This window comes from Pantoea sp. AG1095, assembly GCF_003208415.1.
Classification (GTDB): Bacteria; Pseudomonadota; Gammaproteobacteria; order Enterobacterales; family Enterobacteriaceae; genus Pantoea; species Pantoea leporis.
The window spans coordinates 1-56736 of sequence record NZ_QKMJ01000015.1; the positions used below are offsets into that span (position 1 = coordinate 1).

General features: G+C 54.8%; 54 protein-coding genes and 1 other RNA gene (1 of these 55 only partly in view). 20 read left to right on the forward strand and 35 right to left on the reverse strand.

The genetic code is table 11. From position 1 onward, the window contains the following. Positions 1-111: 111 nt before the first annotated feature. The 5 genes from sseB to trmJ all read right to left on the reverse strand — a co-directional run bounded on the left by sseB (position 112) and on the right by trmJ (position 4915). Complete coding sequence (gene sseB / locus DEU53_RS21100) at positions 112-879, reverse strand: enhanced serine sensitivity protein SseB (protein ID WP_101763481.1); 768 nt, start codon at positions 877-879, stop codon at positions 112-114. A gap of 49 nt (positions 880-928) precedes the next feature. Further along, positions 929-2215 (reverse strand): aminopeptidase PepB, encoded by a 1287-nt coding sequence (gene pepB / locus DEU53_RS21105; protein WP_110868264.1) that lies wholly within the window; start codon positions 2213-2215, stop codon positions 929-931. A gap of 62 nt (positions 2216-2277) precedes the next feature. Then, positions 2278-3450 (reverse strand): IscS subfamily cysteine desulfurase, encoded by a 1173-nt coding sequence (locus DEU53_RS21110; protein ID WP_110868265.1) that lies wholly within the window; start codon positions 3448-3450, stop codon positions 2278-2280. Positions 3451-3538: 88 nt separating this feature from the next. Beyond that, entirely contained in the window at positions 3539-4036 is a 498-nt protein-coding gene (iscR, locus tag DEU53_RS21115) for a Fe-S cluster assembly transcriptional regulator IscR (protein WP_008108287.1), read from the reverse strand. 135 nt (positions 4037-4171) lie between these two features. Beyond that, positions 4172-4915: a tRNA (cytosine(32)/uridine(32)-2'-O)-methyltransferase TrmJ gene (gene trmJ / locus DEU53_RS21120; protein ID WP_110868266.1), complete on the reverse strand. Its 744-nt coding sequence runs from the start codon at positions 4913-4915 to the stop codon at positions 4172-4174. A 121-nt stretch (positions 4916-5036) separates the two neighbouring features. Here trmJ and suhB point away from each other — a divergent pair, with 121 nt between their 5' ends. Next, entirely contained in the window at positions 5037-5840 is an 804-nt protein-coding gene (gene suhB / locus DEU53_RS21125) for an inositol-1-monophosphatase (protein WP_008108283.1), read from the forward strand. 37 nt (positions 5841-5877) lie between these two features. On the opposite strand, the gene DEU53_RS21130 is transcribed toward suhB, so the two are convergent. From DEU53_RS21130 to DEU53_RS21140, 3 genes are all read right to left on the reverse strand, one after another. Further along, positions 5878-6891 (reverse strand): hypothetical protein, encoded by a 1014-nt coding sequence (locus DEU53_RS21130; RefSeq protein WP_110868267.1) that lies wholly within the window; start codon positions 6889-6891, stop codon positions 5878-5880. Between the two features lie 191 nt (positions 6892-7082). After that, positions 7083-8063, reverse strand: a complete 981-nt coding sequence (locus tag DEU53_RS21135; protein WP_110868268.1) for a nickel/cobalt transporter — start codon at positions 8061-8063, stop codon at positions 7083-7085. Continuing rightward, a complete protein-coding gene (locus tag DEU53_RS21140) occupies positions 8054-8680 on the reverse strand; it encodes a DUF1007 family protein (RefSeq protein ID WP_110868269.1) in 627 nt (208 codons plus the stop codon). The genes DEU53_RS21135 and DEU53_RS21140 overlap by 10 nt, the downstream gene beginning before the upstream one ends. A gap of 155 nt (positions 8681-8835) precedes the next feature. On the opposite strand from DEU53_RS21140, the gene csiE reads away from it, so the two are divergent. Continuing rightward, the gene (gene csiE, locus DEU53_RS21145) at positions 8836-10104 is read left to right on the forward strand and encodes a stationary phase inducible protein CsiE (RefSeq protein WP_110868270.1); all 1269 of its coding nucleotides are present in this window, start codon (positions 8836-8838) and stop codon (positions 10102-10104) included. Here the strand turns inward: csiE and DEU53_RS21150 are convergent. Together DEU53_RS21150 and glyA are read right to left on the reverse strand one after the other, a co-directional pair. Further along, positions 10101-11240, reverse strand: coding sequence for a 3-phenylpropionate MFS transporter (locus DEU53_RS21150; protein ID WP_110868271.1), 1140 nt, complete (start codon positions 11238-11240; stop codon positions 10101-10103). The two genes, csiE and DEU53_RS21150, sit on opposite strands and share 4 nt — an antisense overlap. Positions 11241-11368: 128 nt before the next feature. Then, complete coding sequence (glyA, locus tag DEU53_RS21155; RefSeq protein ID WP_101763471.1) at positions 11369-12622, reverse strand: serine hydroxymethyltransferase; 1254 nt, start codon at positions 12620-12622, stop codon at positions 11369-11371. A 339-nt stretch (positions 12623-12961) separates the two neighbouring features. Here glyA and hmpA point away from each other — a divergent pair, with 339 nt between their 5' ends. Then, positions 12962-14146 carry an NO-inducible flavohemoprotein gene (hmpA, locus tag DEU53_RS21160; RefSeq protein WP_110868272.1) on the forward strand — a complete coding sequence of 395 codons (1185 nt, stop codon included), beginning with the start codon at positions 12962-12964 and terminating at the stop codon, positions 14144-14146. A 51-nt stretch (positions 14147-14197) separates the two neighbouring features. Here the strand turns inward: hmpA and glnB are convergent, their stop codons facing one another. The 5 genes from glnB to purL all read right to left on the reverse strand — a co-directional run bounded on the left by glnB (position 14198) and on the right by purL (position 22550). Continuing rightward, on the reverse strand, positions 14198-14536 hold the full coding sequence (gene glnB, locus DEU53_RS21165; RefSeq protein ID WP_007886217.1) for a nitrogen regulatory protein P-II: 339 nt from the start codon (positions 14534-14536) through the stop codon (positions 14198-14200). A 75-nt stretch (positions 14537-14611) separates the two neighbouring features. Next, a complete protein-coding gene (gene glrR / locus DEU53_RS21170) occupies positions 14612-15943 on the reverse strand; it encodes a two-component system response regulator GlrR (RefSeq protein ID WP_101763469.1) in 1332 nt (443 codons plus the stop codon). Positions 15944-15945: 2 nt separating this feature from the next. After that, a complete protein-coding gene (gene qseG, locus DEU53_RS21175; RefSeq protein ID WP_110868273.1) occupies positions 15946-16617 on the reverse strand; it encodes a two-component system QseEF-associated lipoprotein QseG in 672 nt (223 codons plus the stop codon). Between the two features lie 3 nt (positions 16618-16620). Further along, positions 16621-18048, reverse strand: a complete 1428-nt coding sequence (locus DEU53_RS21180; protein WP_101763467.1) for a HAMP domain-containing sensor histidine kinase — start codon at positions 18046-18048, stop codon at positions 16621-16623. 611 nt (positions 18049-18659) lie between these two features. Beyond that, positions 18660-22550, reverse strand: coding sequence for a phosphoribosylformylglycinamidine synthase (gene purL, locus DEU53_RS21185; RefSeq protein WP_110868274.1), 3891 nt, complete (start codon positions 22548-22550; stop codon positions 18660-18662). A 270-nt stretch (positions 22551-22820) separates the two neighbouring features. Here purL and mltF point away from each other — a divergent pair, with 270 nt between their 5' ends. Beyond that, positions 22821-24278, forward strand: a complete 1458-nt coding sequence (gene mltF, locus DEU53_RS21190) for a membrane-bound lytic murein transglycosylase MltF (protein ID WP_110868275.1) — start codon at positions 22821-22823, stop codon at positions 24276-24278. Here the strand turns inward: mltF and tadA are convergent. Both tadA and yfhb read right to left on the reverse strand, forming a co-directional pair. Further along, a complete protein-coding gene (gene tadA, locus DEU53_RS21195; protein WP_110868276.1) occupies positions 24275-24769 on the reverse strand; it encodes a tRNA adenosine(34) deaminase TadA in 495 nt (164 codons plus the stop codon). The genes mltF and tadA overlap by 4 nt on opposite strands. A gap of 64 nt (positions 24770-24833) precedes the next feature. Next, positions 24834-25472 (reverse strand): phosphatidylglycerophosphatase C, encoded by a 639-nt coding sequence (gene yfhb / locus DEU53_RS21200; protein ID WP_110868277.1) that lies wholly within the window; start codon positions 25470-25472, stop codon positions 24834-24836. Between the two features lie 167 nt (positions 25473-25639). Here yfhb and DEU53_RS21205 point away from each other — a divergent pair, with 167 nt between their 5' ends. Further along, on the forward strand, positions 25640-26479 hold the full coding sequence (locus DEU53_RS21205) for a MurR/RpiR family transcriptional regulator (RefSeq protein WP_101763462.1): 840 nt from the start codon (positions 25640-25642) through the stop codon (positions 26477-26479). Positions 26480-26534: 55 nt separating this feature from the next. After that, positions 26535-26783, forward strand: a complete 249-nt coding sequence (locus DEU53_RS21210; RefSeq protein WP_101763461.1) for a YfhL family 4Fe-4S dicluster ferredoxin — start codon at positions 26535-26537, stop codon at positions 26781-26783. Here DEU53_RS21210 and acpS read toward each other — a convergent pair. From acpS to rpoE, 11 genes are all read right to left on the reverse strand, one after another. Further along, positions 26780-27160 carry a holo-ACP synthase gene (acpS, locus tag DEU53_RS21215; protein WP_101763460.1) on the reverse strand — a complete coding sequence of 127 codons (381 nt, stop codon included), beginning with the start codon at positions 27158-27160 and terminating at the stop codon, positions 26780-26782. The two genes, DEU53_RS21210 and acpS, sit on opposite strands and share 4 nt — an antisense overlap. Further along, positions 27160-27891, reverse strand: a complete 732-nt coding sequence (gene pdxJ, locus DEU53_RS21220) for a pyridoxine 5'-phosphate synthase (RefSeq protein ID WP_007886179.1) — start codon at positions 27889-27891, stop codon at positions 27160-27162. Before pdxJ ends, acpS begins: the two co-directional genes overlap by 1 nt. Before the next feature lie 70 nt (positions 27892-27961). Beyond that, positions 27962-28690, reverse strand: a complete 729-nt coding sequence (recO, locus tag DEU53_RS21225) for a DNA repair protein RecO (RefSeq protein ID WP_008101510.1) — start codon at positions 28688-28690, stop codon at positions 27962-27964. Between the two features lie 3 nt (positions 28691-28693). Beyond that, positions 28694-29599, reverse strand: a complete 906-nt coding sequence (gene era / locus DEU53_RS21230; RefSeq protein ID WP_008101512.1) for a GTPase Era — start codon at positions 29597-29599, stop codon at positions 28694-28696. 49 nt (positions 29600-29648) lie between these two features. Next, positions 29649-30329, reverse strand: coding sequence for a ribonuclease III (gene rnc / locus DEU53_RS21235; RefSeq protein ID WP_036620136.1), 681 nt, complete (start codon positions 30327-30329; stop codon positions 29649-29651). 118 nt (positions 30330-30447) lie between these two features. After that, positions 30448-31419 (reverse strand): signal peptidase I, encoded by a 972-nt coding sequence (lepB, locus tag DEU53_RS21240; RefSeq protein ID WP_101763459.1) that lies wholly within the window; start codon positions 31417-31419, stop codon positions 30448-30450. Positions 31420-31428: 9 nt separating this feature from the next. Then, positions 31429-33228, reverse strand: a complete 1800-nt coding sequence (lepA, locus tag DEU53_RS21245) for a translation elongation factor 4 (protein WP_101763458.1) — start codon at positions 33226-33228, stop codon at positions 31429-31431. Between the two features lie 218 nt (positions 33229-33446). Beyond that, positions 33447-33911 (reverse strand): SoxR-reducing system protein RseC, encoded by a 465-nt coding sequence (gene rseC / locus DEU53_RS21250; RefSeq protein ID WP_061718009.1) that lies wholly within the window; start codon positions 33909-33911, stop codon positions 33447-33449. Continuing rightward, positions 33908-34864 carry a sigma-E factor regulatory protein RseB gene (rseB, locus tag DEU53_RS21255; protein WP_110868278.1) on the reverse strand — a complete coding sequence of 319 codons (957 nt, stop codon included), beginning with the start codon at positions 34862-34864 and terminating at the stop codon, positions 33908-33910. The genes rseC and rseB overlap by 4 nt, the downstream gene beginning before the upstream one ends. Beyond that, positions 34864-35520, reverse strand: a complete 657-nt coding sequence (gene rseA, locus DEU53_RS21260) for an anti-sigma-E factor RseA (RefSeq protein ID WP_101763456.1) — start codon at positions 35518-35520, stop codon at positions 34864-34866. The genes rseB and rseA overlap by 1 nt, the downstream gene beginning before the upstream one ends. A 27-nt stretch (positions 35521-35547) precedes the next feature. After that, positions 35548-36126 (reverse strand): RNA polymerase sigma factor RpoE, encoded by a 579-nt coding sequence (gene rpoE, locus DEU53_RS21265; RefSeq protein WP_007886161.1) that lies wholly within the window; start codon positions 36124-36126, stop codon positions 35548-35550. Between the two features lie 440 nt (positions 36127-36566). Here rpoE and nadB point away from each other — a divergent pair, with 440 nt between their 5' ends. After that, positions 36567-38204 (forward strand): L-aspartate oxidase, encoded by a 1638-nt coding sequence (gene nadB / locus DEU53_RS21270; RefSeq protein ID WP_101763455.1) that lies wholly within the window; start codon positions 36567-36569, stop codon positions 38202-38204. Here nadB and DEU53_RS21275 read toward each other — a convergent pair. Continuing rightward, positions 38170-38919: a tRNA1(Val) (adenine(37)-N6)-methyltransferase gene (locus tag DEU53_RS21275; protein WP_110868279.1), complete on the reverse strand. Its 750-nt coding sequence runs from the start codon at positions 38917-38919 to the stop codon at positions 38170-38172. The two genes, nadB and DEU53_RS21275, sit on opposite strands and share 35 nt — an antisense overlap. A gap of 141 nt (positions 38920-39060) precedes the next feature. Between DEU53_RS21275 and srmB the strand changes: the two genes are divergently transcribed. Continuing rightward, positions 39061-40389 carry an ATP-dependent RNA helicase SrmB gene (gene srmB / locus DEU53_RS21280; protein ID WP_101763453.1) on the forward strand — a complete coding sequence of 443 codons (1329 nt, stop codon included), beginning with the start codon at positions 39061-39063 and terminating at the stop codon, positions 40387-40389. A gap of 186 nt (positions 40390-40575) precedes the next feature. Here the strand turns inward: srmB and grcA are convergent, their stop codons facing one another. Beyond that, positions 40576-40959 (reverse strand): autonomous glycyl radical cofactor GrcA, encoded by a 384-nt coding sequence (gene grcA / locus DEU53_RS21285; RefSeq protein WP_008101535.1) that lies wholly within the window; start codon positions 40957-40959, stop codon positions 40576-40578. A gap of 265 nt (positions 40960-41224) precedes the next feature. Between grcA and ung the strand changes: the two genes are divergently transcribed. Continuing rightward, the gene (gene ung / locus DEU53_RS21290) at positions 41225-41902 is read left to right on the forward strand and encodes a uracil-DNA glycosylase (protein WP_110868280.1); all 678 of its coding nucleotides are present in this window, start codon (positions 41225-41227) and stop codon (positions 41900-41902) included. Between the two features lie 46 nt (positions 41903-41948). On the opposite strand, the gene grpE is transcribed toward ung, so the two are convergent. After that, positions 41949-42527 (reverse strand): nucleotide exchange factor GrpE, encoded by a 579-nt coding sequence (gene grpE, locus DEU53_RS21295; protein WP_110868296.1) that lies wholly within the window; start codon positions 42525-42527, stop codon positions 41949-41951. A 122-nt stretch (positions 42528-42649) separates the two neighbouring features. Here grpE and nadK point away from each other — a divergent pair, with 122 nt between their 5' ends. The 3 genes from nadK (at position 42650) to bamE (ending at position 45810) form a co-directional block, all read left to right on the forward strand. After that, positions 42650-43528, forward strand: coding sequence for an NAD(+) kinase (gene nadK / locus DEU53_RS21305; RefSeq protein ID WP_061718023.1), 879 nt, complete (start codon positions 42650-42652; stop codon positions 43526-43528). A gap of 85 nt (positions 43529-43613) precedes the next feature. Then, positions 43614-45275: a DNA repair protein RecN gene (gene recN, locus DEU53_RS21310; RefSeq protein WP_110868281.1), complete on the forward strand. Its 1662-nt coding sequence runs from the start codon at positions 43614-43616 to the stop codon at positions 45273-45275. 187 nt (positions 45276-45462) lie between these two features. Further along, entirely contained in the window at positions 45463-45810 is a 348-nt protein-coding gene (gene bamE, locus DEU53_RS21315) for an outer membrane protein assembly factor BamE (RefSeq protein ID WP_101763449.1), read from the forward strand. Between the two features lie 54 nt (positions 45811-45864). Here the strand turns inward: bamE and DEU53_RS21320 are convergent, their stop codons facing one another. Both DEU53_RS21320 and DEU53_RS21325 read right to left on the reverse strand, forming a co-directional pair. Continuing rightward, on the reverse strand, positions 45865-46155 hold the full coding sequence (locus DEU53_RS21320) for an RnfH family protein (RefSeq protein ID WP_110868282.1): 291 nt from the start codon (positions 46153-46155) through the stop codon (positions 45865-45867). After that, complete coding sequence (locus DEU53_RS21325) at positions 46148-46582, reverse strand: type II toxin-antitoxin system RatA family toxin (protein WP_008101549.1); 435 nt, start codon at positions 46580-46582, stop codon at positions 46148-46150. The genes DEU53_RS21320 and DEU53_RS21325 overlap by 8 nt, the downstream gene beginning before the upstream one ends. Positions 46583-46741: 159 nt before the next feature. Here DEU53_RS21325 and smpB point away from each other — a divergent pair, with 159 nt between their 5' ends. From smpB to DEU53_RS21340, 3 genes are all read left to right on the forward strand, one after another. Beyond that, positions 46742-47224, forward strand: a complete 483-nt coding sequence (gene smpB, locus DEU53_RS21330) for an SsrA-binding protein SmpB (protein WP_007886141.1) — start codon at positions 46742-46744, stop codon at positions 47222-47224. A 44-nt stretch (positions 47225-47268) separates the two neighbouring features. Continuing rightward, positions 47269-47631, forward strand: a transfer-messenger RNA (tmRNA) gene (gene ssrA, locus DEU53_RS21335). 107 nt (positions 47632-47738) lie between these two features. Continuing rightward, entirely contained in the window at positions 47739-48593 is an 855-nt protein-coding gene (locus DEU53_RS21340) for a PA4780 family RIO1-like protein kinase (RefSeq protein WP_101763447.1), read from the forward strand. Here the strand turns inward: DEU53_RS21340 and DEU53_RS21345 are convergent. Further along, complete coding sequence (locus DEU53_RS21345) at positions 48560-48727, reverse strand: hypothetical protein (protein ID WP_199559730.1); 168 nt, start codon at positions 48725-48727, stop codon at positions 48560-48562. The two genes, DEU53_RS21340 and DEU53_RS21345, sit on opposite strands and share 34 nt — an antisense overlap. A 224-nt stretch (positions 48728-48951) precedes the next feature. Here DEU53_RS21345 and DEU53_RS21350 point away from each other — a divergent pair, with 224 nt between their 5' ends. After that, positions 48952-49308: a hypothetical protein gene (locus DEU53_RS21350; RefSeq protein WP_110868297.1), complete on the forward strand. Its 357-nt coding sequence runs from the start codon at positions 48952-48954 to the stop codon at positions 49306-49308. Between the two features lie 124 nt (positions 49309-49432). Further along, on the forward strand, positions 49433-50092 hold the full coding sequence (locus DEU53_RS21355) for an epoxyqueuosine reductase QueH (protein ID WP_008101584.1): 660 nt from the start codon (positions 49433-49435) through the stop codon (positions 50090-50092). A gap of 134 nt (positions 50093-50226) precedes the next feature. Here DEU53_RS21355 and mgtA read toward each other — a convergent pair whose 3' ends face one another. Beyond that, entirely contained in the window at positions 50227-52950 is a 2724-nt protein-coding gene (mgtA, locus tag DEU53_RS21360) for a magnesium-translocating P-type ATPase (protein WP_110868283.1), read from the reverse strand. Between the two features lie 806 nt (positions 52951-53756). On the opposite strand from mgtA, the gene DEU53_RS21365 reads away from it, so the two are divergent. The 3 genes in view from DEU53_RS21365 to DEU53_RS21375 are tightly spaced (each overlapping or abutting the next) and all read left to right on the forward strand, a layout consistent with a single transcriptional unit that may run on beyond the window. Continuing rightward, positions 53757-55325 carry an ABC transporter substrate-binding protein gene (locus DEU53_RS21365; protein ID WP_110868284.1) on the forward strand — a complete coding sequence of 523 codons (1569 nt, stop codon included), beginning with the start codon at positions 53757-53759 and terminating at the stop codon, positions 55323-55325. Beyond that, positions 55325-56377 carry an ABC transporter permease gene (locus DEU53_RS21370; protein WP_110868285.1) on the forward strand — a complete coding sequence of 351 codons (1053 nt, stop codon included), beginning with the start codon at positions 55325-55327 and terminating at the stop codon, positions 56375-56377. The genes DEU53_RS21365 and DEU53_RS21370 overlap by 1 nt, the downstream gene beginning before the upstream one ends. After that, positions 56374-56736 carry the beginning of an ABC transporter permease gene (locus DEU53_RS21375; RefSeq protein WP_101763443.1) on the forward strand. It continues 495 nt past the right edge of the window, so the window shows 363 of its 858 coding nt (coding positions 1-363); it begins with the start codon at positions 56374-56376; its stop codon lies beyond the right edge, outside the window. Before DEU53_RS21370 ends, DEU53_RS21375 begins: the two co-directional genes overlap by 4 nt.

Below are 56736 nucleotides of genomic sequence, written 5' to 3' on the forward strand. Positions count from 1 at the left end.
AATGGCCGAGAGTTTGAATTCGACGGGATATTTTGTCGCCATAGACCTGCACCTTCAATGTCAGATTATGGTCCAACATTTGGGGTGCAGTTCATCAATGGCGACCGCGCATTATATAATCCGCTGACTGCCCTTAAAATCGCGCAGGAAACTGCCCCAGCGACGTTCATAGAACGGCGTGATGTGGGCAGTAAAGAAGTGGCTCACGCCGCGATCTTCATTAACCACTTCACAGATATCAATGGGCGCATCATCCGCAAGCGTATCCGTCGCTACACCGCCCGCCGCCTGAATAATCTCATCGATATCGCTATCAGCTTCGATACCAATCAGCAGGTTCGGTGCTTCGCTAGCGCTTTCACGAATGCTGGCGATGTAAGCACGGCGTACCTGTTTGTACTTGGCAAACAGTTGCGTTAACGAATCAATCATCTGCGCTGGCGGCTCGGCCACTTCGGACAACAGCAACGCATGACCACCTTCCAGCACGGTTTGCTGGCTCAGCGCACTGCCCTCTTCGCCAATCAAATGGGCGATTTCACCCGGCGAAAACTCTTTACCCGCAGGCAGTTTCGGATTGAGGAACAGCGTTTCGCCTTGCGTGATTTCAAACAGCGTGCGCACCGGCATACGCAGGTAAGGTTGTTCATCTTTGATGGCCTCGCCCATCGCCTCTTCCGAGGTGAAGAACGGGATCACGCTGCCGCCACCCTCTTTTTCCCAATGCTGTAATTCGACCGGCGAAGTCGCATCAAACTGTTCGGCGGGACTTTCGCCTGGCACCCACACATCGGCTTCCAGCAGCAGCTGGAAAAATTCCGGACGGTGCGCAGGCTCAGTAGCCGCCAGCTTCAGCACCTCTTCAAGACGGTTACTCATTTATCGTATTCCAAAAAAGACGGCAAGCTTGCGCCTGCCGTGATGAGGATTATTTCAGTAACAGATTGGCGACGGTGCGTACACCCAAACCGGTCGCACCCGCGGACCACTGATCCACCGCGCTTTTGCGGTACGTCGCGGAGCAGTCAATGTGCAGCCAGCCTTGCTGATATTTGCTGACGAAATGCGACAGGAACGCCGCCGCACTGCTGGCACCCGCCGCATGTGACGGGCTGGCGATGTTATTCAGATCGGCAAAGTTCGAAGGCAGATGGCTGCGATGGAACTCGGCCAGCGGCAGACGCCAGAAGGCTTCGTTTTCGCCGGTTGCGCTGCCAAGCAGCGATTCCGCCAGCACATCGTCAAAGGTAAACAGCGCGTGATAATCGTTACCCAGCGCGGTTTTCGCCGCGCCGGTCAGCGTTGCCGCATCGATCAGCAGTTCAGGATTTTGCTCGCTGGCATCGATCAGGCCATCGGCCAATACCAGACGACCTTCCGCATCGGTGTTCATCACTTCCACGGTTTTACCGTTGCGATAGCGAATGATGTCGCCCAGACGGAACGCGTTGCCGCTGACCATGTTGTCTGCGCAGCATAGATACAGCTTCACGCGCTTATTCAGACCGCGTGAAATCGCCAGCGCCAGCGCGCCAGTCAGCGTTGCCGCGCCGCCCATATCAGACTTCATTGAGTCCATGAAAGCGCTCTGCTTCAGGCTGTAACCGCCGGTATCAAAGGTGATGCCTTTACCGACCAGACAGGCGTAAACCGGCGCATCTTCATCGCCAGTTGGATTGAAATCCAGCGCCAATAATACCGGTGCGCGCGTAGAGCCACGGCCCACGGTGTGGATGCCGGCGTAACCCTGAACGCGCAGATCTTCGCCTTTGGTGATGCGATAGCTGACTGCTTTGCCGCCCACTTCGTTGATCAGATCAACCGCGTTGTGCGCCAGCTGTTCCGGGCTAAGATCTTCCGCCGGCAGGTTGATGGTGTCGCGCACCCAGTCAACAATCTTCAGACGACGTGCAAATTCAGCCTGATCGTCTTCATTGAATTCCGGCCACTCGACCTGACGTTTGCCTTTCGGGCTGCGGTAGCCTTGCCAGAACGCCCAGCACTTTTCCACATCCCAGCCTTCGCCCTGCAGCGAGACGTGACGAATGCCCTGGCCGTCCAGCTTGCGCCCCGCGCGCTGGATGCTCATCAGCGCGTCTGCGCCAGTCAGGTGAACGGTCATGCCACTTTCGTTGCTGCTCAGCAGCGCTTTGTCACCCCAGCGCGCATCGGCGGCCTGGGAGCTGAGCGTAATTATCATCGGTTGTGTTGTCATCGCGTGGCTCCGTTTGCGTTAGGTGTCACCTTGCGCCAGAACCGGCGCAAGGGGTGCATGAATTAGCGGGCGTTTGCCGCAGGCGAAAGTGCCCGCAGACGTGTTACCGCTTTGTTGACCAGCTCGATAGCGTACTCAATTTCCTCTGCGCTGGTGAAGCGTCCGAGCGAAAAACGCAGCGAGCTGTGTGCCAGCTCCTGCTCAACGCCCATCGCGCGCAGCACATAGGAAGGTTCGAGACTGGCCGAGGTACAGGCGGAACCGGATGACAGCGCCAAATCTTTCAGCGCCATAATCAGCGATTCGCCATCGACGTGGGCAAAACTAATATTGAGGATGTTCGGAGCGCCCTGCTCCAGCGAACCGTTGAGGTTCACGTTACCCAATTGACTAATACCGCGCCACAGACGCTGGCGCAGCTCGGCCAGGCGCGCCATTTCGCTGCTCATCTCTTCACGCGCAATACGGTAGGCTTCGCCCATGCCGACAATCTGATGCACCGGCAACGTGCCCGAACGCATGCCGCGCTCGTGACCGCCACCGTGCATCTGTGCATCGATTTGCAGACGCGGTTTACGACGCACCCACAGCGCGCCGATGCCTTTCGGTCCATACAGCTTGTGCGCTGAGAACGACATCAAATCCACCGGCAGTTCAGTGACGTCAATCGGCAATTTGCCGACGCTTTGCGTGGCATCAACGTGAAACAGGATGTCACGCGCACGGCACAGCGCGCCGAGTGCGGCGATGTCCTGAATCACACCGGTTTCATTATTGACGTGCATCAGCGACACCAGCACCGTGTCGTCGCGCAGTGCAGATTCGAGCATCTGCGGCGTAACGATACCGTCGCTGCCCGGCTGTAAGAAGGTGACATCAAAGCCTTCGTGCGCCAGTTGCTGGCAACTGTCGAGCACCGCTTTGTGTTCGGTTTGGCTGGTAATAATGTGTTTGCCGCGCGCCTGATGGAATTGCGCGGCACCTTTGATCGCAAGGTTGTCCGCTTCGGTCGCGCCGGAGGTAAAAACGATTTCACGGGGATCGGCATTGACCAGCTCAGCAACTTGATTGCGAGCCACATCAACAGCTTCTTCAGCCTGCCAGCCAAAACGGTGGGAACGGGACGCGGGGTTACCGAAAGTGCCATCCATTGTGAGAAACTGCATCATTTTGGTGGCAACACGCGGATCCGCAGGCGTAGTGGCTGCGTAATCCAGGTAAATCGGTAATTTCATTGCGCTAAAACTCCGTATAAAAAATCATACGTCTTTATAGCACATTCGGCCTCGCCCGTATGAACAGGAAAGGCCGAAGGAGAACTGATTAAGCGCGCAGATTAACGTTGATGGTTTCTTGCACACGATGCTGCTGAAAGCGGCGATTGTCGACGGTGTTCTGACGATCGGCCACTTCGAGGATTTCCTGATTATTCACCAGTTCCGCCAACGTGATGTTGTTGAGGAAGTCGCTGATGCGCTCACTCAGATCACGCCACAAAACGTGGGTCAGGCAACGCTCGCCGCCCTGGCAGCCCTCTTTGCCCTGGCATTTAGTGGCATCGACAGATTCGTCAACGGCGGTAATAACCGCGCCCACAGCAATCGCGCTTGAATCTTTGCCTAACAGATAACCGCCGCCTGGACCACGAACGCTGGCCACTAAGCCGTGCTTACGCAGACGTGAGAATAACTGTTCCAGATAGGACAAAGAGATGCCCTGACGCTCAGAAATGTCAGCTAGCGGCACCGGGCCCTCATTGGAGTGCAGTGCAACGTCCAGCATAGCGGTTACGGCATAACGTCCTTTGGATGTCAGTCTCATAGCATACAACCTCGTAAGCGTCCGTCCGGTTATCGGCGGGTTATCTGAAGAATTGATGCCAGTCTGACATTCCTGAGTAAAACGGTCAACTATTTAACCAAGTAAATTGCTCAACTATTTAACCAACTGTTTTACTCAACTATTATCCACATTACCTTTGCGCTTTTCGAACGATGCCATCATGCCGCGCAGGATGTTCAGTTCGTCGCGTTCGGGGCGCGCACGTGTATATAAACGACGCAGCTTGCTCATCACCTGGCTTGGCGTGCCTTCACGGATAAAGCCGCTGTTCAGCATCATCTGTTCGATGTGCTGATAGAAGCGCTCCAAATCGTCAACCAGCGGATACGGTGATTCGACCGGCTCTTCCGTCGGCGCGGCTTTTTCCTGCGCGTCCAGCCAGGCCATGCGCACTTCGTAAGCGATAATCTGCACCGCCATCGCCAGATTCAGTGAGCTGTATTCCGGGTTCGCCTGAATCGCGACGTGATAGTGACATTTCTGCAACTCTTCGTTAGTCAGGCCCACGCGCTCGCGGCCAAACACCAACGCCACCGGCGCCTGCTGGCCCTCTTCCACGCTTTTAATGCCGCACTCGCGTGAATCCAACATGGGCCACGGCAGTGAACGTGAACGTGCGCTGGTGCCAACCACCAAACTACAACCGGCAATGGCTTCATCCATGGTATCGACAATGCGCGCATTACCAATGACATCGCTGGCACCGGCGGCGAGGGAAATGGCCTGTGAATCGGGTTTCACCAGCGGATTGACCAGATAAAGGTTGGTTAAGCCCATGGTTTTCATCGCGCGTGCGACGGAGCCCATGTTGCCGGTGTGCGACGTTTCTACCAGTACGATTCGGATATTCTGCAGCATAATTAGAGGCGGTCAGGGAAATGATGGCGCGCATCCTAACATAAAAAGAGGACATTTGCTGAACACGCTGATATACTCCGCGCCGTTTTCCCCGTTCTTTAACATCCAGCGAGAGATACCGATGCATCCGATGCTCAACATAGCCGTGCGCGCCGCGCGCAAGGCCGGAAATTTAATTGCCAAGAATTATGAAACCCCGGACGCTGTCGAAGCCAGCCAGAAAGGCAGCAACGACTTCGTTACCAATGTTGACCGTGACGCAGAACGTCTGATTATCGAAGTAATTCGTAAATCGTACCCGAAACACACCATCATCACCGAAGAAAGCGGTGAGCTGGCGGGCGAAGATCAAGACATTCAATGGGTAATCGATCCGCTGGATGGCACCACCAACTTCATTAAACGTTTACCACACTTCTCCGTTTCTATCGCTGTGCGCATCAAAGGCCGCACCGAAGTGGCTGTGGTTTACGATCCAATGCGCAACGAACTCTTTACCGCCGTACGCGGTCAGGGCGCTCAGCTGAATGGCTATCGCCTGCGCGGCAGCACGGCGCGCGATCTGGATGGCACCATCCTGGCGACCGGCTTCCCGTTCAAGTTGAAGCAGCACGCAACCCCTTACATCAACATTGTTGGCAAACTGTTCACCCAGTGCGCTGATTTCCGTCGCACCGGTTCGGCGGCGCTGGATCTGGCTTACACCGCTGCAGGTCGCGTTGATGGTTTCTTTGAGATTGGCCTGAAGCCGTGGGATTTTGCGGCGGGCGAACTGCTGGTGCGTGAAGCGGGCGGCCTGGTGACTGACTTTACCGGCAACCACGGTTACGTGATGTCAGGTAACATCGTTGCGGGTAACCCACGCGTAGTGAAAGCAATGCTGGCATCGATGCGTGAAGAGTTAAGTGAAGCGCTGAAGCGCTAAATGCGAGAAGGCGGCTGAATCAGCCGCCTTTTTTTTGTTACCGACGTTCGTGGCTTAATACCTGACGCGGTTGCGTCTTGCGACCCACGCGCCCCAGCAATGCTGCCAGTACTGCTTCAATGACCAGCATAAAGAAGGTGAACCAGCTCGCTTTCGCCGTTGCGGCCGCCGCTTGCTCAGCCACTTCACGGGCTTTTTGCTCCGCCTGCTGTTTCAACTCCTGATACTGTTGCACGGCTTTTTTATAGCTCTCCTCGGTTTGAGTTACTATCTGCTCAACCTCTTGATCGCTTTTACCGGTGCGCGCTTTGATAATATTTTTCAGCGCATCACGATCGGCAGCTTGCAATGTATCTGAGTGACGATTCATAACGCCTTTCAACCAATTAGCCAGATCATTATCAGCATTCTGTGGATTTTGTGCCGTTTGCTCTGCTTGATTTTGCGCGTTATTGGCTTCGTTATTTACATCCTTTTGCAGATTCTCAGGTTGTAATTCTGTCTTGCCGGTTTGACGCAGCGTAGTTTGTAATTCGTTTTTTAAATCATCTAAATTGATATTACTTTCCTGCAGCTTCTCTTTTGCCATATTGGTCAGTGATGGCGCCGCTGCGGAAATTCCATTACCAACAGCATTTACGCCGGCGCCTAAAATATTAAACGCACCGCCAATAACGCCAGTTGCCAGGGTAATCGCGAGCCATAATGTCAAAATGGTGCTAACACCAAACATCAACAAACCATGCATCGCCCCTTCGCGCTGCGCCAGACGCCCCGCAACGTAGCTACCTACGCCCATGGCAATCAGCATACTCACGCCGGTCCAGATTAACGCGCCGGTTCCCAGATGCTGCAGCGGATTTTGTTCCTGTTGTGGATCGATGGTTGTTGCACCAATCGCTGTACCCAATATCCCCAATAAAATATGAATGATTAGCGCAGCGATAACGCCGGCAAATACTGCGCTCCATGAAATACGTTTTAATGGTAGGCCGCCATGCACGTCGTGCACCGTATCTACGCTGCCATTATTAATCCGAGTTTCAGGCATCGTTTTCTCCTCGCAGAATATTTCGCTGAAATTTTATAATTGCTAATCCACCAGGATATTGACTGGTGTAATTGAGCTTAGACAGAGAAATCTATTTTCACCAGCGCGCTAAGCGGAGATATTTAATTAACTGTTGAGGGGGAGAATACTTGCAACAGTGGAATATTTACACTACCCAAATATCCTTAATGTCAGAAAGGACGAATTCCACCGCCGATGCCCGGCGAGGCACTTTGCCATAATGCAACGCCCGCAACGATTAACAGCACGCTACCTAACATGGCGAGCAGCGGCACCAGCAGCCTGGTCGCAGGATGAGTACCGCCGGCCTGCCCTAAGCGCTGAGCCAGCAGACGGGAGCGCTGCACTAACAAGCCGAGCGCCGAAACCGTCACAGCAGTGCCCAACGCCATCGCCACGGCAGAGGCGACGCCCCACGCATACACACCAATCACTTTCGCAAACAGCAGCATCATGATGGCGCCGGAACAGGGCCGCAGCCCCATGGAAAACACCACCAGCGCCTGCGTTTTAGCGCTAACTGCCTGATCCATCTGCGCAGCGCTGGGCAGATGCGCATGTCCGCAGCCGCAGTGTTCATCGTGCTGATGCGCTGGGCGAATAGCGTGGATCTGCAACTTTGGCTGAGGACGCCATTGCTGACGCAGCGATCGCAATGCACGCCAACCGACCCAAATACCCAGCGCGACGACTAACAGATAACTGCCCTTCTCCAGCCAGTAGCTGCCGAGATGCATCTGACGCGACGAGGTTTGCAGTACTACCAGCATCAGCGTTACCAAACCAAGCGCCACGCCGCCCTGCAGCAAAGCAGCCAGCAACGTTAGCTTCATGCTGGTTTTCAACTTTGCCGGATGGGTGGCAAGAAAGGTGGTGATCACCACTTTGCCGTGTCCCGGCCCCAGCGCATGCAGCACGCCGTAAGCGAGGCTGAACAGCATCAGCGTCACGCCCGCATGCTGCGGTTGTTCAGCCACCTGCTGCAAAAGCTGCGTCATTTCGCGATTGAGGATTTTTTGCCACAGCACGCTTTGCAGCAAAATCTGCGACCAGTGCTGCCACAGCAGCACGCCCGCCAGCAGCAATAACACCGCCATCAGCCACAGCGGCCATAAACGACGTGAACGGGAGGGAAGCGAAATCAGTGACATGTCAGTGTCACCGTTTGGGCGAATTGCTGGCCAAGATCCATATCCTCTGGCGGCGCATCGGCTTTATCCAGCGACAGCGCATATTGCTTCAGCGAGTCATCCGGTTTCGGCGTATGCAGATCGATCTGGCAATGCGATTTAACGGTGTCGTCCATGGTTAATGCCTGTGGATTATCGTAATACATATCAACAAAGTAGCTGGGATCAAAAGTCTGAATGCGATACTGCTTCGCGCTCAATAACTGCGGCTCGCCAAACGGCACGATAAACTCCAGCACCGCTTTGTTGCCGTTGCGCGATAAGTTGTACTCTTTCGGCAGATTGAGAAATTTGACCCGATTTTTGTCCTGCCACACTTCGGTGAAATAGTGCTGACCGAGCACATTTGCCATCACCTGCGCCGCCAGCTTTTTCCACACCACATCACCGGGCTTGGCTTTACCTGCGTCGTACAACAGATCGGCGGAGGTTATCTCATCCATGGTCCACATCATTTTCATGCCGCTAAGATGTTGGTTGTCACTGATGAACTCGGTTTTCATGTCAATGAAGCTATGCGGATGTGACCAGGCTGCGGTGCTGAATAACAGCGTAAACGTAATGAGTGCAATTTTCATGTGTTATAAAGTAACAATTTTAAAGTGAAGTGTAGAGTGGCCCAGAAAAATTGTGACCCGCCCTAAAGCTCTGAACAAAAGTCACGACAAAGTGCAAGGTTACCGCGTGGAGTTAGCTATTCTTAGCTCAAAAGTGACCTGCGGATAAACCATTGATGAGTTCTGCACCCTCCTCTGCACCACTCTTCAGCCGTTCCCAGCGTCGTTGTCATCTGTTACTGCTGCTATTTCTGCCTGCTCCCGCGTTGACGCTTGAAAAGCTCTGCCAGTTGAATGGCGTGGCGCCTGTTGTCGCCCGACAGGATATCGCGGATGTGGGAGAGGAGATACAGCGTTACCATCAACTGGAGCTACACCAGATGGTCGATGGCAGCTTCCGCATTCACGGGACGGAACTGGACAGGCGGCTGTGCCTGATCCATTGGCTGCGACGCGCGCTGCGTTTGTCGCAGGATTTTGTCTGCGAGCATTTTGCCCCGGTGCTGCGTCAGCGCCTGAAAGTCCTGAAAATCGAGAAAGCGCTGTGGGATGAAACCAACCTGCAGGCGCTGATTCAGCACTGCAGCCTGCGTCTGGCGCGCGACTTCAGCCCGCGCGACCGCCTGTTTCTGCAAATCTTCATGAAGTATGCGCTGTGCCAGCGCCAAAACGCCTTGTTCAATGACGGACAGCGCGCGTGGCTGGCGGAAAAAGTCGAACGTGCTGCCGCCGACGACGTCATCCATCACTGGCAGAAGCGCTGCCACTTAGCGCCGGATGTAAGCGAGACCGACTTCTGGACGCTGCTATTTAGCCTGATTCACGCGCCAACCGCTACGCAGCTGGAGCATCCGCAGGCAGTAAAGCTGATGCAGTCAGTGGAAGCGCTGATTGCGCGCTTTGAGCAGTTGGCACAAACCACCTTCAGAAATCGCGCCGAACTCACTCAGCAACTCTTTACGCATCTGGCGCAGGCGCTGGATCGCAGCCATTTTGCCATCGGCATCGATAACAGCGTGGCGCTGGATGTCGCACGACTCTATCCGCGCCTGCTGCGCACCACTGAACGCGCACTTGAGCATTTCAGCCGTAACTTTGCCACGCGCTTTAGTGCTGAAGAGATAAGTCTGGTGGCGGTGTTATTTGGTGCCTGGTTGATGCAGGAGAGTGCATTGCAGGAAAAGCAGGTGCTGCTGCTGACGGGCGCGGATGCGGCGCTTGAGCAGTTGCTGGAGCAGCAGCTGCGGGAAATGACGCTGCTACCGATTAACATCAGCTATCAGGACGTCGTGCATTTTCAGCGTGAAGGCGCGCCGCGCGACATCGCGCTGGTGATCACGCCGTATGCCATTTCATTGCCGCTGTTCTCACCGCCGCTAATCCAGGCGGAGCTGCCGCTGAGTCGTCATCAGCAGCAGCGTATTCTCCAGTTGCTGGAGAGTTAAGCGGCGCGCGGACGCAGGAACAGCGCCGGCAACGCCACTAACGCCATCACCCAGAACAGATGTCCTTGCAGATGCGTAAACAGCACGCCGCAAATCATAGTCATCACCGCAATACCGCCGCCCATGGCCAGCGCCGAATAGAGCGATTGCAGACGAATCACTTCCGCGCCTTTGCGCGCGGCAATAAACCGCATCGCCGCTAAATGGCAGACGGTAAAGCTGCCGCAGTGCAGAATTTGCGCCACGATCAGCAACGGCAACGCGGTGCTGGATCCCAGCATTGTCCAGCGGATAATGGCGCACACGCCTGATAACAGCAGCAGATCGCGCGCACTCCAGCGGCGGAACAGTCGGCTGCTGAGAGCAAAAATGATGATTTCAGCCACCACGCCCAGCGACCACAAGTAGCCAATAATCGACGCGGAATAACCGCTCTCCTGCCACCAGATCGCGCTGAAGCTGTAGTAAGCCGCATGCGCGCCCTGCAACAATGTCACGCATAACATGAAACGCCACACCGCATTTTCGCGCAGCAAATCACGCCATGCCTGCCAGCCACCATCGGTTGACGTCTGACGTTCACTGCCCTGCGGCTTCGTCGCTGGCGTTAACATCATCCCACCTAACATGCCGATCGCGCCCAGTGACAGCAGCACCAGAATCGCCTGCGATGAGAACGCCGTGACAAGCATGCCGGTTAAGGCAGAGCTGATGACAAACGCCAGCGAGCCCCACAAACGAACCGGGCCATATGTCAGACCAATTTGCTGCGTCCAGGTGGCGGCCAGCGCATCACTCAGCGGCACCAGCGGTGAGAAAAACAGGTTGAAGCCGATCATCACGAACAGCAGCCACATCCACTGTTGTCCCAGCCAATAACCGATAGCGAACAGGCACGTCATCAGCGCCAGCAGGCGCAGCGCAGTGACCAGCTGTGAGGGATTTTTTACCTGCGAGGCAATCAGCAAACTGCCGACAAAGCGCGCCACCATGCCGCACCCCAGCAGCAGACCGATTTTTTCTGCATCAAGTCCGGTGCCTTTGAGCCACACGCTCCAGAAAGGAAGGTAAATGCCGTAACAGAAGAAGTAAGTGAAGTAGCCCAAACCGAGCCATTTGGCGGAGCCGATTGCCATATTCCCTCCAGCAAAAATGCTGCTGAGCAGCACGAGTGGGCGCTACTTTGTCAGAGCACTGCTGCGACGGCAATAAAAAAGGATGGCTTGCACCATCCTTTTTTGCACTGCATCGAGAAGCGTAACGCTTACGCGTACACCGGCAGACGGCTGCAGATTTCCAGCACTTTCTGTTTGGTACGTTCGATGGTCGCTTCGTCGTTGATGTTATCCAGCACGTCAGCGATCCAGCCAGCCAGCTCGCGAACATCAGCTTCTTTGAAGCCACGACGCGTCACCGCTGGGGTACCGATACGCACGCCAGAGGTCACGAACGGGCTCTTCGGATCGTTAGGTACGCTGTTTTTGTTCACGGTAATGTTGGCGCGGCCCAGAGCGGCATCGGCTTCTTTACCGGTCAGGTTTTTGCTGACCAGATCGATCAGGAACAAGTGGTTGTGTGTACCACCGGAAACGATGTTGTAACCGCGCTCCAGCAGAACTTCCACCATCGCTTTCGCGTTCTTAGCCACCTGCTGCTGATAAGTCTTGAACTCTGGCTCCATCGCTTCTTTGAACGCCACCGCTTTACCGGCGATCACGTGCATCAGAGGACCGCCCTGACCACCCGGGAACACCGCGGAGTTCAGTTTTTTATACAGCTCTTCGTCACCGTTTTTCGCCAGGATCAGGCCGCCGCGCGGACCCGCCAGGGTTTTATGGGTGGTTGAAGTCACGATGTGGGCATGAGGAACTGGGTTCGGATAGACGTCTGCGGCGATCAGGCCCGCAACGTGTGCCATATCGACGAACAGGTAGGCGCCAACGCTGTCTGCGATTTCACGCATTTTGGCCCAATCGCACACGCCAGAGTAAGCAGAGAAGCCGCCGACGATCATTTTTGGCTTGTGGGTTTGTGCCAGCTCAGCCAGTTCTTCGTAGTTGATTTTGCCGGTTTCATCGATGCCGTAAGGGATAACGTTGTACAGCTTACCCGACAGGTTTACCGGGGAACCGTGCGTCAGGTGACCACCGTGCGCCAGGTTCATACCCAGAATGGTATCGCCCGGCTGCAGCAGCGCGGTGTAAACCGCGAAGTTGGCCTGAGAACCGGAGTGCGGCTGTACGTTAGCGAAATCTGCGCCGAACAGCTCTTTAGCGCGATCGATCGCCAGTTGCTCAACGATATCGACGTATTCACATCCGCCGTAATAGCGTTTGCCCGGATAGCCTTCGGCATATTTGTTGGTGAGCTGTGAACCTTGGGCCTGCATTACGCGTGGGCTGGTGTAGTTTTCAGAAGCAATCAGTTCAATGTGCTCTTCCTGACGCACTTTCTCTTGCTCCATAGCCTGCCACAACGCGGCATCATAATCGGCAATGTTCATATCACGCTTTAACATCCGGACTCTCCTGACTCAGCTAACTTTTTAACGGCAGTTTAGGCCCCGGCTAGGGGGCGAAGGCGAACAGTGTAAACGGTTTTGACAGGTGACGGTAGCGTCAATCCCCTCTTTTTGCGCAAACGATTGGCATGGCGCTGGAACGGGTTTTTTACGCTTTTTTGCAAGCCAGAAAATCACGAAATTTGCTCACTTTCATGGCGAAAGAATTTCAGCTTTGCGCGCCAGCCCGCACCTTTCTTGCTTAATCCTTAATCACAACAAGGGATTTACAGGCGCTTCGATTACTCATAAGATGCATTTAAAATACATGTTTAAATTCACTCTGAGGATTTCACCATGCTCGACGCGCAAACCATCGCTACCATCAAATCGACCTTGCCCGCCATTGCCCAGGTTGGACCGCAGCTGACCGGCCATTTCTACCAACGTTTACTGACGCAACATCCTGAACTGAAAAACGTGTTCAACATGAACAATCAGCGCAGCGGCAATCAGCGGGAAGCGTTGTTCAACGCCATTGTGGCTTACGGCAGCAACCTGGAAAATTTGGCCGTGCTGTTGCCGGCGGTGGAGAAAATCGCGCAGAAGCATGCCAGCCTGAACATTCAGCCCGAGCAGTATGCGATTGTGGGTGAAAACCTGCTGGCGACAATTGATGAGCTACTGCATCCGGGTGAAGAAGTGCTGACCGCATGGGGCAAAGCGTACGGCGTGCTGGCTGATGTGTTTATCCAGCGTGAAGAAGCCATCTATTCGGCCTCCGAAGAGAAAACCGGCGGCTGGCGCGGTGCGCGTGATTTTCGTATTCGCGCTATCAATCAGGAGAGTTCGGTGATCAAGAGTTTTGAACTAGTGCCAAACGACGGTAAGCCGGTGGCAACCTTTCTGCCAGGTCAGTATCTGGCCATCAGCCTACAACCGGCAGGCTGTGAAAATATTCAGCATCGCCAGTATTCGCTGACGCACCAGCCAAATGGGCAATTTTATCGCATCGCGGTTAAACGCGAAGCGCTGGGCAGCGTGTCGGGCTGGCTACATGACCGCGCGCAGGTGGGCGATATCGTGCAATGCGCGGCACCAGCCGGTGATTTCTTCCTGCAGGCTGAAGCCGCTACGCCGATTACGCTGATCTCTGCTGGCGTCGGCCAAACTCCCATGCTGGCGATGCTGGCTACTCTGGCGCAGCAGCAACATCCGGCGGCGGTTAACTGGCTACACGCTGCGGAAGCCGGTTCGCAGCATGCGTTTGCTGAAGAGGTAAAATCCCTCGGCGCGCGCCTGCCAAACTTCACCAGCCACGTTTGGTATCGTCAGCCGGAAAGTGCCGATGCCGGACGTTACGACGCTCAGGGCTTGATGGATTTGGCGAGCGTGTCCTCCGCGCTGAACCAGGCCGATCGTCAGTTCTGGATCTGTGGTCCGCTGCCGTTTATGCAGTTTGTCGCACGTCAACTGGTCGATGCCGGCATCAATGCCGATCGCATCCACTACGAAGTATTTGGCCCGCACAAGGTGCTGTAAAACAAAAAAGCCTGCGCAAGGCAGGCTTTTGCAGGCAATGCGCGAAGGGGCTTAAATCGCCTCTTCGTCCTCTTCACCGGTACGGATACGCACTACGCGCGCCACGTCAAAGACAAAGATTTTGCCGTCGCCGATTTTGCCGGTCTGCGCGGTTTTCATAATGGTTTCTACGCAGGTATCGACGATATCGTCACCTACCACCATTTCGATTTTCACTTTTGGCAGAAAATCGACCATGTACTCAGCGCCGCGATACAGCTCAGTGTGACCTTTCTGACGACCAAAGCCTTTCACTTCACTGACGGTCATCCCGGTGATGCCCACTTCAGCTAAGGCTTCACGTACATCATCGAGTTTGAATGGTTTGATAATTGCATCGATCTTTTTCATGACAGATCCTTTTTTACTCCCTCCATGATGGACGGATACCGTTAGTATAATTGTTCCTGACGCTGCCGCAGCAAGCTACTCTTTAAATTCGCTGGCGTCCAATTCATGTCGCGACAGCAGCTTATAGAATTCAGTGCGGTTACGTCCAGCCAGACGCGCAGCGTTGGTGACATTTCCTTTGGTCATCTGCAGCAGTTTACGCAGATAGTTCAGCTCAAATTGATTACGTGCTTCGACGAAAGTCGGCAGCGCGGTATTTTCCCCCGCCAGCGCCTGTTCAACCAGGGCATCACCGATGACCGGCGCGGTACTCAAGGCAACGCACTGTTCAATCACGTTGACCAGCTGACGTACATTGCCCGGCCAGGCGGCGCTGACCAGCCGCTTCATCGCATCAACCGAAAAGCTACGCACGAAAGGTTTATGGCGATCGGCGGATTGGCGCAGCAGATGATTCGCCAGCAGCGGGATATCTTCAGCGCGCTCGTGCAGCGCGGGAATTTTCAGATTCACCACGTTAAGACGATAGTAGAGATCTTCGCGGAAACTCTTCTTCTCCATCGCTTTGGGCAAATCGCGGTGCGTCGCGGAAATAATCCGCACGTTGATATCCAGATCGCGGTTGCTGCCTAACGGCCGCACTTTGCGCTCCTGCAGCACACGCAGCAGTTTCACCTGCAGCGCCTGAGGCATGTCGCCAATCTCATCAAGAAACAGCGTGCCGCCTTCCGCCGCCTGGAACAGACCTTCACGTGCGCTGACCGCGCCGGTAAAGGCGCCTTTAGCGTGGCCAAACAGTTCGGACTCTAAAAGTTGTTCCGGCAGCGCACCACAGTTGATGGCGATGAACGGCTTGGTGGCGCGCGGGCTGGCGGCGTGAATCGCCTGCGCCAGCACTTCTTTACCGGTGCCGCTTTGCCCATTAATCAGCACGCTGACGTCAGATTGTGCCACCATGTGCGACTGCTCCAGCAAGCGCAGCATCTGCGGATTGCGCGTCACAATCGCTTCGCGCCAGCCGTCATCGCTGATCGGCGCGCGTTGAGCCAGCGCTTCATCTATCGCTTTATATAAGGCATCACGATCGACCGGTTTGGTCAGAAAGCTGAACACGCCTTGTTGCGTGGCGGATACCGCTTCCGGGATCGAACCGTGCGCGGTGAGAATGATCACCGGCAAGCCCGCATGACGTTTCTGCACTTCGCCGAACAGCGCCAGACCATCCATTTCGTCCATGCGCAGGTCGCTGATCACCAAGTCGACCTTCTCTTTCTGCAGATGGCGCAGGGCTTCCGGCCCGCTGGCGGCCGTCGCCACCTGATAGCCTTCGCTGCTCAGACGCATGCCGAGCAGTTTCAATAAGCCCGGATCATCATCCACCAGCAATAAACGTGCGGCTTGTTTCATGGTTATTGATCCTCACTTTGCACATCGCTGCCGCCGTGCGATGTGTCGCTGCTATCAGGCGCTTTACGCGACGACAGCTGGCGTTCAATGTCGGTTAAACGCTCTAACTTGCGTTGGGTATCGGCCAGCGACTGACGCATTTTGGTTTGCTGCTGGCGCAGGTTATCCATCTCCGCGTCATTGCTCTGCTGCAAAGCGGCGTAGCGTCCACGCGCTTCGCTCAGCTCCAGTTGGGCCGCCTGATTGCTGCGCCACAGCTGGAGCAGCGGACGCACCGACGTCGGATAAGCCGCGCTGTAACCGTCTAAGGTAGTGACGAAATCACGGCGCTCAACTGGCGTGACGTTACCGTTCGCGAGCAAGATGCCCTGCTTGAAGGCGCGCGCCCAGCCTTGCACCGGCCAACGACGCGCTTCTGCACGCGCTTCGGCCGGCGATAAGCGCTCGGCGCAATCCATTGCGCGCTGCCAATAGAGCGGATTGCCTGCGGCGGCTGGCGTTTCGATTTGCCACACGTTTTGGCAATCGGTCGCCAGATAATCCGGCAGGCGTACCTCCGGTTCAGGCACGCTAACGCCATTATGCTGCGTACGATCTTGTGACGGTGCCTGGCAGGCGCTGAGGCCGAAAACCAGCACTGCACTGGCCACAAGTTTGAATAGGGTTAATTTCATTAATCAGGCATTCCCGGCGCTGGTCGTCAGAATGATACGAAAACAGACATCCGCATCCTTGCGCGTTACCAACTGCAGATCGCCGTGCATCCTGCGCAGACAATCTTTGGCGATGCTTAAGCCCAGCCCGCTGCCTTTAACCGGCCCTTTGCGCTGTTGGCTGCCCTGATAAAAGGGCTCAAAAATCATCGCCTGCTCTTCAGCCGGAATCGGTGTGCCGGTGTTTGCCACCTCAATCCACACCTGGTTGCCCTTCTGCTGGCTCTGCAGCCAGATGTTACCGGATTCACTGCCGTAGTTCACGGCGTTCGAATAGAGGTTGTCGATCACCCGCTGCAGCAGCGTCGCTTCCGCCAGACAATGATGCACTTGCAGATCAACGTGGGTGGTCATTTCACGTGCATTGGCTGGCAAGGAGTGCACTTTTACCACCGAATCAATGATCTCATTTAGCGCCACGGGCTTCAGCGCCATCGGTCCATCGGCCAGCTTGCGGTTGTAATCGAGCAACTGCTCAATTAGCCGCTGTAAATGACGGCTGCTGGTATCGAGAATCGCCACCACTTCCTGCTGCTCGGCATTCAGTGGTCCAGCGACCTGATCGGCCAGCAGTTCAGTGCCTTCACGCAGACTGGCAAGCGGCGTTTTCAGCTCATGCGACAGGTGGCGCAAAAATTCGTGGCGCTGCTCTTCCAGCCAGCTTAACCGCTCACTCAGCCAGACGATGCGCTGCCCCAACGAACGGATCTCACGCGGACCACGGAAACTGCCGCTATCGCCCAGCGCCTTACCTTCGCCCAATCGATTGATCATGCGTTCAACCCGCTTCACCGGACCGATGATCATCCCCGTGAACAGCAAAACCAGCACCAGGCTAATCAGGAACAGAATCAGCGCCTGCCAGCCAAAAAACTGACCGCGATCGGCGATTTCACGCTGCAGCTGTAAGCCGCGCGAAAATACCACTTCACGCGTTGCCTGCACCATTTGCGTGTTGGTATCGGAAAAACGCTCCAGCGCACTGGCGGCTTGCGCCTCAGGATTGCCGTTATCGCACTGCAGTTGCTGCAGCGAAGGCAAGGTGGTTTGCAGCACTTTGAAGGAAGGCAGATCGGGCAAACTGGCAGCGTGACTGCTGAGCATTTGGCCGTAGCGCGTCCACTGCGTTTGATACAGCTTCGCCAGCGACGCATCGCCGAGCACGCAATATTGGCGGTAGCTGCGCTCCAGCTCCAGCGCGGTACGCGCCATCGCTTCGCTGCGACGCACATCGGTAAAGGTATTGCGGTTGGTATCCGCCGCCTGGTTGCTTAACGCCGAAAGACTTTCCCACGCTTGCCATGCCAGCACCAGTAACGGTAGCAGTACCAGCAGGAAAGCCATTAACACTAACTGCCGCAGGGATCGGGGAAACAGACGCCATTTCATCACAACCGCGCTTCCTTAAATGTGAGCTGCAGGCATGCTAGCGAAGTATCAAAACGGAAGAAAGGCCAGATATGAAAACGGCAGGCCTTTTGGCCTGCCGTGAGAGCGACGCCGCAGCATCGCTTGCAAAATAGGTGGAGCCTAACTCAACGTTGCGCCCGATGTTTGATAACGTTGCAAAGCAAACGATTATCGGTGAGGTGGACGACAGGCTCCGTTTGGTGCGTCATTCGGTTTTTATGAGCTCAGCCGCTGAAGCGGGGCAATCATAAACAGGTGAATGAGCCACGTAGAGATTATAGCAAGTATCGTGCCAATAAATAAATAGCGTTTATTATCAGAGAAATGCCTTAGATGAAGCGCTCTCCCAGAGAAAAGCGGACCGGACGGTCTGTGAAAAGTGTCGCTGATTAGCAACGTGTTTGTGGTGGTAATTTACTGGCTATATAAATCAATGGGTTAAATGTCACCTTTTGACGACAACGTATTGGCGGGATTGTCGTTATTTTCCGACAGTTTAGAGATTATGCGGATTTCAGTAAGGTCGCCATGAATGGTGGACCTGCAAAACGCGCAGAATAAAAAAGGCCGCTATTTAGCGGCCTTTGTTTTGCTTATCCCAACTGCTTACGCGCGTTGCGGAAGATACGCATCCACGGGCTGTCTTCGCCCCACTCTGCCGGATGCCAGGAGTTGCTCACGGTACGGAACACACGCTCTGGGTGCGGCATCATAATGGTGACGCGTCCGCTCTCGTTGGTTACCGCAGTGATGCCGTTAGGCGATCCGTTCGGGTTAGCCGGATAGCTTTCTGTCACTTTGCCGAAGTTATCGACGAAGCGCAGCGCCACCAAACCTTTGCTCTCCAGCTGTGCCAGATGCGCGCCGTCACGCACTTCGACAAAACCTTCACCGTGCGATACCGCGATTGGCATATGCGATCCGACCATGCCATCCAGCAGCAGCGATGGGCTCGCCGCTACTTCAACCAGGCTGAAACGCGCTTCGAAACGCTCGGACTGGTTGCGCACAAAGCGTGGCCACAGCTCGCTTCCTGGAATCAGCTCGCGCAGGTTCGACATCATCTGACAACCGTTACACACGCCAAGTGCCAGCGTCTGTGGGCGATGGAAGAAATTTTCGAACTCATCACGCACGCGACCATTGAACAGAATGGATTTCGCCCAGCCTTCACCCGCGCCCAGCACGTCACCGTACGAGAAGCCACCGCAGGCGACCAGCGCCTGGAACTCTTCCAGACCGCGACGGCCCGCCAGCAGATCGCTCATATGTACGTCAACTGCAGTAAAGCCCGCACGATGGAAGGCGGCGGCCATCTCTACGTGTGAGTTAACGCCCTGCTCACGCAGCACTGCCACACGCGGACGTGCGCCCGTCGCAATCATCGGTGCCGCAACATCTTCTTCTGGTTTGAAGGTCAGATGGACGTTCAGACCTGGGTCGTTATCGTCTTTCTTCGCTTCATGCTCCTGATCGGCACAGGCTGGGTTATCACGCAGACGCTGCATCTGCCAGGTGGTTTCTGCCCACCAGGTACGCAGCGTGCTACGGCTTTCGCTGTACACCGCGCTGTCGCCAGAGCGGATCACGAAGCGATCGCCTGGCAGGGCTTTACCAATCACGTGCAGGTTAGCGCTCAGACCGTGGTCAGCGAACACCTTCTCGACGGCTGCACGATCCGCTGCGTTGATCTGCAGCACCGCGCCCAGCTCTTCGGTGAACAATGCGGCTAACGCATCGCTGCCCAGCGCGGCGATATCGGCTTCGATACCGCAGTGACCGGTGAAGGCCATCTCCGCCAGCGTGACCAGCAGGCCGCCGTCAGAACGGTCGTGGTAAGCCAGCAGTTTCTGCTCGGCCACCAGCGCCTGAATGGCGTTGAAGAAGCCCGCCAGCTGCGTAGCATCACGCACGTCGGCAGGCTTATCGCCCAGCTGACGATAAACCTGCGACAGCGCAGTCGCGCCAAGGGTGTTCGCGCCGTTGCCGAGATCCACCAGCAGCAGCAGGTTGTCTTGATCCGCCTGCAACTGCGGCGTCACGGTGCGACGCACATCTTCCACGCGCGCAAAGGCGGTGATCACCAGCGACAGCGGCGAGGTCATTTCGCGCTGCTCAGTACCTTGCTGCCAGCGGGTTTTCATCGACATCGAGTCTTTGCCCACCGGAATGGTGATACCCAGCGCGGGACACAACTCTTCGCCGACCGCTTTAACCGCCGCGTACAAGCCCGCGTCTTCGCCTGGATGACCGGCGGCGGCCATCCAGTTCGCAGAGAGCTTAACGCGTTGCAGCGAACCAATGGAGGTTGCGGCGATGTTGGTCAGCGCTTCACCGACGGCGAGGCGACCTGAAGCCGCGAAGTCGAGCAATGCGACGGGTGCACGTTCACCAAGCGAGAATGCTTCACCGTGATAGCTATCGAGGCTGGCGGTGGTGACGGCGCAGTTCGCGACCGGAATCTGCCACGGTCCTACCATCTGATCGCGCGCCACCATGCCGGTTACGCTGCGGTCACCAATGGTGATCAGGAAGGTTTTTTCCGCCACGGTCGGCAGGTGCAGCACGCGATTCACCGCATCCGCTACGCTAATCCCGTCACGCTGCAGCGCTTCGCCGTTGGCCTGCTGGCTGGCAACATCACGCGTCATCTTCGGTGTTTTGCCCAGCAGTACGTCGAGAGGCATGTCGATTGGCTTGTTGTCGAAATGGCTGTCGGCGAGGTTCAGATGCAGCTCTTCGGTGGCTTCACCGATGACCGCATAAGGCGCGCGTTCACGCTGACACAGCTCGTCAAACAGCGCCAGTTTCTCCGGCGCGACCGCCAGCACATAACGTTCCTGCGACTCGTTACACCATACTTCCAGCGGACTCATGCCTGGCTCATCGCTGAGGATGTCGCGCAGGTTGAAGTTACCGCCACGATTACCGTCGCTCACCAGCTCTGGCATGGCGTTCGAAAGGCCGCCCGCGCCGACGTCGTGGATGAACAGAATCGGGTTGGCTTCGCCCAGCTGCCAGCAGCGGTCGATCACTTCCTGGCAACGACGTTCCATCTCTGGGTTGTCGCGCTGTACTGACGCAAAGTCGAGATCGGCATCCGATTGGCCTGATGCCATTGACGATGCCGCGCCACCACCCAGACCGATGTTCATAGCCGGGCCACCCAGCACGATCAGCTTGGCGCCGACCACGATCTCGCCTTTCTGCACGTGATCGGCACGGATGTTACCGATGCCGCCCGCTAGCATGATGGGCTTGTGATAGCCGCGCAGCTCCACGCCATTGTGGCTGTTAACGCGCTCTTCATAGGTACGGAAGTAGCCGTTGAGGGCTGGACGACCAAATTCGTTGTTGAACGCCGCGCCGCCCAATGGACCTTCGGTCATGATATCCAGCGCAGTGACGATGCGATCCGGCTTACCGAAATCCTCTTCCCACGGCTGTTCAAAGCCTGGAATACGCAGGTTCGATACCGAAAAACCGACCAGACCGGCTTTTGGCTTCGCGCCACGTCCGGTTGCGCCTTCATCACGGATTTCGCCACCAGAACCGGTCGCGGCACCCGGCCACGGTGAAATGGCGGTTGGGTGGTTATGGGTTTCGACCTTCATCAGGATATGTGCGGCTTCCTGATGGAACTCATATTCGCCCTTCTGCGCATCGGCGTAGAAGCGGCCAACCTCAGAACCTTCCATTACCGCAGCGTTGTCTTTATAGGCAGACAGCACGTGCTCAGGATTGTGTTCAAAGGTGTTCTTGATCATTTTAAACAGCGACTTCGGCTGCTTTTCGCCGTCGATAATCCAGTCGGCATTGAAGATCTTGTGACGACAGTGCTCGGAGTTTGCCTGCGCAAACATGTAGAGCTCGATGTCGTTTGGATTGCGGCCCAGCTTAGTAAAGGCATCAAGCAGGTAATCGATCTCATCATCAGCCAGCGCCAGGCCCAGCGTGATGTTGGCCTGCTCCAGCGCGCTGCGGCCTGCGCCCAGCACGTCAACGCTTTTCAGCGGCTGCGGCTGATGGTGAGCAAACAGCTGCTGCGCATCGTTGAGATCAGCGAACACCGTTTCCATCATGCGGTCATGCAACAGGCTCGCCAGCTGCTGCCACTGTGCTTCCGTCAGCTCAGGTGCCTGCACATAGAAGGCCATACCGCGCTCAAGACGCAATACCTGTGGCAGATCGCAATTATGGGCGATGTCGGTGGCTTTCGATGACCACGGTGAAATGGTGCCGGGACGCGGCGTTACCAGCAACAGACGCCCTTGAGGCGCATGTTCGGCGAGAGAAGGACCGTATTTCAGCAGGCGTTGCAGGCGGGCTTGCTCGTCCGCGCTGAGCGGTGCACTAACATCGGCAAAATGGACGTACTCGGCGTAAATATCACTCACCGGAAGGTGAGCGTCCTGAAAGCGGGTCAGCAGTTTGTTTACACGAAATGCCGACAGAGCGGGCGAACCACGCAGAATTTCCATCATTAAAGATCTCTCGTCTTTGAAGTGCCGGGCGACGCTTCATTGGGCGCAACAGGGGAAAACGGGCGGTATTATAGAGAAACAGCTCGGGTTACGAAACCGTTTGCGCATAAATTCTGGCACCTGGCGTTTGGCTGAATTTTGCACAATTCTTGCTATAAAAGTTGCCCTGCCCCTTTTTGTTGCGCAAAATGCCCCTCGCTCTGGGAGTTAAAACAACATAAATACTGCCTTTAAAAGACAGAGGCCTGTGAGCCATTACGAGACAACTATTTGAAACGCCTAAAAATAAACTATCTGTTTATCGGTCTGATCACCGTGCTACTTGCGCTAGCATTGTGGCCTTCAATCCCGTGGTACGGGGGCGGAACAGACGCGCTATCACAGATCAAATCACGCGGAGTGCTGCGCATCAGTACCGTTAACTCTCCGCTGACTTACTACACCATTAACAATGCACCAGCCGGTATGGATTACGAGCTGGCGAAGCGCTTCGCCGATTACCTTGGCGTGAAACTGGAAGTTGAGGTGCGTCCTAATCTCGGCGATCTGTTTGACGACCTCGATGACGGTAAAGCGGATTTGCTGGCGGCCGGCTTGATCTACAACAGCGAGCGCCTCGCGCACTACCAAAGTGGCCCGAGCTACTATTCGGTGTCGCAGCAGCTGGTGTACCGCATTGATAAGCCTCGCCCGAAGAATCTCGGCGATCTCAAAGGCCGTCTGATTGTGCAGTCCGGTTCGGCATATCTGTCAACTTTACGTTCCGCCAAAGCTGACAGCTATCCCGATCTCGACTGGGCGATCTCCACCGATCAGGGCCAGAAAGCGCTGCTTGAAGCGGTTGCTGACGGCAAACTCGATTACACGGTGGGCGATTCGGTCACCATCGGCCTGCTGCAGCGCATTCATCCGCAGCTGGCGGTGGCGTTTGATGTGACCGACGAAGAGCCGGTCACCTGGTATTTACCGCGTAACGAAGACGACAGCCTGAGTGCGGCGATGCTCGACTTCTACAGCCAGATGGGCGAGGAAGGCACGATGGCGCGGCTGGAAGAGAAGTATCTCGGCCACGTTGGCACCTTCGATTACGTTGATACCCGCACCTTCCTGCGCGCCATTGATAACACGCTGCCGGATATCAAACCGCTGTTTGAGAAATATTCCGCCAGCATGGATTGGCGTTTACTGGCGGCGATCTCTTATCAGGAGTCGCACTGGAATCCGCAGGCCACATCGCCAACCGGCGTGCGCGGCATGATGATGTTGACGCGTAATACCGCCGACAGCCTTGACGTCAACGATCGCCTCGATCCCGAACAGAGCATTCGCGGCGGCAGCGAATATCTCAAGCGCATGATGGAGAAAGTCCCGGAAACGATTCCTGAAGATGAACGTATCTGGTTCGCGCTGGCGGCATATAACATGGGCTATGCGCACATGCTGGACGTACGCAAGCTGACGGCGAAACAGGGCGGCAATCCCGACAGCTGGGCCGACGTGAAGCTGCGTTTGCCGATGTTGAGCCAGAAGCGCTATTACACGCAAACCACCTACGGCTACGCGCGCGGCCACGAAGCTTATAACTACGTGGAGAATATCCGTAAATATCAGATCAGTTTGGTGGGATATTTGCAGGAACAGGAGAAGCGTTTAGCGCAGCAGTCGGCACTGGAAGCGGAGTTAGGCGCCGGTTACCCGGCGGTCGAACCGAAAATTGCGATGAATTAACCGGTGCGCTGCGCCTGACGCAGCGCCCTCTTCTGTTCGCGACGCATGCGGAAAAAGTCACTCAGCATCCCGGCACACTCTTCCGCCAGCACACCGCAATCAATCTGAATTTGATGATTCATGCCGGGATGACCAATCACATCCAGCAGTGAACCGGCCGCGCCGGTTTTCTCATCTTTAGCGCCGTACACCAGCCGCGTGATGCGGCCGTGCACCATCGCACCGGCGCACATCACGCAGGGTTCCAGCGTGACATACAGCGTGGTATCCAGCAGACGATAGTTTTCCAGTACTTTGCCGCCCTGACGCAGCGCCATGATCTCGGCATGTGCGGTAGGATCGTGCTGGCCAATCGGCCGGTTCCAGCCTTCGCCAATCACCTTGTCGCGCTGCACCAGCACCGCACCAACCGGCACTTCGCCCTGCTCCCACGCACGCTTCGCCAGTTCCAGCGCATAACGCATCCAATATTCATCAGTTTGTGGGTTCACCGGGCAACTCCTGCGGGCAATAAAGGCGGCGCATTATAGCGATGCTGCTGCCGGAATCGAAGCGTTATTCCAGTTGTTGCAGCTCACCGCGCGTCGTGACGCGCCAGCGGTGCTGACAGAAGAACAGCAGCGGGTTGTCCTGTTTGCTGTCGCTGTAGCCGCTATACAGTTGCAGCGGCGTGCCGATTTTCTCCTCCAGCTGTGCCACCTTTTCATGGCCGAGGCAGCGCATCGACAGCAAACGTCCGCCGCGGCCCGGTTTCATCTGGCTGGCAATCAGCTGTACGCGCGGCAGGAAGGCCGAGTCGAAATAGACTTGCTCTACCAGCGACTGCGGCGAACCGGTAATTAGCCAGACATCGGCATCGCTGCTGCTGAGATAGTCGGTGAGTCGCTGCTGCACCACCGGAAACGCAGTAACACGCTGGCGGAACCACTCAGCGAATTCCGCCTCACGCTGGCGCAGACGTTTTTCGCTGTGGCCAAAGGTAATCGCCCACAGCAATAAACTCATTGGCCAGCGTGCGGCGCGCCCTTTGATCAGCATGCCAAGACCAATCACCGGTAACAGCGGCACAACCAGCAGCAGATTGATCGGCTGGCGTCGCAGCAGATAGCGCATAAAGGTGCCAAACATGTCTTGCTGATGCAGCGTGCCATCGAGATCGAAAAACACCACGCGTCGTTGTGTACCCTTTGTCAAACAGCACTCCTTCTCTATCCTTCGTGGTTTCTGCACTACAGTGTAGCCAGCTTCGGCGTTCAGGGCGAAAGCTGCTATTTTTAATTCCAGTGACTACAATGCCATTTGAATAGTTTATTCTTCGCGTTTACGCGCTGTTTGCGGATAAAGGAATTAAGGATCGAACCATGAGTTCATTGCTGCGCATTCGTCAGCTCTACCCTCGACTGGCGCTAAATGAGCGCCGGCTGGCGGATTTTTTGCTGTCGCAGCCGGATCGTGCACGGCATCTCAGTTCACAAAAACTCGCTGAGGAATCGGGCGTTAGCCAGTCCAGCGTGGTGAAGTTTGCCCAGAAGCTGGGCTACAAAGGGTTTCCAGCGCTGAAGCTGGCGCTGAGCGAATCGATGGCCGATCGCGATGCGATTACAGTGCATAACCATATTCTCAGCGACGATCCGCTGAAAGTGGTCGGCGAAAAGCTGCTGACCGAAAAGATCTCGGCGATCCGCGCCACGCTGGACATCAATAGCGAAGAGAAGCTGCTGCAAACCTTGCAGCTGCTGAAAAATGCCAATCGTATTTTGCTGGTTGGCATCGGCGCGTCCGGTTTAGTGGCGAAAGATTTTTCGTGGAAGCTGATGAAGATCGGCATCAATGCGGTGGCGGAGCAGGATATGCACGCTTTGCTCGCCAGCGTGCAAGCGATGGCGCCGGGCGATGTGCTGCTGGCGATTTCCTATACTGGCGAACGTCGCGAAATCAATCTGGCGGCGCAGGAAGCGGCGCAGGTCGGTGCCGATGTGCTGGCCTTTACCGGCTTTACGCCGAATGCTCTGCAGCAGTGCGCCACGGTTTGCCTCTACACCGTGGCGGAAGAGCAGAGCACGCGCAGTGCGGCGATCTCGTCGACCAGCGCGCAGCTGGCGTTGACCGATCTGCTGTTTATGGCGCTGGTACAAAACGATCCTGAACGCGCCTCCAGCCACATTCGCCACAGCGAAGCGTTGGTGAAAAAGCTGGTCTGATGAGATCAGGCGCGTATAATACCCGCGCCTTTCCTGCTGTTATTGGACTTCTGCTATGGCCTTGCTCATCACCACCAAATGCATCAATTGCGATATGTGCGAACCTGAATGCCCAAACCAGGCAATCAGCTTAGGTGACGCGATCTATGAAATTGATGTCGACCGCTGCACCGAGTGCGTGGGCCATTACGATGTGCCGACCTGCCAAAGCGTCTGTCCGATTGATAACACCATCATTACCGATCCACAGCACCCGGAAAGCCGCGAGGCGCTGTGGGAGAAGTTCGTGGTGTTGCACCCTTAGTTCTCGATAATCACCGTTGCGCAGGCGTAATGGCGTTCATCCGCTAACGTCACATGCACATGCTTCACGCCGAGCTGGCTGGCGATCACCCTGGCCTGCTCAAAGAAACGTAATCCCGGTTTGCCCAGCGCATCGTTGTACACTTCGAACTGATTGAAGGCCAGGCCACCGCGAATGCCGGTGCCAAACGCTTTCGCTGCCGCCTCTTTCACCGCAAAACGCTTAGCCAAAAAGCGCACCGGTTGCTGGTGCGCCTGATATTGCTGCCACTCGGCTTCGCTTAATACGCGACGCGCCAGACGGTCGCCGGAGCGCTCAATGACGCCAGCAATGCGCTCGATCTCTACGATATCGCTGCCGAGCCCGAGAATCGCCATTAGCGACGCGCTTCCCGCATCAGCTGCTTCATTTCGCTGACCGCATCGGCCAAACCGCTGAACAGCGCGCGACCAATAATCGCATGGCCAATATTCAGCTCGTGCATTTCCGGCAATTCAGCAATCGGCTGCACATTGTGGTAAGTCAAACCGTGGCCGGCATTGACTTTCAGGCCCAGGCTGGCGGCGAAAGTCGCGGCTTTGCGGATGCGCGACAGCTCAGCCTGGCGCGCGAGACCTTCGGGCGCTTCGGCATAGGCACCGGTGTGAATTTCGATATAAGGCGCGCCGCTGGCAACCGCCGCTTCAATCTGGCGGTGATCGGCATCGATAAACAGTGACACCAGAATGCCGGCGTCGCTTAACAGGCGCACCGCAGCATTGATTTTATCCTGCTGACCCGCCACATCCAGCCCGCCTTCGGTGGTCACTTCCTGACGCTTTTCCGGCACCAGACAAACGAAGTGCGGCTTGATTTCACAGGCAATGTCGATCATCTCGTCCGTTACCGCCATCTCCAGATTCATGCGCGTCTGGATGGTGTCACGCAAAATGCGTACATCGCGATCGGTGATGTGACGGCGATCTTCACGCAGATGCACGGTAATGCCGTCAGCGCCGGCCTGCTCAGCAACAAACGCGGCCTGCACCGGATCGGGATAGTTTGTACCACGTGCGTTACGTACGGTGGCAATGTGGTCAATGTTGACGCCTAACAGCAACTCAGCCATGACAATCCTTAAATGTGTTCAGTGTGTTTGCAGTGTACCGCGCTGAATATATCAGGCGGTACGACCAGCGCTAGTCGTTTGCCACATCGGGTTTCTTTTTTGGCACAAACTGGCGAAACAGTTCCTGACTCTTCAGCGGCTTGCCGCCAAGATAGGGTTTAAGCGCCATACGCGTAAAGCGTTTGGCGGCGCGCAGGGTATCAGCATCGGGAAATTCGCGCTCCCATAACGCACGCAGCTGGCGGCCGGTAAAGCTGCGTTGATTGACCACCAAACTGGCGATAAAACCCTTCTCTTCCCGGTAGCTGTAGGTCATGCCATCGGCCACCTCTTCGCCGCTGCCGGCACAGTGCAGAAAATCCACGCCGTAACCGAGATGCCCGAGCAGCGCCAGCTCAAAGCGGCGCAGCGCCGGTTCAGGCGAGCCGTTGCCTGCCGCCAGCGTTTGGATGCAATTCAGGTAATCAAAGAACATATCAGAGAAGGGAATTTGCTGCTCCAGCACGCGCGACAGCAGCTCGTTGACGTAGAGCCCGCAATAGAGCGTAATGCCGCTGAGCGGCAATGCCAGCGAAACGGCTTCGGCATTGCGCAGCGTTTTGACATCACCGCGTCCACCCCAGCGCACCAGCAGTGGCGTAAAGGGTTGCAGTGCACCTTTTAGTTGGGAGCGGCGCGAGCGGGCGCCTTTGGCAAGGACGCGGACGCGCCCTTCGCTTTCGCTGAACAGATCGAGGAGTAGGCTGGTTTCGCTGTAAGGGCGACTATGCAGCACAAAGGCGCGTTGCCAGCCTTCCATTACTTAACCTTCGTCAGAGTAACCTAAGCTGCGCAGCGCACGTTCATCGTCCGCCCAGCCCGATTTCACTTTAACCCACAGTTCGAGATGCACTTTCGCTTCAAACATCTCTTCCATATCTTTACGCGATTCAATGCCTATGGTTTTGATCTTGGCGCCTTTATTGCCGATGACCATTTTCTTCTGGCCTTCACGCTCAACAAGGATCAGGCCATTGATGTCGTAGCCGCCGCGATCGTTCGAAACAAACTGCTCAATTTCGACGGTAACGGAGTAAGGCAGTTCTGCACCCAGGAAGCGCATTAACTTTTCACGGATGATCTCAGACGCCATAAAGCGCTGCGAGCGGTCGGTGACATAATCTTCCGGGAAATGATGCTCAGATTTTGGCAGGCATTTACGCGCAATCGCCGCAATCGCGTCGACATTTTTGCCGCTTTCCGCTGAGATAGGAACGATTTCAAGGAAGTTCATCTGCTGGCTAAGGAACTGCAGATGCGGTAACAGAATGCTCTTGTCCTGGATGTTGTCGACTTTATTGATCGCCAATACCACCGGAACTTTGTTATCACGCAGCTTGTTGAGCACCATCTCGTCGTCTGGTGTCCAGCGCGTGCCTTCAACCACAAAGATCACCAGCTCAACGTCACCAATGGAGCTGCTGGCGGCACGGTTCATCAGGCGGTTGATCGCCCGTTTCTCTTCCATGTGCAGCCCTGGCGTATCCACGTAGATCGCCTGATAAGCGCCTTCGGTGTGGATGCCCATAATACGGTGACGCGTGGTTTGCGGCTTGCGCGACGTGATCGACACTTTCTGCCCCAGCAACTGGTTCAGCAAAGTGGATTTACCGACGTTTGGTCGGCCTACAATCGCGACAAAGCCGCTATATGTTTCGAGTTCGCTCATTCGAGTCCTGACTTGGGCAGCGCCGCTTTCGACGCTGCAATGTGACTATTTATTCGAGGCCAAGCTTAATTAACGCCTGTTCGGCGGCTGCTTGCTCGGCTTTACGGCGGCTGGAGCCAATGCCCACCACCGGTTCTGCCATGCCACTCACCTGACAGTGAATGGTGAATTCCTGATCGTGGGCTTCGCCACGCACCTGCACCACCAAATACGACGGCAGCGGCAGATGACGTCCCTGCAAATACTCCTGCAGGCGCGTTTTCGGATCTTTTTGCTTATCGCCCGGACTGATCTGTTCCAGTCGTGAGTGATACCAGTCGAGAATTAACTTTTCGACGGTTTGAATGCTGCTATCGAGGAAGATGCCGCCAATTAAGGCTTCAACGGTATCCGCGAGGATCGATTCACGACGGAAACCGCCGCTTTTCAGCTCGCCCGGACCGAGGCGTAAACATTCACCAAGGTCGAACTCTCGCGCCATCTCTGCCAGCGTATTGCCGCGCACCAGCGTGGCACGCATACGGCTCATGTCGCCTTCGTCCACACGCGGGAAGCGGTGATAGAGCGCATTGGCAATCACGTAGCTGAGAATAGAATCGCCAAGAAATTCAAGACGTTCATTGTGTTTGCTACTGGCGCTACGATGGGTCAGTGCCTGCTGCAATAAATCCGGATGAGTAAAAGTGTAGCCCAGTTTGCGCTGCAGCTTGTTAATGACGATGGGGTTCATGCTATTCCAGTTGTTCTGTGCGCCTATCACTGCATACGAAACAGGGCTGAGGTTCCAACCTGGTCTGTTTCGTGTGCACTGGCCTCCCGAAAGAGAGGCCAACCTTTTTTGAAGCTAATTAGTGAATCCCACCAATGCGGCTAAAGCGCACGCCGGTCGGCCACTGTCCTTCTTGTTTCTCGAAGCTCATCCAGATGGCCACCGCTTTGCCGACCAGATTCTTCTCGGGCACAAAGCCCCAGTAGCGGCTGTCGGCGCTGTTATCGCGGTTATCACCCATCATGAAATATTGCCCTTGCGGCACAATCCAGGTCGATTGCGGCTGGCCCGGCTGCTGATAATACATGCTTGCCTGACTTTGCGCTTCGTTTACCAGCAAGATATCGTGCGTTACGTTGCCCAATGTCTCTTTGCGGGTGCCGAGACGCAGGCCGCCCTTCATGGTTTCGCCCTGCGGCGCCTGGAAGAAGCCGTTGCCGGTTTCATTGCCATCAAAGCCGCTGAAGGTTTGAATGAAGTTGCTTGGCTCAACGTTAGTGTAAGTCACCGGCAGCGCCGTGTCGCAACTGCCGCTGCTGCAACCCGGATTGATGGTCAGGGTTTTGCTGTAAGGATCAAACACCACTTTATCGCCCGGCAAGCCAATCACGCGCTTGATGTAGTCCACGCTGGGATCTTTCGGGTATTTGAATACCGCGACATCACCGCGCTGCGGATGGCCAGTTGGGATCAGTGTGGTTTGGGTAATCGGATCTTTAATACCGTAAGCAAACTTCTCCACGAGGATGAAGTCGCCAATCAGCAGCGTTGGCATCATTGAACCCGAGGGAATCTGGAACGGCTCAAAAATAAACGAACGCACGATCAACACCACCGCCAGCACCGGGAACACCGATGCGGTGGTTTCAACCCAACCCGGCTGCGCGGCTACTTTCGCCAGCGTTTTACTGTCGAGTGCGTTGCCGGCCTGCGCTTGCGCGGCAGCCTGCTTCGCACGACGCGCCGGTGCCCATTTAAAGCGATCGATACACCAGATAACGCCAGTGATCAGCGTTGCGATCACTAAAACCAGGGCGAACATGTTAGCCATTAAAAATCCTTATTTGCTGTCTTTACCGACATGCAGAATGGCAAGGAATGCTTCCTGCGGCAGCTCAACGTTGCCGACCTGCTTCATTCGCTTCTTACCGTCTTTCTGCTTCTGCAACAGTTTCTTCTTACGGCTCACGTCACCGCCATAGCATTTCGCCAGGACGTTTTTACGCAGCTGTTTTACCGTTGAGCGAGCGATAATGTGGTTGCCGATTGCCGCCTGAATCGCAATATCGAACTGCTGACGTGGGATCAGATCTTTCATCTTCTCCACCAGGTCGCGGCCACGATATTGTGAGTTATCACGGTGAGTAATCAGCGCCAGCGCATCAACACGTTCTGAGTTAATCATCACGTCGACACGCACCATGTCAGAGGTCTGGAAACGTTTGAAGTTGTAATCCAGCGAAGCATAACCGCGCGAGGTTGATTTCAGACGGTCGAAGAAGTCAAGAACCACTTCCGCCATCGGAATCTCATACGTCAGCGCAACCTGCTTGCCGTGGTAAACCATGTTGGTTTGCACGCCACGTTTTTCGATACACAGCGTTATGACGTTGCCGAGGAACTCCTGCGGCAGCAGCATGTGACACTCAGCAATCGGCTCACGCAGCTCGGCAATATTATTCAGCGGTGGCAGCTTCGACGGGCTATCAACATAGATAGTTTCACCGTCGGTGGTTTCCACTTCATACACTACGGTTGGTGCAGTGGTGATCAGATCCAGATCGTATTCACGCTCCAGACGTTCCTGAATGATCTCCATGTGCAGCAGACCAAGGAAGCCGATGCGGAAACCGAAGCCCAGCGCCGTTGAGCTCTCTGGCTCGTAGAACAGTGACGCATCGTTCAGGCTCAATTTGCCCAGCGCATCACGGAACGCTTCATAGTCGTCAGAACTGATTGGGAACAGACCGGCGTAAACCTGTGGCTTCACTTTCTTGAAGCCAGGCAACACTTTCTCCGCCGGATTGCGCTGCAAGGTTAGCGTATCGCCCACCGGTGCGCCGAGGATGTCTTTAATCGCACACACCAGCCAGCCTACTTCACCGCAGTTCAGCTCGTTGCGATCAACACGCTTCGGCGTGAAGATGCCGAGACGGTCAGCGTTGTAGCTTTGACCGGAGCTCATGACTTTAACTTTGTCACCTTTACGCAGCGTGCCGTTCTTAATACGAATCAGCGATACCACGCCAAGGTAGTTATCGAACCAGGAATCGATGATCAGCGCCTGCAGCGGACCTTCCGGATCGCCTTCTGGCGGCGGGATGTCACGCACCAGACGTTCCAGCACGTCGGGTACGCCGACGCCGGTTTTCGCCGAGCAACGCACCGCATCGGTGGCGTCAATGCCGACGATATCTTCAATCTCTTCCGCTACACGTTCTGGATCGGCGGCAGGCAGGTCGATTTTGTTCAGTACCGGTACCACTTCCAGATCCATTTCCATTGCGGTGTAGCAGTTTGCCAGCGTCTGAGCTTCAACGCCCTGCCCTGCATCGACCACCAGCAATGCTCCTTCACACGCCGCCAGCGAGCGGGAAACTTCATACGAGAAGTCAACGTGACCAGGAGTATCGATAAAATTGAGCTGGTAAGTTTCACCGTCCTGCGCTTTGTAATCGAGCGTTACGCTCTGCGCTTTGATGGTAATGCCGCGCTCGCGTTCCAGATCCATGGAATCCAGAACCTGCGCCGCCATCTCACGATCGCTCAGGCCACCACAAATTTGAATCAAACGGTCAGAGAGCGTTGATTTGCCGTGGTCAATGTGAGCGATGATGGAGAAATTTCGTATGTGCTTCATTTATATGAATATCTTCACGTAGAAAATCAGTGGGAAACTTGAGCACGAACACATTCAGGAAAGTGAGCTTAACCCGGAACCCTGTCGGCCTCATTAATGACGACGCATATTACACTGTTAACGCCGCGCGTTAAAGAATGGAACTGTGGGGAATCGCAACAGATTTCAGCGGTTAAGCTGATTGGGAAAGGCCGCATCAAACGCGGCCTGGACGGGGATCAAGCTTCGCTTTCCACGCGCAACGCATCAGGCGGTAACGCAACGCTGAGAATCACCGGCTGGAAAGCCTCGCGATCGCCGAAGAGTTTGGATACCCCTTTCGCTACGATAAAGCCGCCAATGCCGCCCAACAGCGCGCCACAGGCCGCAGCCAGATCGCTGGCGAACAGCATCTGGAAGATGCCAGCCACTAAAAACAGGCCAAACAGCGGCGTCATGTAAACCAGCAAGGCAGAGCCCAGCAGGCTGCTTTCGCGGATGCCTAACTCAATGCGCTGGCCGGGTTGCAACGGCTCCGCGCTGGCGATAGTCATCACGTGGGCATTTTTCGGCCCCAGCTGATTAAGCGCATGGCTGCCACAGCCTTTACGCGCCGAGCAGCTGTTACAAGACGTTTTCGCTTCCGTGTGCAGTGTGGCAATGCCTTCTTTCCACGCCACCACGGTGGCCCATTCTTTCATCATTTTGGTGAACCCGAATCTATGCTGTCCGCAATACGTTTGGCAGTGGCTGGCGGTAACTCGCCCACCACCGTGATTTCGTTATTATTGCGCACTTCTGTCTGCACCGTGCGACGTCCAGTGCGCAATGCCTGCACGCTGCTGCTTTTATCTGCTGGCGTAACATTAATGGCAAAGCTAAACAGGCCATCGCTGTACAGGCGCGATTCGACAGTTTTGTTCATCGACGGAATATCGCGGCGACTTTGTGAGATCAGTTTCATGCCCGCCGGAAGCCAGTTTGGCTGCCAGCTGAGTTCCACTTTGTCACCGGCCGGTAACGACAGTGATGGCGGCAAGTTGGCCTTCTCCAGCCCTTGCATCAGATTGCGTACGCCTTCGTCGACGGCAAAGCTGATGACGCGGAACTGTTCCAGCGTTTCACCGTCCCGATCAAGCAGATCGATACGCAGCGGCAATTTAGTGTCCACATCCAGCCACACGACATAGCTGTAACGCGTGCCATCGCGTGACACGATGCGCACCACTTCGCACATCTGATCGGCCATGCGCGAACGGCCCACCGGAATGAAATCGTAGGCCTCACCCAAACGGGAGAAGTCGGCGAACATCAAACCAGGTAAAGCATCGATAATGTGATTGCCCGGCAGCGAGAAGGGATCTAATCCCGGCTCGAAATAGCTGATGTCGTTTCCGCGCTGAATCACTTCACGGCGCGGCCCGTCCATCTGCAACAGTTGGGCGAAGATACGATTGTCGATAACCGCGTGACGATAACGCAGAGATTCAATGCCGAGACGCGAGACATTGATGTAGGCAAATTCGTAGTTGAGGTTCTGGCTTGCCTGCTCCATCTGTTGCAACAACGCCCCGGACGCAGAGGTCTGAGCCGAGGCGATAGATGAGCAAAACAGGCTGCCTGCCAGCAGGCTAACGGCACACCAAAGCTGCTTCATTACTGCTGCTGAGTTCCTAACGACTGATTTCCGGGAACATTAGCCTGAGCCTGTTGCGGATCGTTTTTCTCAAACTGAACCTGATCGGCATGCAGACGACGTTGCAGTTCATAATCCTGCAGCATGGCATTCACGCGGCGACGCTGTTCCTGCACCTGCTGATTAGAGCTGTTGGTGTCGAAGGCTTCAGAAGGCACGCCTAAGCTGACCGGAGACGCTTTACCCATCATCGGCAAGGTGTTGAATGCCGGTGAATCGGACGCTTCAGTCGCGCTGCCGGTTGGAGAGCTGTTGTAGTGCTGAACACCGACAATCACCGCCAGTGAGACGCACGCAGCCACACCAACTTGCGTCAGCTGTGCCGCCCAACTGCCACCACGACGCCAGAACGGCATCTTCTCGTAGCGTGATGGTTCAGGCTGCGCTTCAGGGATCAGCGAAGTGACTTTGCGTGCCGGCTCGTTTTCGATGGCCGCCGCCACACGTGCGGAGATATCAAAATGCAGCACTTCTCCGATATCACCGCGTAAGGTGTCGCGAATGAGATGGTAGCTTTCCCAGCTGTGCTGAAGATCCGCATCCTTCGACAACGATGCCAACAGCTCGTTATCTAAAGTTTCACCATCCATTAAAGCGGAAAGTTTTTCTTTCTGCATGCCTTGGTACCCTTCCAGTAGCCGTTATCACTGACGTTGGATAAGCGGTTGAACTTTATTATCAATAGCCTCTCGTGCACGGAAGATACGCGAACGTACGGTACCGACCGGACAATCCATGATGACGGCAATCTCTTCGTAACTCAGACCATCCAATTCCCTGAGGGTAATGGCCATACGAAGATCTTCGGGAAGCGCCTCAATGGTACGAAAGACGATTTGTTTCAGTTCTTCAGACAACATTAAGTTCTCAGGGTTCGAAATTTCTTTCAGTGCACCCGCACTTTCGAAATTTTCCGCATCGATAGCATCCACATCACTGGATGGCGGACGTCGCCCCTGAGCAACCAGATAATTTTTCGCTGTGTTTACCGCGATGCGGTACAGCCATGTATAAAAGGCGCTGTCGCCACGGAACGATTCCAGTGCGCGATACGCTTTAATAAACGATTCCTGAACCACATCAGGCACATCGCCTGACGGAACATAGCGTGAAACCAGGCTCGCCACTTTATGCTGGTATCGAATCACCAGTAAATTAAAGGACTTTTGATCTCCCTTCTGAACCCGCTCAACGAGAACCTGATCCGTTAACTGCTCGCTCATCCGAGGTAATATCTCCCCAAAACTTTTTTATGCGTAAGTGAACTGCCAGCACATCTCATTATTCTGAGCAAGCATGCGCTTAGAGTGGCCCTTTGGCCCGAAGTTCACTACGACCAGAATTTTCCGTATCGGAACCACGACATCATTGTTGTTGATTGTCTTTCAGTGTAGCGACTTGCCACGCTGGTGGTGTCTTTTGCGGCACCGATAATCGCTGGCAGAGTACCTTATGACGCCGTCATTTTCACCTTTATTCCCTGAATTTTCAGAGTGTTTGATATAAAAAACACATTGTGCTCAATTTCAGAGTTAACTCACTGAATTCACGCTACTATCTCTACCCGCTGAATAATTTTTCCGCGCGGTTGGTTCAAAATACTTCACAGCACCCCCATCACGGCTTATGCTCAAGCCACCTTTTGTTTAGTAAATTAAACATCATGACTTCTCTCCCGGAATATCAGTGTGATGTCCTCATCGTCGGCAGCGGTGCGGCAGGTTTATCGTTAGCGCTGCGCTTAGCGCCGCATTATCAGGTTACCGTGCTGAGTAAAGCGCAGGTGAATGAGGGCTCAACGCTGTATGCGCAGGGCGGGATTGCGGCGGTGTTTGATGAAACGGACAGCATCGAATCACACGTTGAAGACACGCTGGTTGCGGGTGCCGGCTTGTGCGACCGCGATACGGTGAGCTTTATCGCCAGCAACGCGCGTCACTGCGTGCAGTGGCTGATTGATAACGGCGTCGCCTTCGATAAAGAGCCGCAGGCTGAGGGTGAAGCGCGTTACCACCTCACGCGCGAAGGTGGGCACAGCCATCGCCGCATTCTGCACAGCGCCGATGCCACTGGCCGCGCGGTGGAAACCACGCTGGTAAGCCAGGCGCTGAGCCATCCTAACATCCGCATTATTGAACGCACCAATGCGGTGGATTTGATCCTCTCTGATAAGCTTGGCCTGCCCGGCAAGCGCCGCGTAGTTGGCGCGTGGATCTGGAACCGTAAACGTGAACAGGTGGAAACCTGCCGCGCGCGCGCCGTGGTGTTAGCCACCGGCGGCGCAGCGAAAGTCTATCAGTACACCACCAATCCGGACGTGGCCTCCGGCGATGGCATTGCCATGGCATGGCGCGCCGGTTGTCGCGTGGCGAACCTCGAATTTAATCAATTCCATCCCACCTGTTTATTCCATCCACAAGCGCAAAACTTCCTGCTGACCGAAGCGCTGCGCGGTGAAGGTGCCTGGCTGTTGCGTCCTGACGGCACTCGCTTTATGCCTGACTTTGATGAGCGTGCCGAGCTGGCGCCGCGCGATATTGTGGCGCGCGCCATTGACCATGAGATGAAACGGCTGGGCGTCGATTGCATGTATCTCGACATTAGCCACCAGCCGGAAAGCTTTGTGCGCGCGCACTTCCCGATGATTTACGAAAAATTGCTGACCTTTGGCCTCGATCTCACTAAACAGCCGATTCCGATTGTGCCAGCCGCGCATTACACTTGCGGCGGCGTGATGGTCGATCAGCAAGGCCGTACAGATGTTGACGGACTGTATGCGATTGGCGAAGTGAGTTACACCGGCTTACATGGCGCAAACCGCATGGCGTCCAACTCCCTGCTCGAGTGCCTGGTTTACGGTTGGTCTGCTGCTGAAGATATGATCGCCCGCTTGCCGGACATCGCGGCGGTAGAACATCTGCCCGCGTGGGATGAAAGCCGCGTTGATGATGCCGATGAGCGCGTAGTAATCCAGCATAACTGGCATGAACTGCGATTATTCATGTGGGATTACATGGGAATTGTGCGTACTACCAAACGTCTGGAGCGCGCGCTGCGGCGCATTAATTTGCTGCAACAGGAGATTGACGAGTACTACGCGCACTTCCGCCTCTCTAACAATCTTCTTGAGCTGCGCAATCTGGTGCAGGTCGCCGAACTGATGGTGCGCTGTGCGCTGGAGCGCAAGGAGAGCCGAGGGTTACACTTTACCCTCGACAATCCCGATCTGCTGGATGAAGCGTTACCGACCATCCTGCAGCCCGAAGCTAGCGGAACAGGTAAAAGTCTTTCACCAGGCTGAGCCAGTCGGCTGAATAGCTTTTATCTTCATCACGAATGGCGAGACGTTCCAGCAAGGTTTCGCCGGCGGAGGGAGAAAAACCTAACACCACGCGATTCGGCGGGCGCTGCGCATAGGCGGCGACATCGTAGCGATAACGCAAATGCCAGCCATCCGCCAGCGCCAGTGAAATCAATGCTTCGCCAGCTTCAGCCGGCAGCACCACGCAAAATAGCCCTTCTTCTTCAATCAACTGGGCGGCACAACGCAGCAGCGTCAGATGGTCGAGCGTGGCGGTGCTGCGTGCGGTATCGCGCGCGACACTGCCGGTTGCCATACCGGGCGCAAAAAAAGGCGGATTACTGACGATGAGCGAAAAGCGTTTTTCACACTGTTCGCTCCAGCTGACAATATCCTGATGGTGGACGTGGATGCGATCCGCCCACGGCGAAGCCTGCATATTTTCCTGCGCCTGCTGCGCTGCGCTGGCTTCCAGTTCGACGGCATCAATCTCTACCGAATTGGGCGTACGTTGCGCCAGCATCAGCGTAATCAAGCCACTGCCGCAGCCAATATCGAGGATGCGACGCGCGCCGGCTACTGGCGCCCAGGCCCCGATTAACACGCCATCGGTGCCGACTTTCATCGCACAGCGATCGTGCGCCACGAAAAATTGCTTAAAGGTAAAACCGTCTTTTCTTAACGTCGGCCGCGCGTGCGGCTGGTCCTGAGACATACTTCACTACCATTGAATTTTTTACTGCCGGAAGTGTAACGTGGTGGCGATGGGAATTCACCTGCGCCGGTAATACCTACACAAACAGATGAAGATTATATTCGTTCTGTCTATAATCAGCGCCCCAAACTGAGGTAGACCATGACCGTAACCACATTCTCCGAACTCGAACTCGACGAAAGCCTGCTACAAGCTTTGCAGGAAAAAGGCTTCACTCGCCCTACTGTTATTCAGGCCGAGACCATTCCTGCCGCGCTGGAAGGCCGTGACGTTCTGGGTTCGGCTCCAACCGGGACGGGGAAAACTGCAGCGTTTTTGCTGCCCGCTTTACAGCATTTGCTCGATTTCCCGCGTAAGAAATCAGGCCCACCACGCATTCTGATCATCACCCCAACGCGCGAACTGGCGATGCAGGTTGCCGATCACGCGCGCGAGCTGGCTAAACACACGCATCTGGATATCGCCACCATCACCGGGGGCGTGGCGTATATGAACCATGCCGAAGTGTTCAGTGAAAACCAGGACATCGTCGTCGCGACCACCGGCCGTTTGCTGCAGTACATCAAAGAAGAGAACTTTGACTGCCGCGCCGTAGAAACGCTGATTCTCGATGAAGCTGACCGCATGCTCGATATGGGCTTTGCGCAGGACATCGAAACCATCGCCGCAGAAACCCGCTGGCGCAAACAGACGCTGCTGTTCTCGGCGACGCTGGAAGGTGATCACATCAAAGACTTCGCCGAGCGTTTGCTCAACGAGCCTGTGTTTATTGAGGCCGACCCAAGCAAAAGCGAACGCAAAAAAATCCAGCAATGGTATTACCGCGCCGATAATTTAGAGCATAAGAACAAGCTGCTGATTCACCTGTTGAAACAGCCAGATGCCACGCGCGTCATTGTATTTGTGCGCAAACGTGAGCGCCTGCATGAGCTGGTTACCTGGCTTCATGAAGCGGGCATCCGCACCAGCTATCTCGAAGGCGAAATGGTGCAGGTCAACCGTAACGAAGCCATCAAGCGTATGAATGATGGCCGCGTGAAGGTGATGATTGCCACCGACGTTGCTGCGCGCGGTATTGACATCGACGATATCTCGCACGTGATTAACTACGATTTGCCGCGCACCGCAGATACCTATCTGCACCGTATCGGTCGTACCGCGCGTGCGGGCCGTAAAGGTACCGCGATCTCGCTGGTTGAAGCGCACGATCACGTGCTGCTGGGTAAAATCACCCGTTACATCAACGAGCCGTTAAAAGCGCGTGTGATTGATGAGCTGCGTCCAGAAAGCCGTGCGCCAAGTGCTAAAGTGACGGGAAAACCGTCGAAAAAAGCACTTGCGAAGCGTCAAGAACGTAAAGAGAAAGAACAAGAGAAACCGCGCGTCAAGCAACGTCATCGCGACACCAAAAATGTGGGTAAACGCCGCAAGCCAAGCGGTAGCGATGCACCAAAGTCTGGTGCGGAATAAAACAGCACTCGCTGTAATTAATCGCCTCTTTTGAGGCGATTTTTTTGTTTTAAGCGTAGCGAAAACGCGCTTTCGCTATCATCCGCCCTGAAGAACCGTTCTTTTAAACTCGTCAGATAAAAAAAGCCGCGCCAATCAACATTGGCGCGGCTTGTATTGCTGTGTGTCTTTTCGTCAGCGCTGCAATTACAGGCTTTCGGTGAATGTACGTGTAATCACGTCACGCTGCTGCTCTGGCGTCAGCGCGTTAAAGCGCACGGCATAGCCAGATACGCGAATGGTCAACTGCGGATATTTTTCCGGATGATTGACGGCATCTTCCAGCGTTTCGCGGCGCAGCACGTTAACGTTCAGGTGCTGACCACCTTCGATGCGCACCTGCGGTTTCTGCTCAAGTGGAATTTCACGGTAAGCGATTTCGCCGAGATCGCTGATAGCAACAACCTGATCTTCTGCGAAATCCCCTTTGGCGCACAGGCAGCGCGCTTCGGCTTTATCATCGTCCAGCAGCCAGAATGAGTTCAACAGCTGTGGATTATTTGCCTGAGTAATTTGAATACCGGTAATCATAGTAGGTCTCCAGGGCTTTACGCTGTCGCAACTGGGCAGCGAGGTTCATAAGGTTTTGGAATGCTGTGGTATATCACTGCAGGAAAAGCGCCGTTTTGACCTGTATCAATTTCGTCCAGTCACGATTACACGCTAAAAACCTAACAAATTGATTCATAACAACTTCGCTAATTAAAATTTTACGTAAATATTCAAATTATTTTTACCCTTCTGCTGTTGAGTCCGACACGTTAAGCTAGGCGCACTATTTTGCAGGGAGTCAACGATGGCTGAGAAGCTGACCTGGCACGACGTGCTGGCTGAAGAGAAAGAGAAACCTTACTTCGTGGAAACGCTGAAAGCGGTGGCCAATGAACGCGCTGCCGGCGTAACGGTGTATCCGCCGCAGAAGGATGTGTTTAATGCCTTTCGGCTGACCGAACTGGGCGATATCAAAGTGGTGATTTTGGGGCAGGATCCCTACCACGGCCCGAATCAGGCGCATGGTCTGGCTTTTTCCGTTCTGCCCGGCGTGGCGATCCCGCCGTCATTACTGAATATGTATAAAGAGCTTGAGCAGGATATGCCCGGCTTTGTGCGTCCTACGCACGGTTTTCTTGAAAGCTGGGCAACACAAGGCGTGTTGCTGTTGAACACCGTGTTAACGGTGGAAGCCAGTAAGGCGCATTCGCACGCGCGCTTTGGCTGGGAAACCTTTACCGATAACGTCATCAGCGCCATCAATCAGCATCGCGAAGGGGTAATTTTCTTGCTGTGGGGTTCGCATGCGCAGAAGAAAGGCAGCATCATTGATACGCAGCGTCATCATGTATTGAAAGCGCCGCACCCTTCTCCGCTCTCCGCGCATCGTGGCTTTTTTGGCAGTAAACACTTCTCGCAGGCGAATGCGCTGCTGAGCCAATCGGGCCAGTCACCAATTGACTGGATGCCGGTGTTGCCTTAATAAACAAACGGCCGCATTAAGCGGCCGTTGTTATTACAGCGACAGATTAGCCTTTGGCTTTGGTCACTGCCACCATCGCCGGACGCAGCAGGCGACCATTGAGGGTGTAACCGCGCTGCATCACCATCAGCACGTGATTTGGCGCCATATCTTCTGATTCCATCATCGACATCGCCTGATGGATCTCTGGATTGAATGGCACATTGGTTTCGCCCACCACTTCCACGCCAAACTTACGCACCGCGCCCAGCAGCGACTTCAGCGTCAGCTCGATACCTTCGATCATCGAAGCCAGTTCAGCGTTCTCTTTGTCTGCCATTTCCAGCGCGCGCTCCAGGCTATCGATCACGGGCAGCAGCTCGTTGGCAAATTTCTCTAGCGCAAATTTATGCGCTTTTTCCACATCCATTTCAGTACGGCGACGAATATTTTCGATCTCCGCCTGCGCACGCAGCTGTGCATCACGCACGCCGGTTTGCGACACGGCTAACTCGGCTTCCAGTTGCGCGATACGCTCATCACGCGGATCCACCTCAGCGGTTGTCTCTGCGTCCACGTGCTGCTGATCCTGTTGAATTTCGTCTGAGACTTGCTCGTTTGGGGTGTTCTGTTCTTTACTACTCATGAATTTCTCCGCGTTTTGCACATTCATCTCGCTGGTTGGCTTATTATGGGGATCAGTTTGACGGTTTCAAGTAAACCCATCACATTGCCTGGCCGTTTTGGCTTGTAAGGAACTCGCGCTAAATGAACAAACACTTTAACTGCATCGGGATTGTCGGCCATCCGCGCCATCCTACTGCGTTAACCACCCATGAAATGCTCTGGCGCTGGCTAACGGCAAAGGGTTATGAGGTGATTGTCGAGCAGCAGATTGCGCGCGAACTGGATTTGAAAAATGCCCAAACCGGCAGCCTTGCGGATATTGGTCAACGCGCTGATTTAGCTGTGGTGGTTGGTGGCGATGGCAACATGCTTGGTGCTGCCCGTGTGCTGGCGCGCTATGACATCAAAGTGATTGGCATCAACCGTGGCAACCTCGGTTTTCTCACCGATCTCGATCCGGACAATGCGCAACAGCAGCTGGACGATGTGCTGCAGGGCGATTACTTCGTCGAGAGCCGCTTCTTGCTGGAGGCGCAGGTATGCAAAGAAGCGTGCTCGCCGCGCATTGGTAGCGCCATTAATGAAGTGGTGCTGCATCCCGGTAAAGTTGCGCATATGATTGAATTCGAAGTCTATATTGATGAGGTGTTTGCCTTTTCACAGCGTTCCGATGGTTTGATTATCTCCACACCGACCGGCTCCACCGCCTATTCGCTTTCGGCGGGCGGCCCTATTCTGACGCCGTCGCTGGATGCGATTACGCTGGTGCCCATGTTCCCGCATACGCTTTCTGCGCGTCCGCTGGTCATCAACAGCAGCAGCACCATCCGCCTGCGTTTTTCTTCCCTGCGCAGCGATCTCGAGATCAGTTGCGACAGCCAGATTGCCTTGCCAATTCAGGAAGGTGAAGATGTCCTGATCCGCCGTAGCGCCAATCATCTCAATCTTATCCATCCTAAAAATTACAACTATTTTAATACCTTAAGTTCAAAATTGGGCTGGTCTAAAAAATTGTTCTGAAAATCAGCGCTGACTACTTTACTGTATAAAAAACCAGGATATACTGTACGTAAAACCATATCTGTTTTTACATACAGGTGATTCTATGTTGGCACAACTGACCATCAGTAACTTTGCTATCGTTCGTGAACTGGAGATCGATTTTCATCGTGGTATGACGGCGATCACGGGTGAAACCGGCGCAGGTAAATCTATCGCCATCGATGCATTGGGCCTGTGTCTGGGCGGCCGCGCTGAGGCAGATATGGTGCGTCAGGGTGCCAGTCGTGCTGATATCTGCGCCCGTTTCCAGCTCAAAGCTTCGCCTTCCGCACAACGCTGGCTGGTGGAGAATCAGCTGGATGAGGGCAATGAGTGTCTGCTGCGGCGTGTGATTAGCGCGGATGGTCGTTCGCGTGGCTTTATCAACGGCACATCGGTGCCGCTGTCGCAGTTGCGTGAACTGGGCCAGTTGCTGATTCAGATTCACGGCCAGCATGCTCACCAATTGCTGCTCAAATCCGATCACCAAAAACATCTGCTGGATGCGTATGCAGCCCACGATGATTTGCTGTCTGAAATGCGCCAGCACTATCAGCGCTGGCATCAGAGTTGCCGTGCGCTGGCACAACATCAGCAGCTTTCGCAAGAGCGTGAATCCCGTCGCGAGCTACTGCAGTATCAGTTGAAAGAACTCAATGAATTTGCCCCGCAGCTGGGCGAATTTGAACAGATTGATGAAGAGTACAAACGCCTGGCGAACAGTGGCCAGTTGCTGTCCACCAGCCAGCAAGCGCTGCAAATTCTCGCCGATGGGGATGACACCAACCTGCAGAGCCTTCTTTATAGCGCTCGTCACATGCTGGGCGAACTGGTGACGCTGGATAATAAAGTCAGCGGCGTGTTCAATCTGCTGGAGGAAGCCGCAATTCAACTCAGTGAAGCCAGCGATGAACTGCGTCACTACTGCGAACGTCTGGATCTCGATCCCAATCGTCTGCATGAGCTGGAGCAACGTCTGTCACGGCAGATTGCATTGGCACGTAAGCACCATGTCGCACCTGAAACCTTGCCGGTGCTTTATCAGCAGTTGCTGGATGAAGCGGAACTGCTTTCGCAGCAAGAGAGCGATCAGGAAACTTTGCAGTCTGTAGTTGTCGCTCACTACAAAGCCGCGTTAGTCAGCGCTGAAAATCTGCATCAACTGCGTGAGCATTCCGCTCAAGAATTGAGCCAGCTGATTACGCAAAGCATGCGCACGCTGGCAATGCCGCACGGCCAGTTTGCCATTGTGCTGGAGTTCAATGCCGATCAACTCACCGCAGATGGCGCAACGCGCATTGATTTCCGCGTTACGACGAACCCAGGCCAGCCGCTCCAGCCGCTGGGCAAAGTGGCTTCCGGCGGTGAGCTGTCGCGTATCGCTCTGGCGATTCAGGTGATTACCGCACAGAAAATGGAAACACCGGCAATGATCTTCGATGAAGTAGATGTTGGCATCAGCGGCCCAACCGCCGCTGTTGTCGGCCAAATGCTGCGTCAGTTGGGCGAGTCAACACAGGTTATGTGTGTCACGCACCTGCCGCAGGTTGCCGGCTGCGGTCATCAGCACTTTTACGTCAGCAAAGAGACCGATGGTGCGATGACAGAAACGCATATGCAGCCGCTGGATAAACGCGCGCGTCTGCAAGAGTTGGCGCGTTTGCTGGGCGGCAGCGAGGTGACGCGCAACACGCTGGCCAACGCTAAAGAACTTTTAGCCGCCTGATACCGCACTTTTTTCCCGGCTGGTGGTCATATGCTTGCTCTGTAGAGGTTTCAAATAGCGAAAAGGTTTATTATCATCGGCAGTTATGTCGTCTGAGTAATAAAGCCTGCCGCAGGCAGAGTTCAGAATTTGATGGCAAAAAAATAGCCTGCTGAAAGGCGTTTGGCCCCAGAAAAGGAATGTATAGATGCGCTGTAAAACGCTGACTGCCGCGGCAGTAGTAATGTTGATGATGACCGCTGGATGTTCCACCCTTGAGCGCGTTGTGTATCGTCCGGATATCAATCAGGGGAATTACCTGGTCGCCAACGATGTGTCGAAAATTCACAACGGCATGACGCAGCAGCAGGTTGCCTACACGCTCGGTACGCCGATGATGCGCGATCCGTTTGGCAGCAACGTTTGGTATTACGTGTTCCGCCAGGAACCAGGCCATGAAGGTGTGAAACAGCAAACGCTGACGCTGACCTTTGACAGCAACGGAACACTGACTAACATCGACAATAAGCCGAAGCTCTCAGGCAAAGAAGGCTAAGTGAACGGCAATAAAAAAGGCGCTTAAGCGCCTTTTTTCGTTTTTACATTCCGACTATTTCTTCTCAGCTGACCGCTCTGCGCGTTGACGCCGTAACTCTTTCGGGTCGGCAATCAGCGGACGATAGATCTCAATGCGATCACCATCCTGGACGGCATCACCCAATTTTACCGGGCGGCTATAAATCCCAACCTTATTCGAGTTCAGGTCAATATCTTTACGCAGTGACAGCAACCCCGAAGCCTTGATCGCTTGCTCAACGGTTGCGCCTTCTTCAAGCGTTACGGCACGCATATACTGCTTGTCTGGCAGTGCGTAAACCACTTCCACGCTGATATCAGGCACGATAAACCTCTTTTGCGCGCTGACTGAACGCCTGCACCATGCTATTTGCCAGCTCTTTAAAGATGCGGCCGAACGCCATTTCTACCAGCATATTGGTGAACTCAAAATCGAGGTTCAACTCAACCTTGCAGGCATCATCACCTAATGAAGTGAAATGCCAGCCGCCGGTCAATTTACGAAACGGGCCATCAACCAACTGCATCAATATGCTTTGGTTGCTGATCAGCGTGTTGCGCGTAGTGAAAGTTTTACTGATGCCCGCTTTCGAGACATCAACGGCCGCGGTCATTTGATCTCCGCTGTTATCCAGCACGCGACTGCCGGTGCAGCCCGGCAGAAACTGAGGATAAGCATCCACGTCATTCACAAGACGGTACATCTGTTCAGCGCTATAAGGGACCAGCGCTGAACGACTAATCTGGGCCATAATGGTTCCTGTTCATCACAAAACCATTGAATAATACCATTTTCAGTCACCAAACAAAAATTCACGGCTTTGCTTGCTGTGCTAAAATGGAGTGTTTTTTACCGCCCTGCAGGACAGGGGATGCGCCCATAAACTGAGTGATGTAGACTACGCCGCACTATGACAAAGAAAAAAGTTAACAAACCCGGTTCAGCCACTATTGCCCTCAATAAACGCGCACGTCATGAATACTTCATTGAAGAAGAGTTCGAGGCGGGTATGTCGTTGCAAGGATGGGAAGTCAAATCACTCCGTGCCGGTAAGGCTAACATCAGCGATAGCTACATTCTGTTGCGCGATGGTGAAGCTTACCTGTTCGGCTCTACTTTCCAGCCGCTGGCGGTTGCTTCGACGCATGTGGTGTGTGATCCCACGCGAAGCCGCAAGCTGCTGCTGAAACAACGCGAACTCGATTCGCTGTACGGTCGCGTCAACCGCGAAGGTTTTACCGTGGTTGCGCTGTCGATGTACTGGAAAAATGCCTGGGCCAAACTGAAAATCGGTGTGGCTCGCGGTAAGAAAGAGCACGACAAGCGTGACGACGTGAAAGAGCGCGAATGGAAGATGGACAAAGCGCGCATTATGAAGAATTCAAAGCGTTAAGCGCTGGATTTTAGCGTCACTTGTCTGTAGTATTGAAATTTCTTGGGGCTGATTCTGGACTCGACGGGATTGTGAAGCCTTAGGAGCATGCCGAGGGGCGGTTTGCCTCGTAAAAAGCCGCAAAAAAATAGTCGCAAACGACGAAAACTACGCTTTAGCAGCTTAATAACCTGCTTTGAAGCCCTCTCTCCCTAGCTTCCGCTCTTAAGACGGGGATCAAGAGAGGTCAAACCCAAAAGAGATCGTGTGGATGCCTTGCCTGGGGTTGAAGCACTAAATCTAATCAGGCTAGTTTGTCAGTGGCGTGTCTGTCCGCAGCTGGCCGGCGAATGTAAAGACTGACTAAGCATGTAGTGCCGACGGTGTAGTAATTTCGGACGCGGGTTCAACTCCCGCCAGCTCCACCAAAATTCTCCATCGATGATTACCAGAGTCATTCGATGAAGTCCTAAGAGCCCGTATGGCGCAAGCCTTACGGGCTTTTTTGTATCTGGACTCTTTCAAGGCGACTCGCATGAAAATCCCAAACCGACTCCAGCCTCTTGTCGATGATGGCCTGGTAGATGAAGTACTACAAAGACTAAGAAGCGGCAAAGAAGCTGACGTTTATACCGTGTTAACGGGCGGCAAAATCCAGTGTGCGAAAGTGTACAAGGACGCCACACAACGAAGTTTCAAGCAGGCTGTGCATTATCAGGAAGGGCGCAAAGTCCGCAACAGCCGTAATTCACGTGCGATGCAAAAAGGGTCGAAATTCGGGCGCAAGCAGCAAGAAGAGACCTGGCAAAGCGCGGAAGTTGATGCGTTATTCCGCCTGGCGAATGCTGGCGTACGCGTCCCGCAGCCCTACATTTGCATCGACGGCGTTTTGTTGATGGAGCTGGTCACAGACGCAGAAGGTCTGGTTGCGCCACGCCTGAGCGATGTGTTCCTGACCGAAGAGAACGCCCTGAAGGATTTCGATACCATGATCCGCAATATCGTGCGCATGCTGTGCGCCGGCATTGTTCATGGTGATCTGTCGGAATTCAACGTGCTGCAGGATGCCAACGGACCGGTGATTATCGACTTGCCACAAGCGGTTGATGCCGCGGCAAACAACCACGCTGAATCGATGTTTGAGCGCGATGTGAACAATATCACCGCCTATTACGGTCAATATGCTCCGCAGATTTTGCAAACGCGCTATGCGAAAGAGATCTGGCAGTTATATGAAGATGGAAAGCTGACGCCAGAAACGCCGCTCACCGGTCTCTTCGTAGAAGAGGTGCATGAAGTGGATATGAACTCATTGATGGATGAGATCATCGCCGCCGAAGATGAGTTCTATGATCGTCAGCGCGCCGCTAAAGAGCGCGACGAAGAGTAGAGGCGGCTCCACAGCTCAGGCAGGCTGGCGATAAACGCCTCGACTATCGCGTGTTTATTGCCACCCGGATTCCACAACGTTACCAGCGTAAAGTTCAATCCCTGATTGCCAACCTCGGTACGCAACCGTTGCACGTTGCGCCACTGCTATGCTGCGCCAGGCAGATAGCAGATTAATATTGCAGAGCCACCGCTCAGGTGGCTCTTATCCCTTCCTGCAACAACCTAAAATGCTATCTGCTGGTGATTTTGCCAGCGAAACTAGACCTTTTTCATTCCTGGTTTATTCTTAAATCTTTCCATCCCGGCCTGTGCCAGGATGATTACCTGAGACGACATATTTCATGAAAGAGGGAATTATGAAAAAGACCATTATTGCACTGTCAGCCATTCTGATGGCATCTTCGGCTTTTGCCGCGACCACACATGCAACTGATGAAACTGTCGCTAACGCGCAGGCCGGTGCGAATACCGCTAAAGAAAAACTGCATCAGGCGCAGAACGAAGGTAAAGAGCAGCAGCTGAAAGCGAAGCATGCGGCAGAAGGCAAAAGCGATAACCTGACCAGCAAAGCCAGCGAAGGTACGCAGAAAGCCTGGAACAAAACCAAAGAAGGTTCTGAGAAAGGTTGGGATGCCACCAAAGAAGGCACGCAGAAAGGCTGGAATAAAACCAAAGAAGGTGCCAGCGATCTGAAAAAGAAAGTGACTGAATAAGGTTCGTCGCTCAATCCAGAGGCCGCGTTCGCGGCCTTTTTTTATTGCCTGTTTTCCCTCAACTTTGCATCTTTAACGCTATCCCCTTAGACTTTACCCAACACTCCATTAACCAATAATGCTCATGTCTGACACCTTTACCCGCCAGCCGCTGCCCTTACCCAACGGTCATAATAAAGTCCTGTTGCACTCCTGCTGTGCGCCCTGCTCGGGCGAAGTGATGGAAGCGATGCTGGCTTCCGGCATCGATTACACCATCTTCTTCTACAACCCAAACATTCATCCGCTGAAAGAGTATGAGCTGCGTAAAGAGGAGAATATCCGCTTTGCCGAGCAGTTTGGCGTGCCCTTTGTTGATGCCGATTATGATAAAGACAATTGGTTTGAGCGGGCACGTGGCATGGAGTGGGAACCGGAACGTGGCGTGCGCTGCACCATGTGTTTCGACATGCGCTTTGAACGCACCGCGCTGTATGCACATGAAAACGGTTTCCCGGTGATCACCAGTTCACTCGGCATTTCGCGCTGGAAGAATATGCAGCAGATTAACGACTGCGGCGTGCGCGCGGCGGCGCACTATCCCGATATGCTTTATTGGGAGTTCAACTGGCGGAAAGGTGGCGGCTCGTCACGCATGATTGAGATCAGCAAGCGCGAACGTTTCTATCAGCAGGAGTATTGCGGCTGCATCTATTCGCTGCGCGACAGCAATCGCCATCGTGTAGCTAGCGGCCGCGAGCGCATTGAGATCGGCGTGCAGTATTATCAGCCCGACGAAGAGTAAAGAAAAGGGCAGGAAATCCTGCCCTTTTTTCATTAACGAAATACCAGCGTTAACACCACCATGACAACCATCATCATTATCAGGTGAAACACCACCTTATTGAGATTGCGGTTACGCATTTCACCTCCATGTGTTTAAAACCACTGACCAAAGCGCTTGATGTAGAGCATTTTCATGCCCTGCGCGACCACGCAATACCCGAGCAGCGTTGCCACCAGCCATGGGAAGTAAGACCATGGCAGCGGCACCAATCCCACCATCGCGCCCAGCGGTGAGAACGGCAGCAGAATGCCGGCGATCATCACACACGCAGTGGTCAGCAGCACCGGCAGCGCCGCACGGCTCTGGATAAACGGAATCTTTTGCGTGCGCAGCATGTGCACCACCAGCGTTTGCGACAGCAAGCCTTCAATAAACCAGCCGGACTGAAACAGCGACTGCATTTCTGGCGTATTCGCCGCGAACACGTACCACATCAGCGCAAAGGTGGTGATATCGAAAATCGACGACGTTGGCCCAATCCACAGCATAAAGCGTTTGATATTACGCGCGTCCCATTTACGCGGCTTACGCAGGAACTCGCGGTCCATTTTGTCCCACGGCAGTGCCAGCTGAGACAGATCGTACATCAGGTTCTGAATCAGCAGATGAATCGCCAGCATCGGCAGGAACGGAATAAAGGCGCTCGCCACCAACACCGAGAACACGTTGCCGAAGTTCGAGCTGGCGGTCATGTTCAGATACTTAATGATGTTGCCGAAGGTTTCGCGTCCCTTCATTACGCCCTCTTCCAGCACCATCAAATCTTTTTCCAGCAGGATGATATCGGAGGACTCTTTAGCGATGTCCGCCGCGCTATCGACGGAAATCCCCACATCAGCATCACGCAACGCCGGCGCATCATTAATCCCGTCGCCGAGGAAGCCAACGGTGTGGCCCTGTTGCTGTAGCGCGCGCAGGATGCGTGATTTCTGCAGCGGCGTGAGTTTAGCGAATACCGCGCTCTGTGCGGCGGCGTCTGCCAACTGCTCGTCGCTCATCAGGGCAATTTGGTCGCCGGTGACGATCGCGCCGCTGTCGATGCCAACCTGCTGGCAAATGCGCGCGGTCACCACTGGATTATCGCCGGTCAGCACTTTGACGCTAACGCCATTGTCGCGCAGCGCGCCGATGGCTTTGGCGGCGCTCTCTTTCGGTGGATCGAGGAAGGTCAGCAGCCCTTCTACCGTTAAGCCTTGCTCATCCGCCACGCTCAGCGGCTGCTGTAAACCTGGCTCCGCCAGCACGCGACTCGCCACCAGCAGCACGCGGAAACCCTGCTCATTGTATTGATGTGCCAGCGCCAGCAGTTCTGCACGACGCGTTTCGTTCAGCGGCTGTACCAGTTTGCCTTCACGCTCGGCAGTCGCGATGCTCAGCATCTCTTCCACCGCCCCTTTGCAGATCAGCATCTGTTGATTGAGACGACGATCGCGCACCACCACCGAGACGCGACGGCGAATGAAATCGAACGGCAGCTCATCCACTTTGATATAGGTATCGCTTACCGCTTCGCTGACGCGGTTTTTGCCGTACTGCAAAATGGCGCGATCCATCAGATTCAGCGTGCCGCTTTGATAGTGGCTGTTGAGCCAGCTCAGCATCAGCACGCGTGAGTTCTCCACGCCAGCACAATCCAGATGATGCTCCAGAATGATGTTGTCCTGCGTCAGCGTGCCGGTTTTGTCGGTGCAGAGAATATCCATCGCGCCGAGGTTTTGAATCGCATTCAGACGTTTGACGATCACTTTACGCCGCGACATGGCGATGGCACCTTTCGCCAGGTTGGAGCTGACGATCATCGGCAACATTTCCGGTGTTAAACCTACCGCTACCGCCAGCGCAAACAGTGAAGCATCCAGCCAGTCGCCTTTGGTTAGGCCATTAATCAGCAACACCACCGGCACCATCACCAACATGAAGCGGATCAGCAGCCAGCTCACGCTGTTGACGCCGCGGTCAAAGGCGGTTTGTGAGCGATTACCCACAATCGATTTCGCCAGGCTACCGAAGTAAGTTTCGCTGCCGGTTGCCACTACCACCGCTTTGGCGCTGCCGCTGGACACGTTGGTGCCCATCAGGCAGACGCTGCCCAGTTCCAGCAGCGATGTGCCCTGTTCGCTGGCACCGCTGCTTTTGCTGGTGACGTGGCCGGTGACGTCATACTTCTCAACCGGTAACGATTCGCCGGTCAAAATCGCCTGGCTGATAAACAGATCGCGTGAATCCAGCAGCCGCACATCGGCTGGCACCAAATCCCCCGCCGACAGATAGATGATGTCACCCGGCACCAGCGTGGCGATATCGACTTCCTGTTTGAGCGGCGCTTGCTGCGCTGACTCACGACGCAGCACCGTGGCGGTGGTGCGCACCATCGATTTCAGCGCCTGCGCCGCTTTATTGGTACGGAACTCCTGCCAGAAACGCAGCAAACCGCTGAGCGTTACCATCGTCACAATGATGATGACACCGGTCAGATCGGTCTCCTCGCCGTTGCGCAGCGGCAGCCAGAAATCAGTGAAAAAGCTCACCAGCGCCAGCGCCATCAGGACATAGATAAACGGATTGTTGAATGCCTGCAGCAACTGCAACAACGCCGGTGGCGCTTTGTCGTGTTCGACCTGATTGCGGCCATATACATTCAGGCGCGCCTCGGCTTCACGTTCACTCAGGCCAAGCGCATCGCTGCGCAGACGCACCAGCGTTTCGTCGGCAGTAAAACCGGCTTCATCTTCAATCAGGTAACGCGGTGTTTTTTGACGCGGCTGGCGCGTGGTGTTCCAGGCTTTTTTGTCCTGGTTGAGTTTCATGTCAGTCATAGTGACATTCCTCTTTATTACGGCAATAAAAATCCCTGCGTGCGAGGCACACAAATTAAATTAACGGCAATGCGTTTGTTAAATTAAAAATAACCTGTCGGGAATTTCCATATCACCTCCCGGAAATTAAAGACGAAAAGAGTCGCTCGCAAAATAACGAGTAATAAATAAAGACGAAGGTAAACACCACGCAATCGAACAGCGAAAAGCCGTCTAATGTGCAGCGTCAATCAGCACGCTGAAGTTCAGCGCGCGTATCGAGGCGGAGGGAAAAGTGTGTTAAAAATCATATGCATGATGATATCCCCACGGGCTTTGGCCCGTTACAATGTCGTTTAAAGGGAACAACCATCAGAAAAGAGAGGATTGCTGCCCGCCGTGTTGGCAAGCAGCGACAAAAAAGTTCGCGCGTCAGCTTGCCTTGTGATGCCAACTAAAAGGGTGACTGTCCAACTGAACTCTCCTGCTTTGAAATTGCGGCCATTATATTCTGGCAAGTAACGAAGTAAAGTTAATTATCGGTTAGTCACCAATCATTTATATTCCGTTGCAGTTGAGTTGATATTACCTCACATGCACATTCCGTAGCGGCGTGATTAATCGCGCGATTTTGCGTTAACGATCCTGCACCCAAAGCCCGTCCACACATTGCGCAATGAATTGCGCCGCTACGGATTGTGCGGTTTTCCCTTATAACTGAACCATGCGTCTTAGATCATTAATGCATATGCATAGCCTGAAATTGACTATTCTTCACTGCTGCGCTCTCGTAAACTCGCGTTACTTTTTTTAGGCAAGGAAACAACATGAAAAAAATTATTCCATCACTGCTGGCGTTATCGCTGGTAGCCGCCTTCTCGGTTCAGGCAGCGACGCCGAAAGATACGCTGGTGATCGCCCAGTCTACCGATGATGCCGACAGCTTCGACCCTGCGCAGGGCTTCGAGCTCACCACGGTGCAAGCGTTCACTAACATTTATCAGCGCCTGGTTCAGTCCGATCCCACCAATCCAACCGATTTGCAGCCAACGCTGGCCACGTCCTGGCAAGCGGGCAGCGATAATCGCAGCCTGACGTTTGAACTACGCAAAGGCGCTCAGTTCGCCAGCGGCAATCCGCTGCGTCCAGAGGATGTGATCTTCTCACTGGGCCGCGTGGTGAAACTCAATCTCGATCCCTCCTTTATTCTTACCCAACTTGGCTGGAATAAAGATAACGTCGATACCTTCCTGCAGAAGGTTGATGACAACCACGTACAGATCAGCTGGAGCGCCAACGTCAGCCCGGCGTATGTGCTCAGCCTGCTCTCCGCGCCGGTCTCTTCGATTGTTGATGAGAAAACCGCGCAGGCCAACGCGAAGAACGGTGACTTCGGCCACGCGTGGCTCGGTACTCACTCTGCCGGTAGCGGCCCGTATCAGATTCGTAAAGTGGTGCTGCACGAAGCGATTCTGCTGAGCGCGAATCCAACTTCGCCAGCGGGCGCTCCGAAGCTGAAAAATATCCTGATTAAAAACGTTCCGGAACCGGCTGCGCGTCGTCTGCTGCTGGAACAGGGCGATGTGGATATCGCGCGTAACCTCGGTGCGGATCAAATCGCCTCGTTGAAAGGCAAAGCGGGCGTGAAGACTGAAGCGATTCCGATGGCGTCGCTCTACTACATTCAGTTCAACATCGGTGAAAACCCGGTGCTGAAGAACCCGGCGCTGTGGGAAGCCGCGCGTTATCTGTTCGACTATAAAGGTATCGCTAACGACCTGCTGAAAGGCCAGTTCGACGTGCATCAAACCTTCCTGCCGAAAGGCTTCCTCGGCGCAATCAACGACACGCCGTACACTTACGATCCTGAGAAAGCCAAAGCGATTCTGAAGAAAGCCGGTCTGACCAACGTCAGCTTCAAACTCTCCACCAGCAACCAGCCGCCTTACCTCGATATCGCGCAGGCGCTGCAGGGCAGCTTTGCCAAAGGTGGCGTGAAGGTGGAAGTGCAACCTGGCCTGAGCTCTGAAGTCTCGACCCGCGTGAAGGCGCACAAATACGAAGCCACCCTGAACGCCTGGGGCGCAGACTATTTCGATCCCAACACCAACGCCGCGTCCTTCGCTTACAACCCGGAAGATGGCAGCAAAACCGTGGCTTACCGTTCTGACTGGCACATCCCGGAGCTGAACAAGCAAACGCTGGCCGCCACCGCCGAGAGCGATAACAACAAGCGCGTCGAACTCTATCAGGCGATGCAGCGTGAAGTGCTGAAGAACTCGCCGTACGTGATTGGCTTGCAGGCGAAAAACCTGATTGCGCTGCGCGACAATCTGCAAGGCTATGTGCAGGGCATCAACCCGGACATGGTGTATTACTCGCAGGTTTCTAAGTAATGGCAGTGTCAGCTTCACAGGCCGGGTTCGCCCGGCCACTTTGGCAACGCGTTAGCCACATCGTCACCAGCCTGCTCTCGCTGCTGGTGACGTTGGTCGGTTTGTTAGCGTTCACTTTTATGCTGTCGCACCTTTCGCCAGTCGATCCGGTGCAACAGATCGCAGGCGATCACGCCAGCGAAGCCACCTACGCGCAGGTGCGACACGATCTCGGTCTTGATCAGCCGGTGCTGGTGCAGTTCTGGCGCTATATCAGCCATTTGGCGCGCGGCGATCTCGGCTTATCGCATCTGACCAATCAACCGGTCAGCGCCGACCTGATGCGCACCTTCCCGGCCACCATTGAGCTGGCCACCTGCGCGATGATTTTTGCCGCGGTGTTCGGCATTGCCTTAGCGCTGCTGGCGGCGTGGAAGCCGGGCAGCATCATTGATAACGTGGCGCGTTTTGTTTCGCTACTCGGCTACTCGGTGCCGGTGTTCTGGCTCGGCTTGCTGGGTTTGCTGCTGTTTTATGCCGTGCTGCACTGGTCCGCCGGACCGGGCCAGCTTGATGACATCTGGATCTACACGCTGGAGCCAAAAACCGGCTTTGTGCTGATTGATAGCTGGATGTCCGGCGATCCCGAGATGTTCCGCAATGCGATTGCCCACTTGTGGCTGCCGGTGGTGATTCTCGGCCTGCTGGCGATGGCGGGTATCACGCGCCTGCTGCGCGCGGCGCTGCTGGAAGAGAGCAGCAAAGAGTATGTGGTGCTGGCGCGTGCGAAAGGTGCCAGCCGTGGCCGCATTTTGCTGCGTCATATTTTCCCCAACGTGCTGGGCACGCTGATTACCGTTATCGCCCTCTCCTACGCCACGCTGCTGGAAGGTTCGGTACTCACCGAAACGGTATTTGCCTGGCCGGGCGTTGGTCGCTACATGACTAACGCGCTGTTTTCCTCCGATGTACCGGCGATTCTCGGCTCGACCTTGCTAATTGGCAGCTGCTTTATTCTGCTCAACGCGCTGGCCGATGCCCTGACCTGGTTAACCGATCCGAGAACCCGATGACTCAACAACTCTCTGAACTGGAAACGCTGCGTCCGCGCCGCCGCCGCGCGCGCGTGACCTCGCTTTCCATCGGCCTGACGTTGGTACTGATTGTGGTGGCGATGGCGTTGTTCGCGCCATTGCTGGCGCCTTTCGATCCCAATGCGCAGATCATCTCCCAGCGTTTGCAGGCGCCATCGGCGCTGCACTGGTTTGGCACCGATGGCTTTGGCCGCGATCTGCTGTCACGCGTGATTTATGGCGCGCGCCCCACGCTGCTGTTGGTGTCACTGATTCTGGTGCTGACCATTCCGGTTGGCCTGCTGGTCGGCATCACCGCCGGTTACGTGGGCGGCTGGACCGAGCGCGTGTTGATGCGC

What these genes read in the sequence shown, in the direction of transcription:
- sseB (WP_101763481.1), bottom strand. Translation starts at nt 879, where the DNA reads ATGAGTAACCGTCTTGAAGAGGTGCTGAAGCTGGCGGCTACTGAGCCT.
- pepB (WP_110868264.1), bottom strand. Translation starts at nt 2,215, where the DNA reads ATGACAACACAACCGATGATAATTACGCTCAGCTCCCAGGCCGCCGAT.
- DEU53_RS21110 (WP_110868265.1), bottom strand. Translation starts at nt 3,450, where the DNA reads ATGAAATTACCGATTTACCTGGATTACGCAGCCACTACGCCTGCGGAT.
- iscR (WP_008108287.1), bottom strand. Translation starts at nt 4,036, where the DNA reads ATGAGACTGACATCCAAAGGACGTTATGCCGTAACCGCTATGCTGGAC.
- trmJ (WP_110868266.1), bottom strand. Translation starts at nt 4,915, where the DNA reads ATGCTGCAGAATATCCGAATCGTACTGGTAGAAACGTCGCACACCGGC.
- suhB (WP_008108283.1), top strand. Translation starts at nt 5,037, where the DNA reads ATGCATCCGATGCTCAACATAGCCGTGCGCGCCGCGCGCAAGGCCGGA.
- DEU53_RS21130 (WP_110868267.1), bottom strand. Translation starts at nt 6,891, where the DNA reads ATGCCTGAAACTCGGATTAATAATGGCAGCGTAGATACGGTGCACGAC.
- DEU53_RS21135 (WP_110868268.1), bottom strand. Translation starts at nt 8,063, where the DNA reads ATGTCACTGATTTCGCTTCCCTCCCGTTCACGTCGTTTATGGCCGCTG.
- DEU53_RS21140 (WP_110868269.1), bottom strand. Translation starts at nt 8,680, where the DNA reads ATGAAAATTGCACTCATTACGTTTACGCTGTTATTCAGCACCGCAGCC.
- csiE (WP_110868270.1), top strand. Translation starts at nt 8,836, where the DNA reads ATGAGTTCTGCACCCTCCTCTGCACCACTCTTCAGCCGTTCCCAGCGT.
- DEU53_RS21150 (WP_110868271.1), bottom strand. Translation starts at nt 11,240, where the DNA reads ATGGCAATCGGCTCCGCCAAATGGCTCGGTTTGGGCTACTTCACTTAC.
- glyA (WP_101763471.1), bottom strand. Translation starts at nt 12,622, where the DNA reads ATGTTAAAGCGTGATATGAACATTGCCGATTATGATGCCGCGTTGTGG.
- hmpA (WP_110868272.1), top strand. Translation starts at nt 12,962, where the DNA reads ATGCTCGACGCGCAAACCATCGCTACCATCAAATCGACCTTGCCCGCC.
- glnB (WP_007886217.1), bottom strand. Translation starts at nt 14,536, where the DNA reads ATGAAAAAGATCGATGCAATTATCAAACCATTCAAACTCGATGATGTA.
- glrR (WP_101763469.1), bottom strand. Translation starts at nt 15,943, where the DNA reads ATGAAACAAGCCGCACGTTTATTGCTGGTGGATGATGATCCGGGCTTA.
- qseG (WP_110868273.1), bottom strand. Translation starts at nt 16,617, where the DNA reads ATGAAATTAACCCTATTCAAACTTGTGGCCAGTGCAGTGCTGGTTTTC.
- purL (WP_110868274.1), bottom strand. Translation starts at nt 22,550, where the DNA reads ATGATGGAAATTCTGCGTGGTTCGCCCGCTCTGTCGGCATTTCGTGTA.
- DEU53_RS21205 (WP_101763462.1), top strand. Translation starts at nt 25,640, where the DNA reads ATGAGTTCATTGCTGCGCATTCGTCAGCTCTACCCTCGACTGGCGCTA.
- DEU53_RS21210 (WP_101763461.1), top strand. Translation starts at nt 26,535, where the DNA reads ATGGCCTTGCTCATCACCACCAAATGCATCAATTGCGATATGTGCGAA.
- acpS (WP_101763460.1), bottom strand. Translation starts at nt 27,160, where the DNA reads ATGGCGATTCTCGGGCTCGGCAGCGATATCGTAGAGATCGAGCGCATT.
- pdxJ (WP_007886179.1), bottom strand. Translation starts at nt 27,891, where the DNA reads ATGGCTGAGTTGCTGTTAGGCGTCAACATTGACCACATTGCCACCGTA.
- recO (WP_008101510.1), bottom strand. Translation starts at nt 28,690, where the DNA reads ATGGAAGGCTGGCAACGCGCCTTTGTGCTGCATAGTCGCCCTTACAGC.
- era (WP_008101512.1), bottom strand. Translation starts at nt 29,599, where the DNA reads ATGAGCGAACTCGAAACATATAGCGGCTTTGTCGCGATTGTAGGCCGA.
- rnc (WP_036620136.1), bottom strand. Translation starts at nt 30,329, where the DNA reads ATGAACCCCATCGTCATTAACAAGCTGCAGCGCAAACTGGGCTACACT.
- lepB (WP_101763459.1), bottom strand. Translation starts at nt 31,419, where the DNA reads ATGGCTAACATGTTCGCCCTGGTTTTAGTGATCGCAACGCTGATCACT.
- lepA (WP_101763458.1), bottom strand. Translation starts at nt 33,228, where the DNA reads ATGAAGCACATACGAAATTTCTCCATCATCGCTCACATTGACCACGGC.
- rseC (WP_061718009.1), bottom strand. Translation starts at nt 33,911, where the DNA reads ATGATGAAAGAATGGGCCACCGTGGTGGCGTGGAAAGAAGGCATTGCC.
- rseB (WP_110868278.1), bottom strand. Translation starts at nt 34,864, where the DNA reads ATGAAGCAGCTTTGGTGTGCCGTTAGCCTGCTGGCAGGCAGCCTGTTT.
- rseA (WP_101763456.1), bottom strand. Translation starts at nt 35,520, where the DNA reads ATGCAGAAAGAAAAACTTTCCGCTTTAATGGATGGTGAAACTTTAGAT.
- rpoE (WP_007886161.1), bottom strand. Translation starts at nt 36,126, where the DNA reads ATGAGCGAGCAGTTAACGGATCAGGTTCTCGTTGAGCGGGTTCAGAAG.
- nadB (WP_101763455.1), top strand. Translation starts at nt 36,567, where the DNA reads ATGACTTCTCTCCCGGAATATCAGTGTGATGTCCTCATCGTCGGCAGC.
- DEU53_RS21275 (WP_110868279.1), bottom strand. Translation starts at nt 38,919, where the DNA reads ATGTCTCAGGACCAGCCGCACGCGCGGCCGACGTTAAGAAAAGACGGT.
- srmB (WP_101763453.1), top strand. Translation starts at nt 39,061, where the DNA reads ATGACCGTAACCACATTCTCCGAACTCGAACTCGACGAAAGCCTGCTA.
- grcA (WP_008101535.1), bottom strand. Translation starts at nt 40,959, where the DNA reads ATGATTACCGGTATTCAAATTACTCAGGCAAATAATCCACAGCTGTTG.
- ung (WP_110868280.1), top strand. Translation starts at nt 41,225, where the DNA reads ATGGCTGAGAAGCTGACCTGGCACGACGTGCTGGCTGAAGAGAAAGAG.
- grpE (WP_110868296.1), bottom strand. Translation starts at nt 42,527, where the DNA reads ATGAGTAGTAAAGAACAGAACACCCCAAACGAGCAAGTCTCAGACGAA.
- nadK (WP_061718023.1), top strand. Translation starts at nt 42,650, where the DNA reads ATGAACAAACACTTTAACTGCATCGGGATTGTCGGCCATCCGCGCCAT.
- recN (WP_110868281.1), top strand. Translation starts at nt 43,614, where the DNA reads ATGTTGGCACAACTGACCATCAGTAACTTTGCTATCGTTCGTGAACTG.
- bamE (WP_101763449.1), top strand. Translation starts at nt 45,463, where the DNA reads ATGCGCTGTAAAACGCTGACTGCCGCGGCAGTAGTAATGTTGATGATG.
- DEU53_RS21325 (WP_008101549.1), bottom strand. Translation starts at nt 46,582, where the DNA reads ATGGCCCAGATTAGTCGTTCAGCGCTGGTCCCTTATAGCGCTGAACAG.
- smpB (WP_007886141.1), top strand. Translation starts at nt 46,742, where the DNA reads ATGACAAAGAAAAAAGTTAACAAACCCGGTTCAGCCACTATTGCCCTC.
- DEU53_RS21340 (WP_101763447.1), top strand. Translation starts at nt 47,739, where the DNA reads ATGAAAATCCCAAACCGACTCCAGCCTCTTGTCGATGATGGCCTGGTA.
- DEU53_RS21350 (WP_110868297.1), top strand. Translation starts at nt 48,952, where the DNA reads ATGAAAAAGACCATTATTGCACTGTCAGCCATTCTGATGGCATCTTCG.
- DEU53_RS21355 (WP_008101584.1), top strand. Translation starts at nt 49,433, where the DNA reads ATGTCTGACACCTTTACCCGCCAGCCGCTGCCCTTACCCAACGGTCAT.
- mgtA (WP_110868283.1), bottom strand. Translation starts at nt 52,950, where the DNA reads ATGACTGACATGAAACTCAACCAGGACAAAAAAGCCTGGAACACCACG.
- DEU53_RS21365 (WP_110868284.1), top strand. Translation starts at nt 53,757, where the DNA reads ATGAAAAAAATTATTCCATCACTGCTGGCGTTATCGCTGGTAGCCGCC.
- DEU53_RS21370 (WP_110868285.1), top strand. Translation starts at nt 55,325, where the DNA reads ATGGCAGTGTCAGCTTCACAGGCCGGGTTCGCCCGGCCACTTTGGCAA.